The following is a 56,873-nucleotide window of genomic DNA, read 5'->3' on the forward strand; positions in this document are numbered from 1 at the left end:
ATCTGTCTTGCACTAGAGGGTGTCCACTTTTTATACTAGCTGCAATAGGGAATTATTTCGCGATCGGAACGGGACATCATCGAAAATAAGTGTCGCTATGCACCTATTTGCTCTTTTTCCTTGGCTCCGTTGGCGTGTGCCCGCCACAAGCAGAGAAAAAGGAAGGGAGAACGAGGCAAACGGGGAGGCGCTGATGACGGAGCCGTACGGAATAGGAAGAAGATGGCGACCCAACAGGATCGATGAGATAAACGGAGTAAGTAACCCCTCGTTTTCCCCTTTACAACGATAACAAACTAAACTGAGCACCCATGGGAACAAAATGAGCGGGGTTTCTCGACAAGCTGAGAAGCAGCTTATACTGCTTCGAACAGCCAGTTCCTCGGACCCGGAGGACCTGGCGTTTTCCTGCTTCGCTGGGTTTCTCGGACCCGGGGGGACCTGGCGTTTCCTGCTTCGCTAGGTTTCTCGGACCCGGAGGACCTGGCGTTTGCCGCTTCGCTGGGTTTCTCGGACGCGGAGGACCAGGCGATTCCTGCTCCGGGGGCTTGCGCAAGCGAGTCCGGAGGTGGAGCCGTGGCGGTTATCGCAGGCTAACTACGTGGCAAAAAAGCATACGATAGTGAAAAAAAACCGGAGCGGCAAAGGAGATTCTCCAATGCCTGCTCCGGTTTTTTGCTTTTTCGCGGTCTATTTATCAGAGCCGTCCCGCCTCCGATTGCTCCGCGGCAGCGCCGTGCAGCCAGGCGGCAGCGGCCTCCCTAGGCCAGCGCTTCCTTTAACGGAGCCGGCGTACGCTCCCACCAGTCTGCGTTAAACTCGATCAGCGCCCGTTTCAGGGCGGCTTTCTCCGTGCCGTTCAGCTCCTCCAGCAGCACCTGCCGCTTCATCGCTTTGTCCATCCGATTCACATGGTCGGCGAGGAGCTTCCACCCCCGCCGCGCTTCCGGATCGACGAGCATTTCACAGGCTGTCGCGCCTCCGTAAAAAGCGCCTTCCTCGTCGCGGTCGACGGCGATCCAGACGATAAAGCAGCGGCGCCCGTTCGGCACGTCCGCCTTGTCGGCGGAAAACTTGATGCCTTTTTCCACCTTGCTTTTTGCATGCAACGCCCCGTTGTCCACGTAGGCTTCTTCCCCGTCGACGATTATGGAAGAAACGCTGCTGAGATCGATCGACCCCGCGCCGAATCCTTTGTGATTCACTTTGCTGCTGACGATGTTGAGCGCCAGCTTCTTTTTGCCTTCCTCTGCGGTCATCGCACGCCCTCCTTTGTCTCTCGCTGCTGGTACCTATTGTACCGGAAGGCGCGGGGGGATTTCCACCGGAGCGGCCGAGCCGCGCATGCCAAATCCGCCCTTCTCCGGGGAAGGGAATGATTTGCCCCCCTGTCCACATATACATGCTGTAGATGTCTGTCCGACGAACTCAGGGGGGAATCGTATGAATGGGAAAATGACGAAGCGGGCGCTCCGGAGGGTGCTGTTCGGCGTGCTGGCCGTCGCCGTCTGCGGAACGGGCGCCGCTCTTTACGCGGCCCGTCCCGCCGCCGTCGAGCATGCCGCAATCGGCGGGGAAAAGACGACGGACGGCGCCGCCCCGGCGTCCGGCCTTGCGTCCGGTCCGGCCGGCGGGGCGGGCGATGCGGGCGGTGCGGCGAAAAACGGCCAATCAACCGGCAACGGGGTTCCCGAGCAGCCGATTCCGCAGGCTACCCCCGGCCCGACCGCGCCGCCCGCGCTCAGCAAACGGGTGGTGGAATATCACATTTCCGTTTCGCTGGATGCCGAGAACCGGACGCTGGCCGGCGCCGAAACGCTGACCTGGGAAAACCCGGGCGCCAAGCCGGCCGGGGAGCTGTACCTCCACCTGTATCCGAACGCCTTCGAATCGGACAAAACAACGTTTAACAAGGAATCGGGCGGCCGTCTGCGGGATGACGAAAAGCCGGCGGACGGAACGGGAAGCATGGAAATCGTGTCGATCCGGAGCGACGGAGAAAATGAGCTCACCCACCTGACGGAGTATGTTCGGCCCGACGACGGAAACGAGCACGACCGCACCCTGCTGAAGGTCCGCCTGCTGAAGCCCGTTCCGCCCGGCGGAAAGGTGACGCTCCGCATCAACTTCAAGGTCAAGCTTCCCCAGGTATACGCCCGCATGGGGTATGCGGGAAAGTTCGTCATGGCGGGCCAGTGGTTTCCAAAGGTGGCCGTCTACGAGCCGATCGGCACGCGGGGCCGCACGGAAGAAGGCTGGAACCTGCATCAGTACCATGGGAACTCCGAATTTTACGCGGACTTCGGCATTTACGACGTAAAGATCCGCGTCCCGTCCGGCTATATCGTCGCCGCCACCGGCTTCCCGATCAAGCCCGCCGTGTCCGCCAAGGGAGCGCGGGTGTATCACTTTTATGCGGACGATGTGCACGACTTCGCCTGGGCGGCCTCTCCCGATTTTGTGTACCGGGAAGAAGGATTTTCCGCTCCCGGGGTGCCCGGCGTGAAAATCAAGCTTTACCTCGATCCGCTGCACAAAGGGCTGGCGCCGCGTTATTTTGCCGCCGCCAAACGGGCGCTTTCCCGCTACAGCGAGTGGTACGGCGAGTATCCTTACTCCACGCTCTCCATCGTCGTCCCGCCAAAGGACGGCAACGGGGCGGGCGGCATGGAGTACCCCACCCTCGTCACTGCGTGGGGCGCCGATACGGCAACCCCCGATCTGTCGCTGGAGCGGGTCGTCGTGCACGAGATCGGGCACCAGTGGTTTTACGGCATGGCGGCCTCCAACGAGTTTGAGGAAGCGTGGCTGGATGAAGGGTTTACCTCCTACGCGGAGGACCGCCTCATGGAGGAGGAATACGGCCAGTTGCCCGATCATGCCGCGGAAGCCAGCTACATCACGCATCCCGAGCCGCTCGCGCTTGATTCCTGGCGCTACGGCTCCCACAACCGTTACGCCGACAACGTCTATTTGCGCGGCAAGCTCGTGCTGAAAGCCATTGAACGGCAGATCGGGCCGGAGCGGATGGAGCGCGTCCTGAAGTCGTATTTTCAGACCTTCAAGTTCAAGCATCCCGGAACCTCGGATTTTCAGGCGGTGCTGGAGTCGGCCACCAAAAAAAGCTGGGGGGCGTTCTTCCGGCAGTACGTATACGGGGAGCGGATGTCGGACTTTGCGGTAAACACGATCGAAATCAAAAAGGCCAAGGCCGGGGACGGCTCGCAGGTGTTTGAAAGCAGCGTCGCCATCGCCAGGCTGGGCGGAGCCTGGCCGTCGGTTCCGGTCCGGTTCCATTTCTCCGACGGCTCGGTCAAGGATGTTGTCCTGAACGATCTGGAGGGAGAGAAGACGTTCCAATTCACACATTCGGCGCCGGTGGATTGGGTCCAGATCGACCCGATGCGGACGCTCGTGCTGGAGAACAAACGGATCAACAATTACATGAAAACGGAGATTGACGCCAAATGGGGCGTGCGGTTTAACGTAGGCTTGCAAAAACTAATCGAGGCCCTGATCGGCGGGGTCGCCTGGTGAGGTGAAACAATGCTGACGTGTTTGAAAAACGGCTGGTCGGCCGCCTGGAAGCAGCCCTTCGCGCTGACGGTCCTCTTCCTGTACCGCTTTTGCTGGGGATTCGCAGTGTACCGGCTGGCGGCCAAAGAGGTGATCCCTCTCCTGCACCGCTACCCGGATGCCGGAGGGCCGGCGGGACAGGACCGCATGTTCCTTCTCGAAGCCGAGTTCCGGCTGAACAAAACGGATATCCTGGGCGAATACCTGTGGCTGTTCCTGATTCTTTTGGCCGTGCGGATGCTTCTGACTCCCCTTTTGAACGCCGGCGTGTATTATTCGCTCGCGCATCCCCGCCTGAACGGCGGCTACCGGTTCGTCAAAGGAATCCGCACGCTGTCGCCCTCCTTTTACATCCTGTACCTGGCCCGGATTCTGCTGACCCTCCTCCCCGTCTGGCTGCTTTCCTCCCGGCTCGGGGAACTGGCGGGCAGCGTAGCCGCCCTTTTCGACAACCGGGAAAAGCTGCTTTTGTACGGGCTGGCGTTTCTGGTGTACGGCTGGCTGCTCCACCTGGTCTTCATTCACCTGCAATTCGGAAAAACGGCCGGAAAACCGCTTTCCGGTACCAGCATCCGGACATTTGCCGGCTTCCTGCCCATCTGCGGGGCGGCGGCGGCCGTTCTGATTCTGTCGGCGCTGCTCTCGGGCGCGGTTAGCGCGGCCGCTCTGATCAACGCCAGCCTGTGGTCCTTCCTGCTGTACCAGGCCTACAGCTTTGCCGGCACCTTTCTCGAGCTGTGGGGTATTGCCGCGCAGGGCAAGCTGTTTGCCGCCAAAGCCGGAGATTTGCCGGAGTAAATGAAGTTTGTGTAAATATATTCTTTGAAATCCGACACTCCATCGCTTCAAAAGGTTTCATCGTTCACAAAATTGTCACATTTACCGAAAAGCAAACGCCTTGCTCCCGCAAACCCGCGGAGGCAAGGCGTTTTTTGGCATAATCCGATCCTCATTATTACCCCTCAACCGCCAATTTGAAACGCATTTTCAAAAAAACCTTCGCTTACGGGGGAGGAAACTTGTCCCAAAGGGAGAATACGTATTTCTATTGATCGAAAACAGCTTTGGTCATGTCACTTTTTGCCGAATTTCCGCCGATGCGGAAAACGGGGGACTTCTTCACCGGGTGAATTGATTCTGATGTCAAGGAATCATAGGGAACCTTCGACCGAACCCTCAACTAACCTCGTAGGCTCCGGAAGGAGAAATTGATTTTGAAGAAAGTTGCTTCGGTTTTGCTCGGCCTTACTCTGTCTGTGGGAGTTTGGGCGGGAAGCGCTTACGCGGATTCCGCCTCCCAACTGGAAGCAAAGGTAGACAAGCTGATCGGGATTGAGTACAGCTATGGCGGCACGACAACCAGCGGTTTCGATTGCTCGGGCTTTACCAAGTATGTATTCAAGCAGTTCGGCATCGACCTGAACCGCAGCTCCAGGGATCAGGCCAAGCAAGGAACAAAGGTCGATCGCGACGACCTTCGGGCGGGAGACCTCGTTTTCTTCGATACGGGAGGAAACGGAATCTCTCATGTCGGCATTTATCTGGGCGACGGCGTCTTTGTACATTCGTCGACGAACAACGGCGTAATCCGGAACAAGCTGAGCGAGTCCTATTACGCCAAGCGCTATGTTACGGCACGGCGCGTATTGAGCGGTGAGGAGTACAAGGAATTCGCCAGTTAAGCTGACGAAGCCTATGGTCGGCAACCGCATACGACTTGGAAAAAACCTGTGAGATCGGGCCCCCGCCCGGGTTCACAGGTTTTTTTCGTCCTGCGAGGATGCTCTTTCGCGCAAGGCCCTGCTAGTGCCGTTCCATGAGGCGCCGGCTCTCATACGGTCGCGGGCCTGACCGCTCAAGCGGTCCGGAACAGCCTCGGACGCAGGCTGACGCCCTCCAGGTGCCCGCGCAGCTGCCCTTGGTACACAAGCGAAAACTCCGGCAGCCGGGTAAAATCGTCCGGCCTCACAAGAGCGGCCGGCTTGCCGGCGATCGGCAGCCCCTCTGCTTCGAACAGCGAAGCGACAAATTGGGAGCAGAAGAAAGCGTATTTCCGCTCCATGCGGATATTCAGCAGCACGCCGAACAGACCGAGCAGGTTGTAGCGATACTGCTCTTTATCCCGCTCAAAGCGTTCTATGTATTGCTTCATGCGCGCGTATGCCTCAGGAGCCACCCGGCAAGCGTAAAGGGCGCAGCTTGCTTCGGCAAACAGTTCCCCGCGCAGGTCTTCCTTTACAAATCCCCCGATAAACGGATTGTGCGCCCGCTTCCGTCCGAAGCTGTACACCTCGTTCAGCTCCGCGTCAAAAGCAATGGAAGCATGGTTCATCGGCGCTTTCGTCACCCATTTGATCAATCGGGTAAACCAGGTCCCCGTATCCGTAAGCAGCACATATACAACCCGTTCTTCGTTCATGCTTCGTCCCGTCCCCATGAATAAATGATGTTTGGTTTCTCTCTATGGCTTAACTTTACATCGGATCAAGTCCGGCACAAACCATCCGCGGATGGGTTTCCGACTTGGACCAAAGTCGGGGAACCGGCAAGCCTATGAAAACATACTTTTCAATTCATTGTAATCTATTTCAGGCGTTCCGCAACCGCTGTTTACACGCTTTTTTTCGGCCGTTCCGGGCGCTTGAAAACTTCCCGCGGCGGGCCGGTTTCACAGAATGAAAATGCGGTTAAGTTGCGATTAGAAACGTTCCCCTTACATAACCTGGCGACCCTCAGCACGAGAAGCACCGGAACCGTTTCGGCCTTGTATGATTCGCCCCATTAAATACATTTCTCAGGAGGATGGTTCATGAAAAAACTGCTCGCTTTTGCCCTCGCTCTCTGCCTGGCGCTTCCGGCAGGCTCCGCTTTCGCCGCTACTGCGGCCGATGCGCCTGTACGTCCCGTCGAATCGTATTACCTTTCCGACGTGGACGACTTCATTGTGACCGAGAACGTTTACGGCCTGTCCAAGCAGCTGCTGCAGGCGGGCATCGTAGTCGGGTATGACGACGGCTCGCTGAAGCCTCACGGCTTTATCACCCGCGCCGAATTTGTCGCCCTGCTCGTTAACGCGACCGAGCTGCAATCCGCAAAGCCCGGCGTCGTGTTCACGGACGTGAAGCGCAACGCCTGGTACACCAAGGCGATTGACATCACCAGCTCCCTCGGCATCGTAACCGGGGACGGCAACGGCAAGTTCCGGCCGGGCGACCAAATCTCCCGCGCGGAGGTCGCCAAAATCCTGGTGGACGCGTTCAAGGACACCATTCCCGCCGCTCTGCCGGGCCAAACCTTCACCGATGTGGAGGGCTGGGAAAAAGACTACAGCGAAACCCTTAGCCGCATGGGCATTCTGCCGGAGCAGCCGGACGGAACGTTCCGGCCGGACCAGCTCGCTTCCCGCGGCTTTGCCTTCGAGCTGCTGGCCAACGCGCTGAACACGGAAACCGGCAAGCTCCCGGATGAAAACGAAGTGGTCAATCTGGTAAAAACCATTACCGAGGAGCTGAACCGGGCGCAGCAAGCCGGCAGCTACGGCACCTTTAACCAGGTGGCGAGCAGCCACACCTCCGACTTCTTCCGCAGCGCTCTGCACTTCTACTCTGCCTTCTATCAAGAATTGCAAGAGTCGGGCGCTCTCGTCAGCACCAAGCAAACGGGTACTCCGATTTACAAGCTGCTGAGCATCTCCAACCGCTTCGCTTCCGTCGCGGTGAGCGGCTACAGCGTGGAAAGGACCATGATCGTCGACGGAGAAACGGTTACCGAAACCGCGGAAGTGTCCGACATCATCATGCTCCGCAAGATCGGAGACAAATGGTACGCGTATGGCTCTCAAGGCGACTATGCCATGGTGGAAGGCCTGCTGAATTCCGCCGGACTGCTTAAATAAGTCCGATAAACCCCTGGAGAAATAACCGGCGCAAAAAGGCTGCTTCCCTTATATAGACAGGGAAAGCAGCCTTTTGGTTGCAAAATTATGATAAAATAAACCGGACGAAGACCATTATCGCCATAACGGAGGGAAAACGCATCATGTCCAAAGAGTGGATCCAGCATTCCGTCATTTTCAGCCTGAAGCACGCCAAGGGTTCCGAGGAAGAGCGCAAGTTTCTGGAGGACGGCCGCCGGGCGCTGACATCGATTCCGGTGGTCAGCAACTTCCGCGTCTATCGCCAGGTCAGCCCCAAAAACGACTACGATTTCGGCTTTTCCATGGAGTTTGCCGATCAGGCGGCCTACGAGGCTTATAACGCGCATCCGGCACACGCGGAATTTGTCAAAACCCGCTGGGAAACCGAAGTGGACCGGTTCCTCGAAATCGATTATCAGCTGTAAACGCACGCCCTCAGGGCCGGACCGGAGCATTCCGGTCCTTTTTTTTGTTTGAAGAGCCTTTTACCCGGCCCAGATTTCGGACGTCTTGACGCCAAGCTCCGAGGCCACCAGCTCGGCCGTCAGCCGCCTCGGGTTCTCAATCTTCCCGTTGCGCAGCTTGGAAATGGTCGTCAGGGACAAGCCGGTCAGCTTCGCCAGCTCGGTCGCCGATATTCCCCGCTCCATCATGAGCACCTTCAGCTTGACCGAAGGCTCCTCGTAATGGTCGATGCCCGACAGCGCGTCGATCAGAAACGCATACCGCACGACCTCGCCCCGCCCGTTGCAAAACGGCGACAGCTGGCATTTGAAGCGCTGCTCCTGGCCGCCGACCTTTTTGCTCCGCAGCATGACGTCTTTGGCCTTCCCGGTTTTGCGCACCACAGCCAGCGTTTCCTTCAACAGGGCCTGGTCCATCACCGATACCAGATCGAGAAAGGACTCCTGCGATAACAAAAAGGGGGCCGGGTGAAGCGTTACATTGTGCCGGTCCATCGACTCGATGCGGAAATCCGGCAGGAAGGTGCCGGTGGCGAGAATGGTGTCGCAGTTTTTGACCAGCTGGGTCTGAATCCACTTGGCCGGGCTGACGTCTTTCAAAGTCATCAGAATATGTATGGGCTCCGCGCCGGCAACAAGGCTGATTCTCGCCTCCAGCTGCAGCAGTCTTCCCGTTTTGGTCTCGTACGGCGTCTCCGTGCAAACCAGCGGCTCCTGCTTCAGACGTTTCACGAGCTCGCCCGTTTCGCCGCACAATTCCTCCGGACAGTAAACCTCCAGCGGCAGCTTCACCAATTCCTTGCTTTTCCGCCCCAGCAAATCCTCGAATCCGGGATTCGCCTCGATCAGGACGAACTTTTTTTCCTCGTAGCGGAATACCGCTACGGGTTCTTGCAGCATTGCCACAACCTGACCATGAACAGAGGTCACTTACATTCTCCTTTGACGTTGAGGTGCACAACACGAACGGGCGACCGGAACAGCGGCCCGGAAAAATGCATGGAATACCCTTTTCCTATCAGTTTACTGAAAATAAGCCGCCCGCTACAAGAAGGATGCTGCACGGATTCGACCGCAAAAGAGCCCGGATGCCGTTTCGTTCTCGTCCGCACGGGACAGGATGAAGCCAAGTTTAAAAGTTTAGAGAAACGGTAAGTTTCAATAATTGAAGTTGCGTGAGAAAGAGGAAGGGGAGAGCAGCAATCGGGCGCAGCGAGGGAGATAAGCGGGTGTAAAGCCGGCTGAGGGCCTTTTTGTATCGTTCGCCTTTTCTCTACAATGAATAGGAAGAGTCAAGGAAGGGGACGTCCCGTTGCCCGAAATTATCGTTTTATCGCTTTGTGGAGTAGTCATCATCTTAGCATGGTATGGCTTCCGGCATCAAAAGAAAAATTTCCCTGCGGCTCCGGCTGAACCGGTGCAGCCTCCGGCTTCCCCGGTTCCCGCGGCTCATCCCGCGCACGACGAAATCCGCCGGCTTGCCGACCGGAACCGCCGCCTGCTTCAGCTCGCGGATGAACGGGCGCTGTTTCTGGCGGATCTTTCCGCCAGTCTCCAGCAGCCCCTTCAGAATATGATCATGATTTCCCAGCTGCTCAAGGAATCGGACGGCCAGACCGATCCGGAAGAAGCGCTTCGGCTGTACGGCGAAATAACCGCTTCGGGCAGCCGGCTTCTCGAGCTGGCCAAAGACCTCGAAGACGTGGCCAGGCTGGAAACCGGCCAGACGGCGGTGCGGTGCGAGCAGGTTAACCTGGCGGAGCTTCCGCAAATCCTGGCCTTCAAGTTCCGCGCCAGGCTGCAGGCACGCGGACTTGCACCGTCCTTCACCGCGGACGGCGCGCTTCCGCCGATCTTCTACTCGGACGGCCTGCGTATGGAGAGAATCGCCAGTCTACTCCTCCAGAGTGCGGTCTGCACCGCTGCGTCGGGGACGGTCTTTGTCACGCTTGGACCGGCAAAGCAGCCCGTCCTTCCTGCGGACGATTCTCCCGTTCCGGCCGAAGAATGGATCGCTTTTTCGGTGCGCTTTCGTTCCTCTTTGTCCGCTCCGGAGACGCCGCCGGCCTCGGACGCGCGCGGCGTGCGGCTCAAGCTGGCGCTCGCGGAGCAGCTGGCGCGCCTGCTTTTCGGCACCGTGACCGTCACCCGGACGGACAGCGAGACGGTGTATACCCTGCTGCTGCCGGACCGGAAGCATAACGCGCCTGCAGACTCCTCCTCCGGCGAGCCGGCGGAAGCCGTTATCTCCTGAGCACCTTCGGCCGGGAGCAAGGCTGCGCGGTCCGGGCTCGCTTGCGGAAGAGCCGCCCGATCCCTCCCGCCCTCCCGCTCCTAACGCACGGAGCCGAGCGCAATCGGGAGACATGAAAAAGACCTTGCCGTCCGGCAAGGTCTTTTTTGGCGGCGGCCTTTAACGGCCCTTGCTCCCCGCCGTCCGGCCTGTCAGCCGATTTCCGTCGTCTCCGCGCCGTTCCCGGAATCCGCTTCCCCGGCCGCATATTGCCCTTTTATCACCCGGGCCAGCCGTTCCAGGTCCAGGTCCGTGGCAATCCCCCCGTTTTCGTCCCAATGCTTCCCGCAGCCGCTGTAATCAAGCACCACGCACTGAACGGGAATTCCCAGGTCGTCTGCCTTCCAGCCTCCGGCGATCAGGTTCAGGGCGCAGGCCACGCCCACCACCCCGATTCCCTCCCGGCGCATTCGCTCCACCCTCTCCCGGGCGAAGGTATCCGATTCGTGCGGAGCCACAAAGGTTTCAAAGCCTTCCCGGTCCCCCAGAGCGGAAATCTGCGCAATTCGGCAATTCTTCGTGCAGCGGTTGCATTTCCCGCTCCGGCTGGCGGCGCACTGGGCGTCCGGCCGGGCGTGAAGGCAGACCGGCAGCAGCACCGCCCGGCGGGGCGTCCGGACAAAGCGCTCCCCGTAGGCGCGGTTCAAGAGCTCGGCGGCCACCAGGTTCAGGTGGTATTCGGTGCGCGCCCGGGCCAGAAGCACCGCGTCCTCGCGGAAGCGGGCTCCCGGCCGGGCGGCGGCGCGGTGGCGAAACGCGTCGACGCCGGCGGTGTAGCGGCCGAGCGCGCGCTCCGCCGCCGGCGTGAACCAGGCGGCGAAGGCGTCCGCCGCCGCCAGGCAGCGCCGGCGGTCGTCCGGCGGCCGGCCGTCGAGCCAGCGCCGCCAGCGCGCGAGCCGGGCCGCGGCAGCGCCGTAATCGCCGGCCGCGGCAAGCCACGCGGCAAGCGGCTCCGGCTGCGGCAGGCCCGGCGCGGGCGGCTCCGCGGCCGCCGGCCCGGGCGCGAGCCAGAGGCCGCCGAGCGTCCCGCGCAGCCGGTCGACGGCCGGCTTGAGCGCCCGCGAGCGGCGGCGTACGGCGCCCAGGACGCGCAGGACGCGCGCGCGGCCGCCGCCGAGGCGGAGCGCCCGGGCGCCCCAGGCGCGCCACAGCACGCCGAGCGCGAGCAGCTCCAGCACGTACTCGCTCGCGGGGCGCGGCTCCCCGCCTGTCTCCGCCGCGCGGTCCGTCCCGTAGCGGACCGCCTCCGCGTAGACGCCCTGCCGCTCAGCTTCCTCAAGCACCTCGTCGGCAAAACGCGCCGCGTCGCGGTAAAAGCGGGCGGACTCCCCCTCGCCCGCCCGCAATGAATAAGGAATGATTCGTTCCATCCGCATCGCACCCTTCTAATTTGCGCTCTCCCTCTCCTTACGCAAAAGGAAAAGCCGGGTTGCGCCCGTTCCCCGCACGGTAGAGGAAGTGACAATCGGTCTATTCGGCAAAACAGGCTGCTTGGGGAGACCTCAGGGCGGAAACGTGCGGCAGCGGAATCGGCCGTGCCGCTACCCGGCCAGCGGGTTTCGCACGGGTTCCTCCGGCACGCCGGAAGCGCCGTCGCCGTCCCCTTCGGGCTTCACCTCGCCGGCCGCTTCGGCAGCAGCCTCTTTTGGCTTCCCGGCCTTCCCGGAAATATTCCCGCCGGCGGTGCCGGACGGGTCGGCGTCAAACCGGAACCGGTCGATTTTAAGCTGCATCTCGGCCGCCATGTCGGAAAGCCCTCCCGCCGAGCTGGCGATTTCCTCCAGGGAGGCCAGGTTTTCCTGGCTGGCGGAATGCACGGTTTGCAGCGCGTTGCGGTTGTCTTTGGCGATATTGGCCATCTCGGTCACCGTGGCCGCAATTTCTTCCGCACTTGCCGACATTTGCTCCGTAATGGCGGAGACGTCGATGATTTGCGCGGAGATCTGCCGGGTGGACTCCTCGATGCGAAGGAACGCCTGGCTCGCCTCCTCCGTCACCGCCATGCCTTTCTCCACATCGGCGATGACCCGGTACTGCATCACATCGTACGCGCTGCCGATCAGGCCGCTCATGTCCGAGACGGTTTCCCGGATCTTCTCGGACGTTTCCCGGGCCTGCTCCGCCAGCTTGCGCACCTCGCCCGCAACAACGGCGAACCCGCGCCCGTGCTCGCCGGCCCGCGCCGCTTCGATTCCTGCATTCAGGGAAAGCAGATTCGTCTGATTCGCGATCCCGGTGATCATGCCGCTCATCTCCGAGACCCGGCTCCCCAGCTCGTACAGCCGGCCGATCAAGGCCTCGGATTCCTCGACGGAATTCCGGATCTCGGCCATTTGCGCGCTCACGCCGCCGATCTTCCCGCTGCCCTCGCGCACGTCCTCGTCCGTGCGGGAGGAGGACTCGACGATCCGCTCCGCCGAGCGGGCGATGCGGACAATGCCGCCCGCCATCTCTTCCATCGTGCGCGCTACATCGTTCGAGGAGAGGGCCTGCATATCCGCCCCCTCCGCGGCTTCCTGCACCAGCCGGTTGACGTGCTCGACCGCGCGGGTGTTTTCCTCCGTAATGGCGGTCAATTCTTCGCTGGATGCCGCCAGCTGGGCGGATGTGACGCCCATGTCGCCGACCATCCGCCGAAGCGACGCCACCATCTCGTTGTAGTTTGTCGCCAGCTGGCCGATCTCGTCCGACCGGCGGCTGTCCACCCGTTCGTCCAGGCAGCCTTCGCTCACCCGTTTGGCGGAACGGTTGAGCTGTTCAATCGGCTTGGTAATCCGCCGGATCACCGCATACAAGATCGCTCCGCCCACAATCAGAGCAGCGCCCAGCACAGACAGCGCCGTCCAGAGAATAGGCGCGGAGGCTTCGGAATACTCGCTTTTTGGCAGGACGCCGGCGATCTTGAACCCGGTTTTCTCATTGGTGATATAGTAGCCTTCGTGCACCTCGCCCGTTTGCGGATCGGCAAAGGAAACCTCCCCTTCCGCCCCCTCTTGAAAGGAAGCGGTAAACTCGGCCGGGGCCGTTTCCCCGGTCGCAAGCGACGGATGTGAAACGAGATAGCCTTTGCGGTCGGTCACATACAGGAAGCCGGCGTCCCCCAGCTTGACCCCTTTTACCATCTGGTTGATCTGTTCCAGGCTCAGGCAAAGCGTAAGCGCGCCTTTGCCGTCCGGGAACGTCCGGGAAATCGTCAAAATCCGGTTTCCCGTCGAGGCGGATGTCATCGGGTCGGCGATCACCACTTTTCCCGGAGCCGCCATCGCCTGGATGTACCAATCGCGATTCCGCGGATCGTACTTTTCATCCCCGCCCAGGTAAGGCGACTTCATCCACGCCCCCTTTTCGTTGCCCAGCGTAATAATCTCCATCTCGGGATGCATTTCCATGAAGCGGTCGAGAATCGTGTACACCTCGGTTGATTTGCGGTCGAGGTCTGCCGAAGCAATGCGCATGGCCAGCTCGTTCGCATTGGCGCTTTGCAGCTCGATCATCCGGTTCAGCGTTTCGTTCAGCAGGTTGACGCTGGAGCGGGTCGTTTCCTCCATTTTGGTCTCCAATTGCGTTTGCGCGCTTGCGTAGGAAAACAGGCCCACCGTGAGGGTGGGAACAAACAGAAGCAGAATCAGCAGTGCCAGCAGACGGTTTTTCAGCCGTTTGAACGAAAAGAGCCTAACCGCCCGCGATCCCTTGTTTTTCATAAACCACTCTCTCCTCTCTCTATCCTATATTTCGACAGATGCTTCCATTTTTTTCATAGGTCCTTTTCTTGCGGCGAACAAAAAAATATCCCCGGTTTCGGCCGGGGAAAACTGCCCTTTTGCAGAAAACCGGGAGCTGCGGCTTCGGCGTTCGCCGGGTTAGCTTCGCTGCTCCCGAATATAGGGAACGCCAAGCGCTTCCGGTGTGCCGGAGGGCTTGTTGCGGTTGCGCCAGCCCAGGTACATGAGCACCAGGATGGTCACGACATAAGGAATCATTTTGAGAAAATACGCCGGAATCGCGTCGGCAAAGCCGAAGGTCTGAATGCGGAACGGCAGGGAGTCCAGCGCGCCGAAGAAATACGCGCATATCATGGCGCGCAGCGGATTCCAGCGGGCAAAAATAACCAGCGCCACGGCAATCCAGCCGCGTCCCGACACCATGCCTTCGTTCCAGGTCGGGGTATACGAAATCAGCATGTCCGCCCCGCCCAGTCCGATCAGCGTGGACCCGGCGATGACGTACAAATAACGCGAAAGCTGGACCCGGATGCCCATGACGTCGGCGGTGGCCGGACTGTCCCCGATGGCCCGGAGGTGCAGCCCGAACGAAGTGCGGTGAATGAGCAGGTGCAGGACGATGACAAGCGCGAAGCTGACCCAGGTCAGCACGTCCAGCCTGGCGAAAATGTCGCCCAGAACCGGCACGGGCTCCAGCCAGGGCAGCGCAAGCTTCGGGGGCGAGCCCGGAAGCGGCAGCCCGCTGACCGAGCGGCCCAGGTACGCGCTGAACCCGCCGCCGAACAAGGTGAGCGCCAGGCCGCACATGGTCTGGTTGGCTTTCAGCGTGACCGTCAGAAAGGCATGCAGCAGGCCGAGCCCTGCGGTCACGAGCAAAGCGGACAACAGCGCCAGCATCAGGCTTTCGGTGCGGATGTACACCAGGCAGGTCGTAACGGCCCCCATCAGCATGAGGCCTTCGGCGCCGAGCTGGATAATGCCCGCCCGTTCGTTCAAAATGCCGCCGAGCGTAGCCAAAAGAAGCGGTGTCCCCGCCGCGATGGCGGCGACCAGCAATTGTATCGCAGCGTCCATATAAGCCCTCCTATTTCCGGCGCATCCGGAACTTGCTGATCATGTCGCCCGCGATCAGAAAGAAAAGGATGGCGCCTTGCAGCATTTCCGAGATGGAGGACGGCAGCCCGATGGTCCGAACGCTGTAGCCCCCGACGATCAGCGCGCCGAACAAGACGGAGGAAACCAGAAGCCCCACCGGATTCAGCTTGGCGAGCCAGGCGACAATGATCGCGGTATAGCCGTAGCCGGGCGAAATGCCCTGCATCAGCTTATGCGTCACGCCCGACACTTCCGTCATGCCGGCCAAGCCGGCCAGCCCCCCGCTGATCAGCATGACCAGAATGATGTGCTTTTTGATCGGCATACCGGCGTAACGCGCGGCTTCCGGGTTGGCTCCGAGCAGCCGCAGCTCGTATCCCCAGCGCGTGAACCGGATGACCAGGAAATAAACAACCACCAAGACCAGGCCGAACACCAGCCCGAGATGGAGCCGGGTCGAGCCGAGTACCGGCAGGGACTGCTCGGCCGTAAACAGCGGCGTTCCCGGGAAGTTGAAGCCCTGCGGGTCCTTCCAGGGGCCAAATACCACGTATTCCATCGCCAGCAGCCCCACGTAGTTCAGCATCAGGGACGTAATCAGCTCGTTGACCTGAAAATGCGTGCGCGGAATTGCCGTCAAGAGGCCCCAAAACGCGCCGGCGGCGATGCTGAACACGATCATAAGCGTGATGGACCAGAACGCCGGAAGGCCGGGGAAATAAATCGTAACTGCCGTCGCCCCCATCGCCCCGATCAGGAACTGGCCTTCGGCTCCGATGTTCCAGACGGAAATCCGGTAGGCGACCGAAATGCCGATGCCGATCAGCAGAAGGGGGATCGACTTGACCAGCGTCTCCGTGAGGGCGTAGGACGAGCCGAACGCTCCTTTGAGCATCCGTTCATAAACGGTCAGCGGGTTCATGCCGTTGGCGGCGATAAAGACCGCGCAGACCAGAAGCGCAAGCAAAACCGACACTACGGGGGTCCACCAGGGCGTCCGGGTCAAGGCGGGATTAAAGTCAAACCGGAAGGACAGGCGTTTCTTGGCGGGCGCAGCGGCGGTTTCCGGCGCGCCCGTTTCCGGCAGCGGCTGTCGGTTCATATTGCGGCCTCCTCTTTCTGGCGAATTCCGGCCATCAGCATGCCGATGCGCTCCCGGTCCGCTTCATCAACTTGGCGTTCTTCGCCGATGATTTTTCCGTTGTAGATGACCAGTATCCGGTCCGAGAGCTGAAGCAGCTCGTCGAGATCCTCCGAGATCAGCAGCACGCCGCTGCCGGCGCTGCGCAGGTCCATCAACAGCCGGTGCACGCCTTCCGTCGCACCCACGTCCAACCCCTGGGTCGGATGGACGGCGATCATCAGCTTCGGGTTTTGGCTGACCTCGCGCGCAAACAGCAGCTTCTGTTGATTGCCTCCGGACAGCTGCTGCACGGGCGCATCGAGCGACGGGGTCTTTACGTCGAATTTCTCCACCAGCTCCTGCGACCAGCCGCGGTTTTTGGCGGCCTTCAGAAAGCCGTATACGGAGTGCTCCTTGCCGCGATACGATTTGAACAGCAGGTTGTCGACCGCGCCAAGCCGCCCGGCCAGCCCGGTTTTCATCCGGTTTTCGGGCACATGGGAAATGCCCGCCTCAATGGCGCCCCGTATGGAGCCCGGCTTCATTTCCTTGCCGTCGAACACCACGCGGCCGCTTCTCCAGACGCCGATGCCCGTGAGCACCTCGGCCAGCTCCTTCTGTCCGTTTCCGGCCACGCCGGCCACGCCGACGATTTCACCCTTGCGGACGTTCAGGCTCAAGCCGTCGAGCGCCTTGCGTCCATGCTCCGCTACCACCTCCAGACCGCTCGCCTCCAAAAGCACGGAGCCCTCCGAAGGAACGCGCTCCTGCCGGGCGATGCTGATTTCGCGTCCGATCATCAGCCGCGCCAGTTCCCGCTCGTTCGTGTCCGCCGTCCGCAGCGTAGCGATCATTTTGCCTTTGCGCATGACCGAGATACGGTCCGAAGACGCCATGACTTCCTTCATCTTGTGGGTGGTCAGCAGAACCGTCTTGCCCTCGTCCCGCATTTTGCGGAGCGTGGCGAACAGCTGCTCGGCCTCGCCCGGCGTCAGCACCGAGGTCGGCTCGTCGAGAATGATGATGTCCGCCCCCCGGTACAGCGTCTTGACGATTTCCACCCGCTGCTGCTCGCCGACCGACAGCTGCCACACCGGCCGGTCGACCGGGAATGTCAGCCCGAAGCGCCGCGCCAGCTCCCCGATTTCCTCCCGCTTTTGCTTGATCCACTTGCTGCCCCGCCAAAAAGACGATTTTTCGCCAAGCACGATATTTTCCGCCGCCGTCAAGCTCTGCACAAGCCTGAAGTTTTGAAACACCATGCCTACCCCGAGGGCCGCCGCGTCTTTGGGCGACCGGATTGTGGCAGGCTTTCCGTGAAGGTAGATTTCCCCTTCGTCGGCCCGGTACAAACCCGACAGCATGCTCATGACCGTGCTTTTGCCCGCTCCGTTCTCGCCCAGCAGCGCGTGAATTTCACCCGCGTTTGCCGAAAAATCGACTTGATCGCTTGCCACAACCGGACCGAATCGCTTGACAATCCGCCGCATTTCCACCGCCTGGTCCAGCATTCTTCCGAGCTCCCCCTTCTAACTAAAGCTGAAAAAGCGACCTTTGTTCTTTTGCCAACCTGCAAACCTTGACCGTTGAGGGTTTGTATAAAGAGGGGGAAGGTCCCCGAGTGCGGAACCTTCCCGTTCATCCATCCGCCGCCCGAAGCCCGGGAGGCGGGCCGATTATTTAAGAGAGCCTTCCACGCCTTCCGCCAGCCAGTTCATGCTCAGGATTTCATCGTGGGTGAGGGTTTTGCCCTCCGCCACTTTCTCGGCGCCGGACTGGTCCTTGATCGGCCCCTTGAATACGTCCAGCCCGCCCGCGATGATTTTGGCTTTGGCGTCCTCCACCAGCTTCTTGACGTCGTCCGGAACCTTGTTTCCGAAAGGAGCCAGCTCCACCATGCCGTCCGCCATATCGCCGGAGTACTGCTCGCTCTTCCAGGTTCCGTCCATGACGGCCTTCACGGCCTTCACGTAATACGGGCCCCAGTTCCAGACCGGGTTGGTCAGGTAGTTGTCGGGCGCGAAACGGGACATGTCGGAATCGTTGCCGCCCGCGAACGCGCCGCGCTCCTGCGCCGCTTGAAGGGTGGCGGGAGAATCCTGGTAAGCCAGCAGCACGTCGGCCCCTTTGTCGAGAAGGCTGATCGCCGCCTGCTTTTCGATCGTCGGGTCGTACCAGGTATTCGTCCATACCACTTGCACTTTCACGTCTTTGTTTACGCTTTGCGCACCAAGGGTAAAGGCGTTCAGGTTATAGATGACTTCGGAAATCGGAAACGCGCCGACGTAGCCCAGGGTGTTCGATTTCGTCATTTTGCCCGCGGCAATCCCCGCCAGATAGCTGGCCTGGTAGTTCTTGCCGAAATACGTGCCCATGTTCTCCGCCGTCTTGTAGCCGGAGGCGTGCATGAACTTGACGTTCGGGAATTTGTTCGCGACGTTCAAGGTAAAATCCATGTAGCCGAAGCTGGTGGTGAACACGATGTCGTGGTTTTGCGCCAGCTCGGTGATGACCTGCTCGGCTTCCGCGCTTTCCGGAATGTTTTCGACGAAGTCGGCTTTGATGCCGAGCTCCTTCTCCATGTACAGCCGGCCTTGATCATGCTGATACGTGTATCCGCCGTCTCCCGGAGGCCCGATGTAGACAAATGCGACACGCGGGTTTGCAACGCCTTCGCCCGACACTTCCGCACCTGCGTCCGCGCTTGCGGCGGGCGCGCTTGCGGAAGGCGCCGCAGAGGCCGTTGCGTCCGCATCGGCGGAATTGCCGCCGCCCGAGCTCGAGCATCCCGACATGACCATGGCCAGGACAAACACCAGCCCGAGACTCAGTTTCCATACTCCACCCCTAGTTTTCATTCTTCTCCTCCTCTGGTTTAGACGGATGCCTGGGGCGATTCCGCCGATCTGACCGGCCGTCCGCCCGGTTTTCCGGGCAAGACAGCTTTCTTACGTAAATTTACCTGACACGAACGGAGTTTGCAATACAATTTTGAAGATTTATCCGGTTCTGCCGCCTTTTCCGTCAAAAAATCCTCACAAAAACCTTATGTAACCGCATTAACGTACGGAAAAATAGAGATTATCGGTGCGGTCATTCAGGAATTCACGGGAAATTCTTCGCACGAAAAAGAAAAAACCGCAGGAAACGGGAGCCAATCGGCATCCATTCCCTGCAGTTTGTCAGCTTCGTTCACAAATTCGCCATGCTTTAGCCGGAGCTATTTTTGTACAACCCGAACCGTTCGATCTGGTCCCACTGTCCTTCAAGACGCAGGATCTCCAGCTGGCGGGGGCCGATCAGATCGAAATGAGGACAATCCGTGCGGCGATGGATGTATCGGGGCGGGAGGCCGTGCTTCCGGCACCATTCGGCAAGACGGCTCACATCGGAGCAGCCCACTTTGGTCACCGTCTGCATCTCCGGAAAGCGGGGGTCGTACCAATAGTGCGTCAAAAAGGCGATTTCGCCGCCGCGTACCGCTGCTTTCCATTCCGCCAGTTCCTTCCGCCGTATTCCAAATGCCACGCTTGGGCCCTCCCTTTTTTGAAATGTGTCAGCGGGCAGCCGAGGCTGAGGCTACAGCGGCTTTGCCATGGTATAGTCTGTTATCCGGTACCCCGCGCTTTCGTACAGGCGGAGCGCCCGGAGGTTGTGCCCGAACACATGCAGGCCGATCCTGCCGGCGCCGAGAAGACGCGCCGCCTCGTCGAGCGCAGCCATGGTCCGTTTGCCGTAGCCCTGTCCCCGGTAGGGCTCATAGAGCACGATGTCGTACAGAAATGCCTCTTTCCGCCCGTCCTTCTCCTGAACGTTCAGCCAAATACAGCCGATCGCCCGTTCGCTTTCCGTCTCCTTTACCGTAAAGAAAAACGCGCCGGGCGTCCCCCTTCCTTCCGGAAGATAACGCCGGTACTCCTCCTCCGCCATGGCATCCGCCTCCCCGGCCGGCCATGCGCCCCCTTTCGCCTTCTCTTCGGCGTAGCCGCGCCGCGAAAGCTCCCGGAACGCGAGAAATTCCTCCTCCGTCATCGGCACGAGCTCGACCTCGCGCGAAGCGGCGCCCGGACGAACGAGACACTCGCGTTTGGCTGCGTCCGGGTCGTCCTCCGTCCGGCTTTCCCCGCCGAAGATCATCGTCGCCCGCCGGTTCGGTTCGTATGCCGGCCATTCGGGCAAAAGCGGCGTGTTCGGGTTGCCCGTCCGGGCAAAAAAGATCCACGCCGAATGCATCTGGTCCGCCAGCTCCTGCGCCCGGCGGTCCGGCGTCACTCCGTAACGCTGCGCAAGCGGCGACAAGTTGTGAAAGACAAACGGGATCTCCGCCGTATGCACCGCTTTGCCGAGGAAGGGATGGTCCGGCACATGCCAGTCGAACCGGTACATCCACACAGGTGCGACGGCCGACTGGGCGGTGGCGCAGCGGACCGCAGGCCCCCAGAAGACCAGATCGGTCATCAGCTCGGCCTGGCCGTCTCCGGTCATCGGATACTTGTCCAGCAGTTCTTCCACTTGTCCGGCATCCGCCATGCCGGCCATCGCTTGACGCACGGCCTCTGGCGGCGCACCCGGGGTGCCCGGGGGAATGAAATACGAACCCTCCTCGCGGTTGGTGCCAATCAGGAGAGCCACCCCCCGCGTTTCGCCCGCCTCCGCCGCTTCAACCGGCTCCTTCGGCAGCGTCGCCGCATCGAGGGTCGGTTGGAAGGCCAGGCCGAGCACGGAATCCCCCAGCCGGCGGGATGTCCGGTCCGCCGCCTCCATGATCGCGGCGGTCGGAAGCCCGGCGATCGCTTCGCCGTCCCCGGGCGATACACCCAGCTCGCGGAGGAACGCTTCCGCCACCGCTTTGGCCTTCCGGGGAGGAAGAACAAGCGAGTTGCCGCTCTGCATGATCGCCTGGCGGAACAGCCCCTTTGCCGCAGGCATCGCCATGAGCGCCCCGATGCTCATGCCGCCTGCGGATTCGCCGAACACGGTGACCCGTTCCGGGTCGCCGCCAAAGGCGGCGATGTTGTCGCGCACCCATTCCAGGGCTGCGATCTGGTCGCACAGCCCGAGATTGGAGCCGTATCCATGCCCGAACGGCGACAGGTGCAGAAACCCGAACGGCCCGAGCCGGTAATTGATCGTCACCACGACCAGTTCGCCGTTTACGGCAAGCGCGGTCCCGTCATAAAGCGGCAGGCTGCCGGCCCCGCTGCGGAACGCGCCGCCGTGAATCCATACCATGACCGGCCGTTTTTCTCCCGGCTGATCCGGCGCCCAGACATTCAGGTACAGGCAGTCCTCCGACTGCGGCGGCGGATCGTTCCGGTACTGCCCGCTGACGCTGGGCCGAACCGGCTGCGGGCAATGCGGCCCGAATACCGTCGCGTCGCGAACGCCCTCCCAGGCCGCCGGCTTTCGCGGCGCCCGGAACCGGCGCGGCCCCGTGGGCGGCTCGGCGTAAGGAATGCCCCGCCATACCAACGCTCCGTTTTCCCTCGTGCCCTGAACGAGGCCCTGCTTGGTTTTTGCTTCTACGCCAGTCACTTGCTTCAACATCCTTTCGGGGCGCGTCGGCCGCGCCGGTTAAAGCCCCCTCGAGGGGCCGGATTGAAATTCGCCGCATAAACGGTACAATGAGAAAAACAGAAAAACGAAACAGGAGAGAAAACCCTATGTACAAACTGATTGCCATCGACATCGACGATACCCTCATCAACGACGAAAAAGAAGTGACGCCCGCCACCCAGGAGGCCCTCGAACAAGCCGTCGCCGCCGGCGTGATCGTCACGCTCGCCACCGGACGCGCTTACGCCTCCGCCCAGGCGATCGCCCGGCAAACGGGCCTGAACGTCCCGATCATCACCTATCAAGGCGCTCTGATCAAAAATTTGCTGGACGAGAAGGTGCTGTTCGAGCGCTATGTGCCGGAAGAAGCCGCACGCAAGCTGCTCCATTATTGCCTGGAACGAAACCTTCACCTTCAGACCTATATCGGCGACAAGCTCTACGCCCGGGAAGAAAATGAGAAGCTGAAGGCTTACGCCGAGCTGAACCGGACGCGCTACTACATCGAACCGGATTTCGAAAAGGCCCTCAAGCAGCCGACCCCGAAGCTGCTGATTATCGACGACCCGGCTTATCTGGACGAAATCGCTCCCGAGCTGCGCGAGCTCCTCGGCCCTGACGTCCACATTACCAAGTCGAAGCCGCATTTCCTCGAAATCATGCACCGCGAAGGCACGAAGGGCCATGCTCTCGCCTTCCTGGCCCGCCATTTCGGCTGCGAGCTGAGCGAAACGATCGCCGTGGGGGATTCCTGGAACGACCACGAAATGCTAGAGGCCGCCGGACTCGGCGTCGCCATGGGCAATGCCATCGAGCCGCTGAAGGCGATCGCGGATTTTGTGACGCGGAGCAACAACGAGGACGGCGTCAAGCATGTCATCGACCTGTTCCTGCTGGAAAAAAAAGAAGCTTGAATCCGCCGGCCCCCGGTTTCCCGCAGCACGGGAGCCGGGGGCTTTTCTTTCATCATAATCCTTGCATTTTGCGGCCACAAGTTTTACGGGCATCTACCCACCTCCAGGGCATGACGGCGAAAGGTAATTCTATTATACTATTGGAAGAAGCTGAAAGCCGCCGATCTCAAGAAAAGCGAAGCCCGTCAGCTCGACGTCACCGTAACCGAGAACCGCGGGCGCTATTCCGGCAGCAAGGCCTAATGGAGCTTTACCTTTCGGATCAACCCGAAAAAATGAGGCAAAGGAGCTGCCCGGCCGTCACGGCCTGCGGGCAGCTCCTTTTATGTCTTCGGCCGGGCTCAGCACAGCTCCATCTGCGGACCGTCTTCCCCTTGAAGGTAAAGAATCGTATCCCGGTCGGAGCGGGAGTTCAGCTCGAACGCGGTCTTATACTCCTCCGGCCCTTTTCCTGTGATCACGATGCAATCGCCGCTCCGCGCCTGATTCCAGGCGGACAGGAGCGCCAGCGTGCGGTCCGGAATGACAGTCGCTCCGTACTGCGCCAGAGCGGCGTAGCGCTCCAGCATTTTTTCCCGCGGCACGCCGTTCAGATCGTCGAAGGTCAGAATGGTCCGGTCGCTGAACCGGCGGGAAACCTTCAGCATGATTTCCCACTTTGCCTCGTCCCGGTTGCCCCGGAACCCGAACACGTGGACAATTCGGCGAGGCCGGTATGCCTTTACAGCGTTCAGGCACTGCAAGAGCCCGTCCGGCGTATGCGCATAATCCACTACGGCGAGGGCGCCGGACGGATGCCGGAACGTCTCCAGCCGCCCCGGCACGCCGGGAAACTCCGCCAGGGCTTCGCGGATGCGTTCGTGCGGCACGCCGAGCCGCCGGGCTACGAGAATGGCCGCCATGGCGTTCCAGACATTGTGACTGCCCGGCAGCGGAACCTGATAGTCGCAGGTTTCCCCCGTTTCGTTCTCGCGGACACGAAAGCCCGCCCGCAGCCCTCCGTCCGTCCCCAACAGCTGCAGCGTGTCGCTGTCGCGTTCCCCGAACGTCACCATTGGCGTTCCCCGTTCCCGCAAAAGCGCCTCAAGCCGGGTACCCCAGCGGCAGTGCGTACACACCGCCGCCTCTCCTTCCGGCTTCAAGAGATCGAACAGCCGCGCCTTCGAGCGAAAATAACCGTCCATTGTCCGGTGATAGTCGAGATGCTCCCGGCTCAGATTGAGAAAGACGCCGTAGTCAAACGTTACTCCCGTTACACGGTGCTGTTCCAGTCCATGCGACGACACCTCCAGTACGGCGTGCGGGTCGCGGCTCTCGCGAAGCCATTTCTGGGTTTGCACCGCATCGTATGTGGTCATGGAAGAACGTTCGGACTGTCCGTTCACCCGTCTTTCCACGGTTCCGAGCAGCATCGAGGAGCCGCGGGTTCGCTCCAGCACATGCGCGATAAGATGAGCCGTCGTGGTCTTGCCGTTTGTTCCCGTTACGCCGACGGTAACGCGGTCGCGGGCGCCGTAGCCGTACAGCTCCGCCGCCATTTGCGCCAGCGCGCGCCTGGCGTCCGGAACGCGCACATAAGGAACGGGGAGGCTGTCTACGGCCTGCTCCCCGACGACGGCTGCGGCTCCGGCCTCCACGGCTTCCCGGATGTACCCGTGGCCGTCGGCGAGGCTGCCGGAAATGGCCACAAACAGATCGCCCGGCTTCACGGCACCGGAATGGAAGGCGAGCTCGCCGACGGAAACATCCGCTTCGGGCGGCAGGCCTGGCACGGAAAGGACGCTGAGAAGCCGGTTCAGGTTCATCCCTTTCATCTCCTCTGAAAACGGTATGTAAAGCTTCCGTATTATCCTTACCCCGCCGCGTGGCGTTTGTCCCACTATCATTTAGGTTTCCCCGGAAGGGGCTAACCGAAACACGGTGCACCGCAGCAAAAAGGAACAAAGAAAGATCGCCCGGTCTCCGCGGGAGCCGGGACGCTCCCTCTACAGGCCGAGAAGCACCGCTGCAATCAGAAGAAGCACGCGGGAGGCGCTCAGCAGCACGAAGTTTTGCACCGACAAGGCAAAGGTGTTCGCCTTTTCTTGCGTTTCCCGAAACCGTTTGATGTTTTTGTACAAAGGAAAAACCGTCAGCAGCGCCAGCGCCAGCAGCAGCGGATGAACGCCAAGCAGATAGAGCACAACCAGGTCCAGATAGGAGCTCGCGTAAAGCGCCGCAAACAGGTTCAGCGCGTTTTTCCGGCCGATGTAAAGCGGGAGGGTGTACCGCTTGTTCTCCAGATCGTCCTCCATGTCGCAAATGTTGTTGGCCAGCATAATGTTGGCGATGCCCATGATCGCGGGCATGGAAATCATGAATAAATACGCGATTTCCACGATATTCATATGCAGGGCGACAAAACCGTCGGTCAGGCTGCCCCAATCGAGCCAGACCAGTTCATGGGCTTCGGAGTGGATGAAGGCGGAGATAAAAATGATAACAAAGCCCATAAACAGGCCGGACAGCAGCTCCCCGAGCGGCATCCGGGAGATCGGCACCGGGCCGAACGTGTAAAGAATCCCAACGCAGAAAGAAAGCCCGCCCAGGAAAAGCACCAGGATGTCGCTGGTGAGCACCAGCAGGATACCGGCTGTCACGGCGATGCCGAGCAGGGTGAAAATGACGGCGAGGACCTTCTTTTCACTCAGCCGATCGCGGATGATTGCGTTAAATGTCTCATACCCGTACCCGGTCGTTTTGACCGCTTTTTTATAGTCGATGTAGTTGTTGATCGCCGTTGTCGCCATATCGAACGACAGCAAGGAAACGAACATGAGCAGAAAATGCAGCCAGTCGAACCGGCCGAATCGGAATACGGCGTACACCGTTCCGATCGCAAGGGGAAACATGCTGGCGACTTTCGTCTGAATTTCGACAAGCTTGAGGAAGCTTTTCACGTTCATTTTTTTCATCCTGTTCTGGTTGTGAGGTTTCTATCGTTTCACGGTGATGATATAATGAGTAAATAGTGTTTGTCCACGGCAATTAATTCTGCTATGCTAGACACTGAGAATCAATATCAGGGGACGGGAGGGGCTTCATGACCGAATAAAAAAGTTTTTAAAGGATTTTGTCGAACCAAAATTCTTTGGTTTTCCGCGGTGGACCTGGCCCCGTTTGCCGGAAAGCCTCATTTGGTCGGCCTGCCGATTCCAAAAATGTGACTTTCCTCACAACGACATGCCGATAGAATTGGTATAATCTATCGGCATGTGAAAACTGTCACAGAAATCAGGGTTATTATTTAAGGGAGGCTTTTTTTAGTATGAAGAAAACATCCGCAGTTGTATTATCCATGACTTTGGTCGCCGGCCTGCTTGCCGCTTGCGGCGGGAAAGACGACGCAGCCGAATCCGCAAGCCCGTCCGCTTCGGCGGCAGCCACGACGTCCCCGGCGGCATCGACGGCTCCGTCCGCTTCCACCGCTCCGGCGGAAGGCGCTTATGCCGACGGCGTATATTATGCGCAAGCCGACGACTTCGACGCCAAAACCGGCTGGAAAGAAACGGTCGCCCTGAAAGTGGAAAGCGGCAAAATCACTTCCGTCAACTGGAGCGCGCTGAGCAAAACCGGCGGCATCGACAAGAAAGAAAATTCCAAGCAAGGCAAATACGGCATGAAAGCCGGCGGCGCTTCCTCCGAATGGCACGAGCAAGCCGCTCTGGCCGAGCAATACCTGCTTGAACAGCAAGACCCGACGAAAATCACGACCAACGAAGAAGGCAAAACCGACGCGATCGCCGGCGTATCCGTTCACGTAAACGGCCTCGCCGAGCTGGCGAAGAAAGCCCTCGACGCGGGTCCGGTTGAAGCCGGTCCTTACAAAGACGGCGTTTACCATGCCGAAGCGGCCGAATTCGACGCCGAAAGCGGCTGGAAAGACACGGTGGACATCACGATCCAAAACGGCAAGATCTTTGCAGCCGAATGGAGCGGCGTTCACAAAGACGGCGGCACCGACAAATTCACCCGTTCCAAAGCCGGTGAATACGGCATGAAAGAAGGCGGCGCTTCTTCCGAATGGCATGAGCAATCCGCTGCCGCAACCAACTTCCTGGTTGAAAAACAAGATCCGGCTGCCATCACCATCACGGGCGAAGGCAAAACCGACGCAATCGCGGGCGTATCCGTCCACGTGAGCGCGTTCGCCGAACTGGCGAAGCAAGCCTTGGATCAAGCGAAGTAAGTTTTTCCAAACAGCGATTTTTTACAAGAATAATAGGTTATCCCATCCCAAAGGCCGGTGCAAACCGGCCTTCTGGTCGACTAAATAGAGAGAGGTGCAACGTATGAAAGAGATTGTCGTGCTCGGCGGAGGCTACGGCGGCATTCTGACAGCCAAAGGTCTCGGCAAGCAGCTGAAAAAACATCGTGATGTACGGATCACCCTCATCGACAGAAACCCCTACCATACCCTGCTCACCGAGCTGCATGAAGTGGCGGCCGGCCGGGTTGAGGAAGATTCGATTAAAGTCGACCTCAAGAAGGTATTCGCGGGCTTCAAAAATGTCGATGTCGTTCTGGACGATATCGCGCACATTGACTTCGACTCCAAAACCCTTCAAGGCGCGGAGAAAAACTACAAATACGATTACCTGGTCATCGGAACCGGCAGCAAGCCGACCTTCTTCGGCATTCCGGGCGCCGACGAGCACGCCTTTACGCTCTGGTCCTTTGATGACGCCGTTCGCCTGAGAGAGCAAATCCTCACGATGTTCCGCAAAGGGGTTTCCGAGCGCGATCCCAAGAAGCGCAAGGAAATGCTGACCTTCGTCGTCGTCGGCGCCGGCTTTACCGGCGTGGAAATGATCGGCGAGCTGGCGGAATACGTGCAGGACCTGTGCAAGGAACACCACATCGACCGTTCCGAAGTGACGCTGTACGTTGTGGACATGATGGACAAAATCCTGCCTATCCTCCCGGATTCTCTGATCAAAAAGTCGGAAAAGTACCTGCGCAAGCTGGGCGTCAACATCATCACCGGCTCGAAGATCACCGGCGTAACCGAAACCGGCGTCGTTGTCGGGGACAAGACGATCAACTCCAAAACCGTCATCTGGACGGCGGGGGTTGAAGGGTCCGATCTGGCCGGCAGCCTCGATGTTGAGCAAAAGGGCCGGAAACGCCTGCTCACCAATGACAAGCTGCAAATTCCCGACCGTCCGAACGTTTATGTCGTCGGGGACAACATTTTCTATATTCCGGAAGGCGCCTCCGCTCCCGTGCCGCAAATGGTCGAGAACGCCGAAGCGGCTGCTCCGCTCATCGCGCACAACATCGCAGCGGAGATCAAAAACAAACCGCTGAAGAGCTACAACCCGACCTTCCACGGCATGATGGTCAGCATCGGCAGCCGCTACGGCGTCGCCAATGTCGGCTTGCCGAACATGATGTTCAAGCTGACCGGATTCTTCGCGATGTTTGCGAAGCACATGATCAACATGCTTTACCTGTTCCAGGTTTGCGGCTTTAACAAGGTCTATTCTTACCTGCTTCACGAAATTTTCCACGTGCGCAACCGCAGAAGCTTCGTGGGCGGCCATTTCTCCAAACGGTCCCCGAACTTCTGGCTGGTGCCGCTGCGCGTTTTCGTCGGCGTGATGTGGTTCAAGGAAGGCTGGGATAAGCTGCAAAGCGTCCTGGACGACCCGGACCGGATCTTCCTGATTCCGGCGTCTCCGAACAAAGCCGACGCCATTGCGGCCGCTTCTCAGCAAGCGGGCGAAGCGACGCAGCAGGCGGTCGACGCCGTCGCCGCCGTTTCGCAAGCGTCCGGCGAGTCCACCGCCGAGGCGGTATCCGCTCTGCCGGTATGGCACTGGATCCAGGACATCATGGACTGGATGATGAACACGTTCTTCTATACGTCGTCGGGCGACTATACGGCGCTCGCCCACGTATTCCAAACCGGCATGATCTGCGCCGAGATCGTCTTTGGCGCCCTGCTGATCGTCGGCCTGTTTACCGCTCCTTCGGCGATCATCACCATCGGCATGGGTGTTATGATCTGGATGTCCGGCATGGCTCCTTACGAAATGCTCTGGTACCTGTTCGCAGCCGTCGCGCTGATCGGCGGATCGGGCAGCACGCTTGGCCTGGACTACTACGTCTATCCGCGCCTCAAGCGGATTTGGAGAAAACTGCCGATTGTCCGGCGCTACTACCTGTACGCCGACTGAGTTTGCTTTCATCCGAGAGAGTAACCGGCCCCCGGGCAGGTTACTCTCTCCTTATCAACGCGGACGATTATGCGTGAAGGAATGGGAATGATGGATACAAAGCTGGTCCAAGACACGGTCGCCCGGCTGCAGAAGCAGTTGAACCCCGAGGTCGGAATCGCGTTCGACGCGGAGCCGGAGCAACTGCGGGAAATGGCGGACCTACTGGAATCGCACGCCCTGGGCAAAAAGCGCGGAACCGCTATTCTGGGCAGCTACCTGCTGCTTGACCTGGCGCTTCGCCGCCACGGGGAGCTCAACCCCGCGGACAGCGGAACGCTTACGCGCAAACTGCTCGACGGGGATTACCTGTTCGGTCTGTACATCCGTTGGCTGCTTCAGCATCGGGAGGCCGAGCTGCTGGCCTTTCTCTCCCCCGTTCACAAACGGATTCAAATCCGGCTGGCCGGCGGTTTGCCGCTCGCGGCGGCGCGGGCCGAATTGCTCGAAGGCTTCCGGCACTACCTTCACAGCCAAGCGCATCAAGGGGGTACCCATGCAACTTCATGAAGCGCTGCGCATCGATCTCGACGCCTTTAACGAAGCGCTTGTCGATGTGGTGCGGCGGGACCCCGACCTGGCGGAAGAGCCGGTCATCGCCGAGGGCGTTACCCGGCTGATCCGCGCGGGCGGCAAACGGCTGCGCCCGATGATGGTGATGACGGGCGCCCGCTTCGGGCCGTCCCCCAATCCGGAGCAAACGATAAAAGCGGCCGCTATCCTGGAATACCTGCACATGGCTTCTCTCGTGCATGACGATATCATCGACGCCTCCGATTTGCGCCGCGGCGAGCCGACCCTGCACAAAACGGTCGGCGTCCGCCCGGCGGTTCATATCGCCAACTATATGATGGCCCGGGCCGTCGAGTGGGCGCTGGAGGACGAAGACCGGCCTGCATGGGAGAGGGAAGCGCGCGAGCGGCTGGAACGGGAAACGCCGTCGCAGCTCTCGGCCACCGCTTCGCTGGTCATGGATTTGTGCCGGGGGGAATATTCGCAGCTGGTCAACCGGTTTAACTTTCATTTGACCCTGCCGGAATACCTGGCCAAAACCCGGAACAAGACGGCCCTCTTGATGGCCAACTGCTTCCGGGCCGGAGCCGAGCTCAGCCGCGCCGACAAAACAACGGCCCGGCTGCTGCACCGGTTTGGCGAATGCCTGGGCATGGCGTTCCAGATTCGGGACGACGTGCTGGACTACCGCGAAACGGCTTCCTCCATCGGCAAGCCGCCGGGAGCGGATCTGCGCAACGGCAATGTGACGCTTCCGGTGCTTTACGCGCTGGAGGTGCCCGGCTTGGGAGACGAAATCCGTGCCCTCGGCCCGGGCTCCTCGCCCGAAGCGTTTGACCGCGTCATCGCCCGGATTTCGTCCAGCGGAGCCATTGAGCGGACGATGAAGCTCAGCCGGAAATATACCGGCCGGGCGCGCTCCGTCATCGCAAAGCTGAGCGGGCACCCCGCCCATGCCGATCTGGAGCTGATCCTCGATTATTTTACGAAATAACCGAGCCTGAAGGTTTTCCCGAACGAGTCCCGCATGGAACGTGCTCAACCCAAAAAGGACCTCGTTCTCCACACCTAGGTGGAGAGCGAGGTCCTTTTTTTCTAAATCAGGACAACGACTGCAACGAGGAGCAGCGCGGCTCCGAGCAGCAGGCTGTCATTCCGCTTCCAGACCAGAACGTGATAGCGCGAACGCGGTTTGTTCAGCTGGTAGCCCCGGGCTTCCATCGAATCGACCAGCTCCGTCGCCCGGCGGATGCCGCCCAGCGTCACGGGAACCAGAAGCGCGATCAGCAGGCGGGCCTTCTTCACCAGCGGCTGGTCTCTCATGTCCATGCCCCGCGAGGCTTGGGCCTTCAGGATCTTATCCGCCTCCTCGAAGACCGTCGGGATAAACCGCAGGGACGTGCTGAGCATCAGCGTCAGCTTGCGGGGAGACACGCCGACCCAGCGCAGCGGTGTCAGGATATCCTCCAGCCCCTGCGTCAGGCGCAGCGGAGGCGTCGTAAAGGTAAGGATGCCGGTAAACGTGACGAAGAGGATCATCCGGATGACGGACAAGGTGCCTCTCACCAGCCCGCCGGCGTAAAGCTTGATGGGGCCGAGATCGACAAACTGCGTGCCGCCGGCCTCGAACAAGAGATGAAACAGAAAAATAAACACCATTAAAAACAAGAGCGGCTTCAGCGAGCGGACGAAGTAGCCGAACGGAATCCGCGTGCTGAGCATCACCACGACGGCGAACAGGGCCACCGCCGCGGCCTGAAGAAAGGAATCGACGAGGAAAATCGCCGCAAGAAAAACAAGCATGGTGAGCGTTTTCGACCGGGGGTCGAGCCGATGCACCCAGGAATCGGCGTCCACATATTTGCCGACAATCATCCGGTTAGCCAATACTCAGGGTCACCTCTTTTGCATAACATTCAGGACAAAAGCTGCCGCTGCCTCAGGGGAGTGAACCCCCGGCGGAACGGGAACGCCGAAGCGCTCGGCGAACCCCCGGAGAAAGCGCGTCGCTTCCGGCAGCTTGATCCCCGCTTCGTCCAGCAGATCCGCCCGAGCCAGCAGCTCGTCGGCCGATCCGCGAAACGACACACGGCCCCGGTGCATGACCACGTAGTCCTCGGCGCAGGGCAGGGCCTCCTCCAGACGGTGCGTGACCAGCACGACCGTTTTCCCCTGCTCCCGGCACAGACGCGCCAGCAGCTCCAGAAGCTCGCTGCGGCTGGCCTGGTCCAGCGTCGCGGTCGGCTCGTCCAGCACCAGCACGTCCGGATCGGCCGCAAGCACGGTCGCGATCGCCGCTTTGCGCATCTGCCCGCCGCTCAGCTGGAACGGATTGCGCTGCAAAATCGTTGCGTCCAGGCCGAGCGCTTCCACGGCTCGGCGGGCCGCCGCTTTGGCTTCCGGCTCGGGGACGCCGAAATTGAGCGGGCCGAAGCAGATGTCTTTTTCCACCGTGTCCTCAAACAGCTGCTGCTCGGGGAATTGAAACACCAGCCCGACCCGTTTGCGCAGGGCGCCCATTCCCTTTCCGGATTTGCCCGGCTCCAGAACGAAGTCCAGAATGCGCACGCGCCCTGAATCGGGCAGCAAAATGCCGTTGAAATGCTGGAGCAGCGTCGATTTTCCCGAGCCGGAGGCGCCGAGCACCGCCGTAAAGCGCCCTTCGGCCAGCTCCAGGTCGACCCCGTCCAGTCCCAATTGTCCCTGGCGGGAGCCTCTTCCGTACGTATAGCTTACCTGCTCGAATACAATGCCCATAGGTCCTCCAGCAGTTGGTTTCCGTCCGAATGGAGCCCGGCTGCAAGCCCTGCGGCCCGCAAGCGGGCGCTCAGGTCAAGCGCAAACGCCGGCTTCAGCTTCAGCTTTCGCAGCAGGTCTTCCTGCCGAAGCAGCTCGCGCGGATCGCCGTCGGCGGCCAGCGTGCCGTCCGAGAGGGCGATCATCCGGTCGGTCGCCATAATTTCATCGGTGTCATGGGTAACCGAGATCATCGTGTACCGTCCGCTTTGGCGCATCCGGTCCATAACGGCGACAATTTCGCCTTTGGCCTGCTCGTCCAGCATGGAGGTGCTTTCGTCGAATACGACGACCTGCGGCTCCATCGCCAGCACGGCGGCAATGGCCACCCGCTGCTTCTGGCCGCCCGACAGCTCCGCCGGATGGCGCTCCAGAAGATGGCCGATCCGCAGTTCCTCCGCATAACGGCGCAGCCGCTCCTCCATCTCCCCGCGCTCAAGCATCCGGTTCTCCAGCCCGAACACAATATCGTCCTCGACGGTGAGCCCGACAAACTGGTTGTCGGGGTTCGCAAATACCATGCCCACACGCTCGCGGATCGACCCAAGCGTCCCGTCCGCGAGCGGAATGCCGGCGACCTCGATGCGTCCTCCCGCAGCGGGCAGAAGGCCGTTCAGCAGCTTGACCAGGCTCGACTTGCCGGAGCCGTTCGCGCCGACCAGACTGATCCACTGCCCTTCGGGCACCCGCAGGCTGATGCCGCGGAGAAAAGGCTCCCCGCCGTCCGTATGCGCACAGCTGACATTCTCCAGCACGATCATATCCGTGCGCCCGTTCTGCACCGGTTGCTCCTTTTCCGTCATGCGGATGTCCCTCCCAATACCTGCCGCAGCACGCCCAGCTTGCCGATGGACACCACAAGGTAATTGGCGGCGATGCCGACAAATACCCCGGTCACAATGCCCGAAACGAACAGCAGGGGCAGGTAATAGAAAATGGTCGTGGTGCCCAGCACCAGCGCCGCCGCCCCCAGCTGGCCGAGGTTATGCGCAATCCCGCCGACGACGCTGATCGCGGTAAGGCTGAAAGTGTCTTTACCGAAGCGCAGCAGCAAAAACATCACCAGAAAGCTCGCCAGCGATCCGAACAGACTGAACAGGAACGTCGAAAAGGTGCCCAAAATAAAGGACGTCAGCAGCGTCTTCAAAACAATGAGAGAGACGGCGTCTCTCCCTTTAAAATAGTATAGGCAGGTCAGAACCATGATGTTTCCGAGGCCGAGCTTCGCTCCCGGAACCGCAATGGCAAACGGAATGAACGATTCGACAATGCCGAGCACCACAGCCACCGAAGCGAAAATGGAGATCAGGACCGCTTTTTTCAGCTCGCCCCTCTCAGGCCGCAACCCCATCGACGGCGCCCCCCTCTCCGCTCCCTCCGACAATCTCCACCATCAGGCGATGCGGCAGGCAGACGATCGTCTTGCCGATGTCGTGCACATGCCCGAAGGTCAGACAGAGCAGGTCGGGGCAGTCGGCGTCGGTCATCTCGATGCCGTTATCGGTAACCGTGAGCCGGTTGTACCCGTACTCCGTTTGAATCTCGAACTGCTGCTCCTTTTTTCCGAGCTCCACCATCTGATACAGCTTGCCATCCACAGTGACCTTAGCGTATAATGTGCCTTCGTCGGGGCCCCCCTTGTCTCTTTGGAAAAGAGGGACAATAAACAAAAGGCCGATGCCCAAAACAACGGCGTAGAGCAATAAATCAGCTTTTTTCATGGATGTGCTCCCAACCAAAAGATTGTGACGTTGTTCACTATTATCCGGGTTGAACCAGGGGCTAACTATGAGAAAAATCACAATTGCCGCGACAGACGCTTTGTTATAATCTTACCATAAGCTTTTTTAAAAAAGAAACAAATCGAACCACCAGGAGGCGCTTCATGAATTCATTTCCGCGTTTGCGCGTTGCTTTGCCGGCCGTCTTGCTGACGCTTGTATTGGCCGCCGGCTGCGGCAAGGACACCGCCGCTCCGGGCGGCAGCCCTTCCGCTCCGGCGGGAAGCGGCCAGCTTCCGATAAGTGAAACTTTTTTTGTTTACGAAACCGTAGTCACCGTGAAGGTCTATGATGAAAAAGTCACAGATGAGAACTTTCGGCATATCGAAGAGCTGCTGACCGAAGTGGACGACCAGTTGAACCGGGAAAACGCAAACAGCGAAATCCGCAAGGTCAACGACGCCGCCGGCCGGGAGCCGGTGCAGGTGTCGCAGCCGACCTACGATGCGGTCAAAGCCGCGATGACGGACGCCGAAGCCTCGGGCGGCGTGTTCGACCCGACCGTCGGCCCGCTGGTGGACCTGTGGGGCGTCGGAAACGAAGGCGCGCACAAGCCCGCCGATGCCGACATTCAAAAGGCGGTCGCTCTGGTCGATTACCACAAGGTTCAGCTGGACGACGCCAAGCGCACCGTGTACCTGCCCGAAGCGGGGATGTCCCTCGACATCGGCGGCACCGGCAAAGGGATCGCAGCCGACCGCATCGCTGCATATCTGAAATCCGTCGGCATCAACAGCGCCATCATCGACATGGGCGGCAATCTCCTCACCGTCGGGAACAAGCCGGACGGCAGCGAATGGACGATCGGCATCCAGAACCCCGACGAAAGCCGCGGCGCGCATATCGGCACCATGAAAGTCACCGGCAAGGCGGTTGTCGCATCGGGCATTTACGAGCGCTTCTTCATCGAAGACGGAGTGCGCTACCATCATCTGATGGACCCGGCCACCGGCTATCCGTTCGAGAACAACCTGGCCAGCGTGACGATTATCACCGACGGCGCCATGAAAGGCGAAGGACTGGACAACACCTTGTTCGGGTACGGGCTTGAAAAAGGCTTGCAGCACGCCAACGAGCTGGACGACGTTGAAGCGGTCTTTATCACGACGGACGACAAGGTTTACCTGAGCGACGGGCTCAAAGGCAAAATCGAGATCACCAACCCCGAGTTCAAGCTTGCCGAGGAGTAACAGACTTGCGGAAGCGTAACGAATTGCTGTGAAGTACCCGACCCGCGAAGTGGAACAGGCTTACAAGGGAGTACCCGATGCGCGGAAGTGTAACGACTTGCTGAGGTGTACCCAACTCATAGAAGTGTAACAAACTTGCTGAGAAGTACCGACGCGCGGAAGCGGAACAGCCTTACTAGGAATAGCCGATGCAGCCAGCATTAAGTCCCGCTCCCGCAAACTGTCCGACCCCCAGTAATGTAACAGACTTGCTCAGGAATATCCGCCGCGATGAAATATAACAGATGATTTTGCTGGCGGAAGCGGCCCGGCTTATAGGAGTCCCGGAAACGGGACTCTTTTTTCAATGCAGCCCAGGTCCAAAAACAAACAAAAACTGGTCGGTTTATTTGTAATATATTGTATATTCCATCATTGTAAACGCTTCCCATTTTCGCTAGAATGAAAGGCGTTCCTTTAATCCGAACGGAGGTAAATCAAGTGATGAAACAGCTTTCCCGCTTCCGATGGGCAGTCCTCGGCCTGGCTCTGGTTCTGCTTGTGTCGGCCGTCGGCATCGTCTCGTCCGTCAAAGCCGCCGAGCCTGCGGCAGCCGGGTATTACCACACATCCGGCAACCGGATCGTCGATTCGAACGGCAAGCCCGCGGTATTTAACGGGCTTAACTGGTTCGGCTTCGAAACCGGCAACTATTCCCCTCACGGCCTCTGGACCCGCTCGATGGACGATGTGCTGGACCAGATCAAGGCAAACGGCTACAACCTGATCCGCCTGCCGTTCTGCAATCAAATGTTCGACGCCTCCTCCAAGGTCAACAGCATCGATTACATGAAAAACCCGGATCTGCAAGGCCTCTCTCCCGTCCAGATCATGGACGTGCTGGTGGAAAAAGCGGGCCAGCGGGGCATTAAAATTTTCCTCGACCGCCACCGCCCCGACTCCGGCGGCCAATCCGAGCTGTGGTACACGTCGGCGTATTCCGAGCAGCGCTGGATCAGCGACTGGAAAATGCTTGCCGCCCGCTACCTGAACAATCCGACCGTTATCGGAGCGGACTTGCACAATGAGCCTCACGGCCCCGCAAGCTGGGGCACCGGCGACCTGGCCACCGACTGGCGGCTTGCCGCCGAGCGCGCGGGCAACGCCATTCTTTCGGTTAATCCGAACTGGCTGATCCTCGTGGAGGGTGTCGAGAAAAACGTCGCCGGCACCACGGGCGGCTATTGGTGGGGCGGCAACCTGCTGGGCGCGGCGAACTACCCGGTCCGGCTTGACGTTCCGAACCGGCTCGTCTACTCCCCGCACGATTACGGCCCGGGCGTTGCCTCGCAGTCCTGGTTCAGCGATCCTTCCTTTCCGGACAACATGCCGGCGCTGTGGGACAAATACTGGGGCTACATCAGCAAGCAAAACATCGCCCCCGTGCTTGTGGGCGAATTCGGCGGGCGCAGCGTCGATACGTCCAGCGTAGAGGGCAAATGGCAGAACAAATTGATCGATTACATCGGCGCCAATGATTTGTACTGGACTTACTGGAGCCTAAACCCGAACAGCGGGGATACCGGCGGTCTGCTGCTGGACGATTGGTCCAGCTGGAACGCGCCGAAGCAGGCGATGCTGAACCGCGTCATGAAGACGCTCGCCCCTTCGCCGACGCCGAACCCGACGACGCCGACTCCTGCGCCTTCGGGGAATACGCCGACCCCTGAACCGTCGGGCAGCACGCCAACCCCAACGCCGACTTCCACCGCTTCCCCGGCTTCGGTAAAGGTGCTTTATAAAGCCGGCACGCAGGGCGCAAGCGAAAACTCGGTTCGGGCTTCGCTGAATCTGGTCAATGCCGGAGCTTCTCCGGTCAAGCTGAGCGAAATCACAATCCGGTACTGGTATACCAACGACGGCACGCCCGGAAACGAGTTCCACGTCGATTACGCGCAGGCGGGCGCTGCCAACATCACCGGCTCCTTCGCTGCGGTAACGCCGGCGCGGACCGGCGCGGACCGCTACCTGCAGATCGGCTTTGCTCCGGCGGCCGGGTCCATTCCGGCCAGAGGCCAGAGCGGTGACATCCAATTCCGCTTTAACAAAGCCGACTGGAGCAATTTCAATCTGGCCGACGACTATTCGTTTAACGGAAGCTCCACCTCCTACGCGGAGTGGAACAAAATCACCGTCTATCAGAACGGCGTGCTGATCTTCGGCGTCGAGCCCTGACCGGGCAAGTACGGCGGCCCGAGCTTCGGCGCCGGCCTGACCAGTGGCAAGAAAGGCGGCCCGAGCTTCGGCGCCGGCCTGACCAGTGGCATGGACGACGTCGAACCCTGACCGCAGCCAGAAGAAAGATGCAAATGTGCAGCATTTTACGGCCCAGAACGTGCAATAGGAGGAAGAATGCTGCGAATGTGCAGCATTCCCCTTCCTAAAGGCCGCGATTCGCTTGTAACTGGCAAAGAATCCTGCATTATCGCATCAATATCGGAAAAGCGGCCCTTGTGCTCCCGTTATTCCTGCATTTTTGCAGGAATAACGGGCCGCAGCGAAGGCGTAGACCCGGAGCTTGACCTTCTCTTAGCCTGCTGCAGGATTTCGCTCATTTTTTCATTCAAGCCGAAAAGACATGAAAAAGGCTGTCCCCAGTCAGATATGCTCCCCTACCGTAACAGGCTTTGGGAGGAGCATATCACTTGCGGGACAGCCTTCATCGTTTACGCCAGTCCGGCTCCGTCGCAGCATGCGCCGCTTTTCAGCAGCGCATACAGCTGGAGCCTGAACTTGCAGCGGCCTTTGAAGCGAAGCGGCTATCGGCGTTTGGCCGGGCCAGTGCACCGCCGCTGGTCCGCGGTTCGGATGGGCCAACGTTACCGCACGACACCCGCGGTTCTACCGGGGCCAGCGCGGCCGCTTGGACACCCGCGTCATAAAATAGGGGCGGAACCCTACCGGGTCCGCCCCTATTTTTCAGAGCCGCCGCGTCCGGCCGGTTAGGCCGTCGCGATCTCCAGCTCTTCCTCCTCGTCGCGGTCAAACGCTTCGCGGTCAAATTCACCTTCCGCGTTGGCGACGAGAAGCGCGGTGACGGTGGTGCCCGTCGCATTAACCGCGGTGCGGCCCATGTCGATGATCGACTCGACCGCGATGACAAGGCCGATGCCTTCCAGCGGAAGACCGATGGCCGTAAGCACTACCGTGGTGGCAATCGAAGCGGGTCCCGGCACGCCGGCGACGCCGACGGAGGAAATCACGCTGACGACCACAATCAAAATGTAATCGGAAATGCCGAGGTTGATGTTGTACACGTTCGCCACGAAGATGGCGACCACGGCCGGCCAAACGCCGCCGCATCCGTTGAAGTTCATCGATGCGCCAAGCGGAGCCACAAAGCTGGCGATCCGGTCGGATACCCGCAGCCGTTTGGTGATAACCTCCAGGTTAACCGGAAGGGTAGCGTAGCTGCTTCGGGTCGTAAAGGCAACGGCGATCGTCGGATAAGCTTTTTTGAAGAATTTAATCGGGTTAACCTTGGCGACGAAGAACACCAGGCCGCCGAACACAAGCACAAAATGAAGGATCAAGGCCGCGTAGGAAGTCCAGATAATGCTTGCCAGCGGCCGGAGCGTATCCAGCCCGTAGCGCGCCGCCATGCCCGTGATCAGGGCGAATACCCCGTAAGGCGTCAGACGGATGACATATTTGACGACCTGGTGGAGCACCTGCGTCAGCGAAGCGAACAAGGCGCGCACCGGCGCCACGGCGTCCGGCTTTTTGCTGCCCACATGCACGATCGCCACAGCGAGGAAGATGGCAAAGATCAGAATCGGCACCACTTTGCCCTCCGCCGCTTCGTTAAACGGATTGGACGGCACCAGGTCCAGAATAACCTGGAAGAACGTGGGGATTTCCCGCACCTCGTACCCTTCCGGAACCGCCTGCTCAATGCCGGCTCCTGCATTCGCCACCAGCGCAACGACCAGACCGATGATCGCTGCGACGCCCGTCGTCAGGGCGAACCAGCCGATGGTTTTCAAACCGATGGTCCGCAAAAACTCCAGGCTGGAAATCGAAGCAATGCTGTTGATGACCAGAACAAACACGAGCGGAATAACGAGCATCCGGATCAGACTGACAAAAATCGTACCGATCGTACTGATCACTTCGTAATTCCATCCGTTCGTGTTCAGCACAATGCCGGCGATAAGCCCGACGGCCAGGCCGATCAGAACCCGCGTCCCAAAGCCCACGCGTTTGCGGGCCAGGTAGTGAAGGCCCCCGATCACCACAAGGGCGATGAGAATGCTGATCCAGTTTGTTTCGATGGCGCTCCACAGATTGTTATTGAGCACCACATCAGGCTGCTGCTCCCCCATCTTTTTTCATCCCCTTTATTCCGATGTTGTAAGTTGGATATATATCTATACGTATCCTACTTGCCGATTCCCTTTTTGTCAATCGTTGATTTTTGCTCCTGCCTTTTCTTTTAACCAAATCCACAGCGTTTGCCCGGGAAGAACATTTTTGCTATATAAATTAAACCAGGTATTTTAATAGAATGGTTGGGTCGCGACCAAGGGGAATGCCGGGACTTCGGGCCGCTTTCAGGTTCCAGGCATTTTGATACCCGCTTAGTGGCCGTTAAAATCCGAAAAAGCGAAAGCTTACACCACTCCTGCACTGCTGGACATCCTTTCGCCTTCCTTTCTTCCAGAGAATTCCCATGTTTCTTCCATTAATAATTCAATTTCTACCCTGAAAATAACGCAACTCCATAGTCTGTGGTGCCCGCCAGGGCATGGGTGGCTAACGGTTGCCACAGCGCTTATTCGCCCAAAAAAACCTGTTTCCATTTCTAACGGTTGCGGAAGCGCTTATTTGCCCCGAAAAGACCAAAACGCCCTCTCTCCGAGCCAAATAAGCTCCGTGACAACCGTTAGATTTTGAAAAGTCTCGTTTTAAGCGAAATAAGCTCGCTGGCAACCGTTAGATTTTGAAATGTCTCGTTTTACGCCAAATAAGCTCGCTGGCAACCGTTAGAAATTGTCCGGCCCCTTCCGGCACCCCATGACACAAAGCTCCCGGCGCGTGATGGACATGGGACCACGGCATAGCCAAAAAATCCACCCTGAAATAGCGCAACTTTATTTTCACTTTCAGTGGTGCCCGCCAGGGCTTGGGTGGCTAACGTTAAAAAAAGGAAAAAGCGGGCTTTGCCCGAACCCGAACTTCGCGAATGGAGCGCGCGCGAACGCATCACGATTACCGACAGATCGTCGTAACGGAGGATTGGGCACATGCCGCACATGAACAACCCCCGGAAGAGAATACCGCCCGCGGCGGACCCGGTGCCGGACGGCTTCCATCCGGAATCCTGGAAGCTGTATATGCGCCTGTATCCGGTCAAAGGAATCCGGTACAACACCGCCATTCTTGTGTTTCTTTTTCTGGATCTGTTTCTGCTGCTTCCGGTTGCGGCGCAGCCCTTCCTGCCCCTTTACGCCTGGCTGGTCGTTCCGCCGGTGCTTGCGCTGAACCTCTGGGCGGCAGCCTTGCTCATCGCCCCCGCCCGGCTCCAGGTCAACTACATCCTGTTTCGCGGCGTGTTCGGCCTTGTCATCTCGCTTGGACTGATGACCCTGATGCAAAAATTCGCTTATCACGGGCTGGGCCTGCGCACTCCGCTTTACGCCGTCGGCAGCTTCGGGCTGTACCTGGCCGGCTTCTTCGCCTACGCCCGGGGCCACATCCAGCGGCTGCGCAGCCGGCCGCCGGGCTTTCGCGATGCCCCGTCCCGCTGGTCCGTAATCACCGCCGCCGCCGGATTAGGCAGCCTGGCCGCCAATCTGTCGCTCGGGTTTGCCGGCCAGCGGACCGTCCCCGCCGTGCTGATGGGCGTCTACGGCATGCTGGCCTTCGCGACGTTTCATTTTATTCTGGAGCTGCACCGGTATATTCCTATCAAAAAGGCGGAAAACCGCCGCCGTCATACCAGCCCCGACGCCCAGCGGAACGCCCGCCCCAACCCGAACCAAACCTAGCAAAGGAGACGCTGCCATGCCTATCCCCTTCCCGCCTCCAGCCCCCGGCGAAGGCACAAACGCCGAGTCCGGCTGGCGGCAAACCGAAACGCCGGGCGTTTGGCGAAAAAGGCTTCGTTCCCGTTCCTCGCAGAGGGAATACGAGCTCTCGGTCGCCGTCCCCGAAGCAGAACCGCCGTCCACCGGCTTTCCGGTCCTTTATCTGCTCGGCTACCGGCCGGAACGGCTGCGCTATGTTGAGCACCCGGAGGGAACGCACGATTCCGTGTACTTCGAGCTTCATTTTCTCGATGCGCTTCAATGGCTGTATTCGCCAGAACGCAGCCGGGCGGAGAGCGGCTAAACCCGCTTGCCGACCTCGACGGCCATATCAATCAGCCGAGCTTGTAACGCTTTCTCCCCTTCTCCATCGTTTCGGCGAGGAGAAGGTTTTTTTAGACATATTACCTTTACAGACATAGTTATATGCGTTACATTATAATCAGTTCATGGAAAACGACAATTCTACGATGGAGAGGAACGGTCGTCTATGGGGAACGACTCCGAGCACAACAGCGACCTGGTCCGCGGCAACATCGACACGATTATTTTGCGCGTGCTGGCGGGGGGCGACAATTACGGCTACGGCGTAATCAAAGACATCGGGATGCGCAGCGCCGGCCGGTTCGAGCTGAAGGAACCGACGCTTTATTCGAGTCTGCGCCGCCTGGAAAAGCAGGAGCTGATCCGCTCCTACTGGGGCGAGGAGACGCAGGGCGGGCGAAGAAAATATTACTCGCTTACGGAGGAAGGCCGCGCCCGCTATACCCGCAACGTGGAGGAATGGCGCAAGGCCCGGGACATCATCGACCTGTTGATCCAAGAGGAAAAGGAGTGAACGCGTCATGGCGGAAACGGACGTATTAAAAGCTTATGTGGACCGGCTTTTTGCCAAGGAGGACAATACCCGGTCCACAGCCGAGCTGAAGCTGGAGATTCTGAGCAACCTCCGCGCCAAGGTGGAGGACTGCGTGCAAAACGGCATGGCGCGGGAGGAAGCGGTCCGCCTGGCCATGGATTCGGTGCGCGACGTGGGGCCGCTGATCGGCGACCAGCCGGTCGTTTACATTAACCGTTACCGGCATGAGCTTGCGGCAAGCGCGCTGCTCTACAGCCTGATTCTGTGGGTGGCGACCGTCCCCCTGCGTCTGGCGCCCTTCGGCGCCTGGCTGAACGGCCTGTTCATTTGCGCCGCGGCCGTGTGCGGGGTATGGTATCTGCTGGCGGGCAGAGTGCGAAGAGAAAACGAGGAAGCAGCGAAGCAAGTGAACGTCGGACGCGCGCGCCGGAGGAGCCGGACGGCCTGGACGGTTTGGGGCTTGTTTGCAGCCGCCGCGACAGCCGCCACCTTCGCCGCTTTTTTCGGCAGCGATCTTTGGTTTGGCCGCCCGCTGCGGATTAACGGCCCCTACCAGTTCTATGAGGTCGGACTGCAGTTTGCCGCCCCCTTCTTTTTTGCGGCGGTTCCGCTGCTCTTTCGCCGGGCGGTCCGGCTGGTTTCGAAATGCGAGGTGACGGACTGACATGCGGATAAAGAGAGCCGTTATGGCCCTTCTTCTGATTGCCGGACTGCTCGGCTTGGCTTACGTGGAAGGGATTTACAAGCCGCATGAGGCGGAGCGGGAACGGCAGTATCAAGCGGAGCAGAACGACCCGCTGACGCACGATATCGGCCGCTCCCTGGTTTATCAAAGCCCCTATATGGGGGACTTCTCCAATCTCAGTCATCTGAACGGCTCGCTTCCGCTGCGGGAGCTTCCGCGCACGTACCAGCTCTATCCCGACCGGCTGACTGCGGAAATGCAGTACACGGTTTCTTTCGCCGGGCTTCAGGAGGTCAAGCGGGAGCAAATGCTGGTATACAACTCCACCGCGCAGTTTATGCTGATCGACAATTTGCAGACGCTCGTCTACCGGTTTGAAGACCGTACCTTCACGGTAGAGCGGAAGACGGTGGAAGCCCTTTTGGGCGGAGAAGACGCCCTCTATTCGCTCCGCAGCAAGACGGTCTGGCGGGACCGCTTTCAGTCCAGGCTGCACGATCCCGCCTTTGTGGAAACCTTCCTGCGCGAAGCCGTCGTCTCCTCCCCGGCCGAACAGACCTCCGCCGGTTCCCCCTCCTAACGCAAGCAGCGAAAAGCCGGCGAACGGTTTCCCGATCGCCGGCTTTTGTTTTCCTTTTTGCAGTCCGCTTCCGCCGCCGCGCCGCTTCTTCCCGCGCCGCATGCGTGCGGCTTTTTGCAGCCCTCTTCCTTTAAGCCCAGTTGCCGCTGCGGAACACCGGTTCCACCGTGCCGTCCGGGAGCTCGCCGTCAATCTCCAGCTCGGCCGAGCCCACCATAAAATCAACATGCGTCAGGCTGACGTTCGCTCCTCTTTTCATCAGCTCCTCCTTGCTCAGCTGGGTGCCGCCTTCGATGTTGGACGGATAGGCGCTGCCGAGCGCAAAATGGCAGGAAGCGTTCTCGTCGATGCCAGTGTTGTAGAACACCCGGTTCATGCGGGAAATCGGGGAATCGTACGGCACCAGGGCCACTTCCCCGAGGCGTGCGGCCCCCTCGTCCGTATCCAGCAGCGAGGTCAGATGCTCCCGGCCCGAACGGGCTTCGTATTCGGTCACCTTGCCGTCCCGGAACGTCAGCTTGATGCCTTCCACCAGCCGGCCGTTGAGGTTCAGCGGCAGTGTGCTCGTCACATAGCCGTTCACTCCGGCGCGGTGCGGCATCGTATAGATCTCTTCGGTTGGCATATTGGCCACGAAATAAACGCCGCTTTCGTTCTCCCCGCCGCCTCCGCGCCACAGGTGCCCTTCCGGCAGCTCCACGCGAAGGTCGGTTCCCGGCGCGCGGTAGTGCAGGCTCTTGTAACGCTTGGCGTTCATCCGGTCCTGGCTTTCCTTCAGGCGGCCGATATGCGCCCGCCAGGCGGCCACGGGGTCTTCGGAGCCGATGCGGTTCATCGCGAATACCGCCTCCCACATGGCTTCGATCCGCTCTTCCTCCGGCAGGTCGGCAAACACCTTGCCGGCCCAGGCGCGGGTCGGCGCCTTGATCAGCGACCAGCTGATCCTGTTGTTGCGCGTGTAAGCCTGATACTTCTGCCGGGCCAAAGCGGCCGCCTTGACCTGACGGGCCACCTTGTCTGATTCGATTCCGCGGAACAGCTCCGGGTCCGGCACCTTGATATGCAGCACCGCGCCCCCCTCTTCGGCAAACCGCTCCAGCATATCGGCATACCATTGCGGGTAATAGCCAAAAGACTCGTCCGGGGCGGATTCGTAGCGGATGCGGGTCACCGCCTCGTCCTCCCACTCCATTTGGACAAGCTTGGCGCCCGCTTCATAAGCTTTGCGCACAATATGGCGCGTAAACTCCGCGGTTTCCAGCGGCGCGTGCACCATCAGCACCTGCCCGGGCTGGACGTTTACCCCCACCTTGATCACCAGCTCCGCGTAGCGCTCCAGCAGTTTGGCAAAATCGTTCATCTGTCTTTCCCCCGTTTGCAATTGGACTCTTTTCTCAGCTTATCACCCTTTGTCCTCCGCATCAAAAAAAGTTCCGGCCGCTCGCCGGGAAGGGATTGCATTTCCATTTCAGCGGCTCTATTATATAACTAACTGATTAGTTATTTTTGAAACGGAAGGGGCTCGCTTATGGCAGGCACAAAAGGAGAAGCCACCCGGGAGAGGCTGCTGGAGGCCGCGACGGAGCTGTTTGCGCTTCACGGGTACCACGCCGTCCCGGTCAGCAAAATCGTCGCCCGCGCCGGCGTGACGCAAGCGGCGTTTTACCTCTACTTCAAAAGCAAGGAAGAGCTGCAGGCTCAGCTTGTGGCACGCTTCAAGGAACGGATGCTTCTGCTGGCCGATGCGGGCAAAGAGGCGGGCGGCCAGCCGGAAGGGCAGGTCGAAGCCTTTGTCGTCCGCTCCATGACCGCTCTGCTGGCGTTTCTTGGCGAACACGCAGACCTCGCCAAGATCGCCCTGCATGGGGCCGAAGGAGAAGCCCTTCGCCGCCAAATCGCCGGCCAGATCGCCGCCAATCTGAGGCGGAATCAGGCCCTCGGCCTGGTGCGGGCCGATTTACGCCCCGAGCTGGCCGCCGAAGCGGTGGTCGGAGCGGTGGAGCGCGTCGCTTCTCTTCTTCCCGCCGGCGAAGGACGGACGGCGGCGGAAGGGGCCGAGCTGGCGCGGCTTTTTTTGAACGGCATTTTGGCCTAAATCATCGGGCCGCATAGACGGCCAATCAGGAGGGGTTCGGCATGCTCGCCATTTTGAATACGCGAATCGACCCGGCCAGTCTGCTCTGGCTATTTCCCATTCTCTTCATGTTCCATGATTTTGAGGAAATCCTCACCGTTGAACGGTGGAGCCGCCTCCGGCGCGAGCGGGTGCTGGCCGCGCTTCCTGCGTTTGCCCGAAAAGCGATTGCCCCCTCCCTCGGCATGACCACGCACCGGTTTGCAGCCGACGTGCTGTTTGTTTACGCCATTCTGGTTCTTTGCACGTCGCTTGCGGTGTTCTTCGCCTTCTACCCGCTGTATTTGGCCGCGCTCGCTTTGTTTTTTCTGCATGTTTTCACCCATGCCGCCCAATCGCTTTACCTGCGCATGTACACGCCCGGCGTCTGGACCGCGGCAGGCGTCGCCCTTCCATACTCGCTCTATGCCTACTACCGCCTGCTTGCTGATGAAGCGGTCCGTTGGTCGGATATCGGCTGGAGTCTGGCGCTCCTCGCCGTGCTTCTTCCTCTGGCCCTCGGTTTTCTGCTGCGCGGCAGGCGAAAGGCGGCCGGGCGGACGGCCTAAGCGAACAAAAGATAATAGAACCCGATGAAACCCGGCCCCTTCCCAGGGAACTGCCGGTTTTTTTTGCGAAAGGTGAGAGATTCCATCCTGACGGCCCGTCTTATCCATGTCGACAACGCACAACCGGAAAGGAGGAAAGCAAACATGGACCCGATCACGGAAAAAGCGGCGGTGGAAGAGGTTCTGAACGGCCGGACGGAAGCTTTTGCTCTTATTGTCGAGCATTACAAAAACAAAATTTACGGCCTGCTGCTTGGTATGGGGACAAGCCCGGCGGACGCGCAGGATTTGACCCAGGAAACCTTTCTGAAAGCCTACCGCAAGCTGAAAAGCCATAACCCGGAGCAAAGTCTGGCCGGCTGGCTCTACCGGATCGCCATTAACACGCAAAAAGATCATGTGCGCGGCAGCGATTCGCATTCCGTTTCGGAGCCGGACCCCGAAGGCCGGACCGCCGAAACGCCGGAGGCGCGTTATCTGGAACGGGAACGGGAGCAAGAACTTCTCCGCATGATCCGTACCCTGCCCGAAAAGTACCGGATTGCGCTCCTGCTGAAATACACCCGGGACCTGAGTTATGCGGAAATAGCGGAAGTAACCGGAATGTCGGAGGGCCAGGTCTGCAACAGCATCTACCGGGCGAAAAAAAAGCTGCGGAAAAAGTGGACCCTGAGGGAGGGACAAGTTTATGAAATGCTTCACCCCTGCACAGATGGAAAAAGCCGTTCATGACCCTTCCGGTCATATTCAGGAGCATCTGGAAAAGCACCTGACCGCCTGCGCCAAATGCCGTGCGCTCTTTGACAAGGAAATCGAAGAGCAATCCGCTTGGCGGGAGACGCTGTTTGCAGAGCGGCTCCCCGCTTCCTTTACGGCCGGTGTCATCGAGGCGCTGGGCGGCGCGGAAATCGAAGAACCCGTCTCCTCCGCCGGAGGAGACTCCGATATAGCAGGCGTATTTTCTGCCCGGAACGCGAAAGCCGGCCCAAAACGGCGCGGCAGCTCCATGCGGCGGAAGGGCTGGGCAGCAGCCGTCTTGCTTCTGGTAGCCTGTGGCATTCTGTTTTTTGCCCATCCCACTGTGGCGGACATTTTGCGTAGCTTGTTCAGCCCGGGCGTCTATGTTGACCCGGGTATGAAAGCAGCCCGGGAACAAGGATTTGTGCTCCAGCCGGGCTTGTCGGTAACGGATCAAGGCTATACCGTGGAAATAACCGAGGTGATCGCGGACTCCCTTCGGCTGGTATTCGCTCTGAAGGTAACCGGTCCGGACGGAAAGCCGGTGACAGGCGCAGTACAAGACCTTGACTACGACAAGAACATTCAAATTTTTGTGAGAAAAGAGTCAAATTCCAGAGCAGTACCTGTCAGTGTATGGCGCGGAAGTGTAGCAGACTCCAGCTCCAACATGGTGGACAAGTTTGTTTACAATTTTGATCAGCCCGCCTATGGAGACCAAATGGAGTTAATCCTGCAGCTTGACAAGCTTGAGAAAAAAGCAACTCCCACCTCTCCGGAGGCTGTTGAACCTGTTACGGGAAAGTGGAATTTCACTGTGGAAGTGGACTTGTCCAAAGCCAATGCCAACTCCATGAAATATCCCATCGAAAAACGGTATGTCTCCCCTCACGGGTTGGAGGTCATTGCCCAAGGATTGATCAAAACCCCAAGCGCATCGGCATTGGAAATCACCAGTGCGCCCAGGGAAGAAGCGCTCGGCCGGCTTGCCGGCCGTTATCCGGATCATTTCCTGACTTATCATTTTGAGACGGAAACCGGCCCGACGGACCGATACAATGACCCCGTAGGCCAAATCGACAATTGGGAGAACCGGATCAATTGGCATTTCTTTATGAATCCCTCGCTGGTTCCCCCTGGCGATAAAAAGCCCCGGTTTGTCCTTGACGGCTACCAGATCGCCGAGCGGGATGATTCGGCCGTCACCTTCCGGCCTGCAGCACTTGACGAAGGACAGCCGGCTGTCTTTGCAAAGGAAGGGGATTCCCTGCGACTCCTGTCCATGAAGATCGAACCCAGCAGACTTTCCCCGGAATCCGAGCCGCAGGGCGCGCTTTACGTGGAAGGCGAATGGGGAAACGACGCCCAACGGACGATCTGGGAGGCCGCCGATAACAAGGGCAGGCGTTATCCGGTTTTCTTTGACGTCGGGGACAATTACAGCTACGAACCGGGCAAAAAAAATCTCATCACCGCAAAGTATACAAGGAAACCAAAGTTCGTCTTCAAAGGCATGAGCGAGCTCCCCGCAGAAATTACCCTGACCCGAACCGGATTGTACCGGTGGTATAAAACGGACTGGTCGTTCGAGCTGCCGACTGCCGGGGGCAAAGGGCTATTTGCTCCGTAACCGCAGTCCCGGCTTCCCTGCAAAACCGTCTTTCCCGCCGGAGAGACGGTTTTTTGCATCGCCGGATTCACGCAATAAATGAAAAATTATTAAGTCGCTAATAGGGGGGTCGAAATTTGTCGATATAGATGCAGACACCACGCCAAAAGGGGCATTTTACATGAAAATCAAAACCAAGGTCACGCTATCTTACGGAATTCTTATCGTTCTCCTGCTTGCCTGCGTAAGTTTCTTCGTTTACTCCTCCGCCCGGCAATCCCAAAACCTGAAGGAAGTGAAAACGGAATCGCTGCATGCCCTCAACCTCGCCAATCAGGCCAAAAACCTGCTCGCCCAGATTCAAACGTACCAGGTACTGGCCATGACCGATTTGTTTCCGCCCGACCAGGTCGAGCAGACGCTTGGCCAGCTGAGCGGCCGGTTTCGGGACAATATGGCGGAATACGCCAGGCTGGATGACGAAAATGGCGCAAAGGCCAATATCATTCTGGAGCAGTTTGAAAAATCGCTGAACAACACCGAAGGAAGCATGGAGGTCATCACCGCCATTACGAACAGCGTGGAGGAGCTCGCCTCCTCCAACGCCGAGGAAATCAGCGCCGCTTTGGACGATACACTGAAAACAACGGAGCAGTTGAATGCCGGGCTGTTTCTGATTCAGGCCATCAGCCTGATCTTCAGCATCGTTTCGGCGGTTATTCTCATCCGGGCCTTCTCCGGCCCGATCCGGCGGTTGACGGAAGCGGCCGCACGCATCGCAGAGGGCGACCTGAGCCAGCCTCTGACGGTCAAGGGCAAAGATGAAATCAGCGCGCTGACGGGCATCTTTGAAAAGATGCGGTCCTCCCTCTCCTCCTTTATAGAGGCGGCCCAAACGGCCACCGGCCAGGTGGCGGGCGCAAGCGGCAAGCTGACGGACCAGGCGGACGCCGCCGCTCATCACATCAACATCGCAACGCGGGCTGCCGAAGGGATCGCGGGGGGCGCAGCGGCGCAGCTGGTGGGCACGTCGGAAACGGCGCGGGCCATGGAGGAAATATCGCTTGGCGTTCAGCGGATTTCGGAGTCCACGGCGCTGGTTTCCGAGCTGTCCGTTTCCACCGAGCGGGAGGCCACGCAGGGCAACGCGGTGTTGTCGGCCGCCGTTTCCCAGATGGACCAGATTCACCGGGCGGTCATGGCGCTTTCCGATACCGTCGGAAAGCTGAGCGCCAATTCGGAGGAAATCAACAAGATCACCGAAGCGATCAAGGGCATTTCCAATCAGACCAACCTGCTCTCCCTGAACGCAAGCATCGAAGCGGCCCGCGCAGGCGAGCACGGCCGGGGCTTCGCCGTCGTCGCCAAGGAGATCAGCGCGCTTGCGGCGCAGAGCAGCCTCTCCTCGGAGCACATCAATGAAATCATCGCCGTGATCCAGACGGACACCCGGAACGCCGTGGAAACGCTGGCGGAAAGCGTCGCCCAGGTAAACATTGGCCGGGAATCCATCCATACCGCCAGTCAAACCTTTGCTTCCATCACCCAATCGACCGGCAGCATTTCCGGGCAGATTCAGGAGGTTTCGGCCGCTTCCCAGGAGCTCTCCGCCAGCTCCGAGGAAGTCAGCGCATCCATTCTGGAGCTGGAGGATATCGCCCGGAAGGCGGAAACCGACAGCAACAAGCTGGCGCAGGCCTGCCGCGATCATCTGGAGTCGTTCCAGAGCATCGCCGGATCGGCGGACGGCCTCAAGCAAACCTCCGCGAATTTGCAGGAGTACGTGGCGCGCTACAAAATCTGATGCGTGAATCTGAGCCTAAAGAAGGGCAGACCACCCGGGAATCCCGGTGGCCTGCCCTTTTTATCGGTATCCCTTCGCCGGCTCCCGCCGGACGCAGCCGAACTTCCGAAACCCGCGTTCTTGGAAGTCCGCTCCCTGCCTGTCAGGCGACGGTCAGGATCAGCGGACGGTCCTTGGTGATCACGATGGTATGTTCATGCTGAGCCACAAAGCTTCCGTCCATCGTGCAAAGCGTCCAGCCGTCCGGCATCTGGTCGGCGTATTCCGCGCCTGTGGACAGGAAGGGTTCAATGGTGATCACCTGCCCTTCCTTCAGCACCCGTTTGTCATGTTTGTTATAGAAAGGGAGTATCTCTATGGGGGCTTCATGAAGCGCCCGGCCGACACCGTGGCTGCACAGGTTGCGGATGACCTTGTAGCCTCCTTTGCGGGCTTCGGCCTGAATGATGCGGCCGATCTCATTCAGCCGGGTCCCCGCTTTGAGGGACGAAATCACCTTCATCATGGTCTCATGCGTATAGTCGCACAGGCGCGTCAGCTCCGGACCGCCCGGTTTTACCGGAAAGGAATGGCCGTTGTCGGCGTAGTAACCGTTTTTCTTCGCCGATACGTCGATGTTCACCAGATCGCCGGCCTGGATCACCCGGTCGCCCGGAATGCCATGGGCGACCTCGCGGTTGACGCTGATGCAGGTCTCGCCCGGAAACCCGATCATCTTCGGGGCGGAAACCGCCCCCCGGCTCTTCAGATACCGGCCTCCGATTTCGTCCAGCTCCCGCGTCGTGACGCCGGGCCTGACATGCCGCTTCATCTCTAGAATGGCTCCCGCCACGATACGGCCGATTTCTTGTAACCCCTTGAGGTCTTCTTCCGAACCGATGGTCATTTCGCTCTTCCTCCTTTTAAATTCGTTTACCGGGAACAGCCTGCCGCCGACCGGGGAGCGTCCGAGCAAAGATCGCCGTAGATGCGCTCCGCGGTTTCCTCCGCCGTCCAGGCGGTGCTGTCCAGCCAAAGGCCGACGGAGGGCGTTTCCTCCCGGAGCACCCGGTCGAGCGCTTCCACTGTCCAGCTGCCATAGCCTTTTTTGAACCGGCCCGCCTCCCGCTCCCGGACCGCTTCCGGGCCGGGGCAGAGAACCGCAACATGCAGCGGGCTTTGCACAAATCCGATAAAATCGTTCAGCATCCGGCCGATGACCACGTCCTGCACAACGACCGTATAGCCGGCGCGGCAATAGGTGTCGGACGCCTGGGCCGCCAGCCGGTAGCGCAGCAAAAGCTGGCCGAGCGCCTCTTTTTCCGCATCCGGTCCGATGTCCTTCCGGTTGTTTACGATCATCCGGCGAAAGGCGTCGCCCCGCAGATGAACGGATTGGCCGAAGCGCTCCGCAAGCAGCTGGGCGACCGTCGACTTGCCACTTGCCATAATGCCGGTTACGAGAATCACTTTCGCTTCCTCCACAAGTATTCCCTCCCTCCTCGTCCTCCGACAATCGCGCTCCGATTGTAGCTTTGAGCGTTTGGCGCGGCAAGGGGCAAATTGACTATAGCAAACCTTTCCCATGAAAATCCATCCCCCCGTCGCCCAAAGGGATGGAAGCCGGGCAAAGCGTACCGTATAATGAAGAAAATGGACAAAAAAGGAGGCGGCCGGCAGGTATGAAGCAGTGGATTGCGGGAGACGCCGCGCGCGAATGGAAAGGAACGCGTACGGTTTTGGAAAGGCTGCCTGGGGACAAAATGAATTGGCGGCCGCACGAGAAGTCGTTCACGCTGGGCGAATTGGCCACTCACCTGGTGAACTTGCTGAACTGGCAGACGGGCATTTTGCGGCATGCGGAGCTTGATGTTTCCATTTCCGGGTCGCGCCGCGAGGCGCTGGAAACCCCGGAGGCGGTGCTGGAGGAATTCGACCGTTCGGCAGCGGTACTGGAGCGGCTCCTGTCTGAAATGAGCGACGAAGAGCTGACGGCCGACTGGACGCTCAAAAAAGGCGCGCACGTGCTGTTCCGCGAGCCCCGCGCGAATGCGTTCCGCACGATGGGCATCAGCCATATGGTGCATCACCGGGCCCAGCTGCTCGTCTACCTGCGCCTGTTGGACGTGCCGGTGCCCGGCCTGTACGGCGCTTCGGCCGACGAGCGGTGAGAACGCGGGGGCGGCTGATACCGGCCGTGAGACGGCGGTGGTCTTGCGGGGTAACCGGCAGACGCTGTCCTTCACCCGCTCCTCTGCAAAAAGGGAAGCCCGTCGACGGGCTTCCCTTTTTCTTTCCGGGCGGCGGTATGCCGGCCTTCCGTATCGGCTGTGCCGCCTACTCCGCCAGCGCTTCCTCCGTGATCCGCCGAATGTCGATCGGCGACACAATCTCCTCATTGACCATGTCGGGCAGGATATGCGAAAGAAAATAATCCACGCAGTGCAGCTTGATGTGCTTGATTTTGACCAGCGCATTGCGGTACATCGCGATGAATTCCTTTTCCGTATTGCCCCGCTGCAGCTCGGCAAACGCCTCGTACACCTGGTCCATTTTATCCGCTACCTCCAGAATCAGGCCCTCGACCGAGCCGTCCTTCCCCTCCCGCAGCTGCCTCCGGAAAATCTCCCGGAACTCCTCCGGGATATGCTCGTCGATGAAATGCTGCACCATGCCGTCCTCCACCTTCTGGATCAGGCGGCGCAGCTCCAGGGACGAATGCTTGACCGGGGTCTTGATGTCTCCGATGAAAATTTCCCCGTAGTCGTGGCTGCTGGTGATTTCGTAAAGCTTTTTCCAGTCGATGCGAACCCCGTGCAGCTCCTCGATGTCTGCCAGCGTTTTGGCGTACTGCACCACCTTCCACGAATGGGCGGACACGCTGTGCTCCTCGAATTTGAACTTCCCCGGGCAGCGGATAATGCGCTCCAGCTCATTCAGCGACCGGAAATACGTATGAATTCCCATCAGCTTCTCCATCCTTCACGGTAAAAATGGCTCGGTCCCAGTATAGCCGCCGAGTGTTAATCCCGGGTTAACGCCGGATCAACGCAGCGTTTATTCCAAAATCCTGGCGAAGCGGGGGATCGGCCTTTCGGCCGGCGCCGGGGGTCTGTATGCCGCCGCATGGCCCGGTACAGCCCGGCCCACTGCTCCAGCGTCAAGCAAACGGTCTCCCGCTCCGGCCGGACGTTCGCCTGCCGCAGCGCAGGCTTGATCTTCGACGGCAGAAAGATTCCCTTCAGCGCCTCGGCGGCCGCAAGCCGCGGTTCCCGCAGCAGATAGGCCGCAAATGCGGCAAACCGCCCGGTTTCCCCCGGCGGGATGAGCGGCGCCCCGCGCCGGACGACCCGCTAAAAAAGGTCGAAGCGCTCGAGCGGCAGAAAAAAACGCTGGCGTCCTCCGAGCGCTATGAAATCATGAGTCGCACCATTCGGGCATATGCCTGAAACAAATGACACGCTTTCTCACGGACATTACTTATTTGCGCTATGGAACTGCCATTGGGCATCCCTCTCCTGCGTTAAGGACAGGGCGAACTGGATAATCCTGACCGATAGTGTGGCAGCAACGCTCGAACCTCCGATAGTGAAGAAGTGAGAGTGCGAGTGAAGGAGTACATAAGCTACTACAACGCAGAACGATATCCGTGGACATTAAAACAGATGACCCCGTGAATTCGGAGGTCATCTGCTTGCTAGTTTAAATGTAACTGCTCACAAATTTGCTAATTAAATCGTTACAGCTATTTTTTTTCAATCGCCATACGCAAGTTCGAGATAACTCCAAGAAGCAATACTATCGAACAAACCATTTTTTCAAAAGGTGTTCCAAACAATTGTTGTATAAATCCAAAAGACCAAAGCATAACAAAAAACCAACATATAACGATTATGCCTCTTTTGTGTCTATATGGTTTGAAATTACCAACCACCAACGTAAAAACCAATCCAATAATAGAAATGACGATATTTGCAACAGATATTGGAAGCTGTTCAGCAAATGATTCAGACCTTCCGCCGTTAACCCATGTGAATGGCATACTCCTACTAATTAAGAAGAAAGTGGATTAAGATAGTCAAAGAGTAGAAAATAATCCCCATAAATACAGCAGTTTTCATATTAATTTTTCTGAGTTTTCCTAAAATAAAGTCACCTCTTTTCCTTCCTGCTTTAGTTTTATTTAATCCACAATTCGTATCTTTCTTTCCTATTCTTTGTAAAGCAAACTGCCAGTTAGCCACCTATACCCTAGCGGGCACCACAGACTATAAAGTTGCGTTATTTCGGGATGGATTTTTTGGCTATGCCGTGGTCCAATGGCCATCACGCGCCGGAAGCTATGGTCATGGGCGCCGGAAGGGGGCCGGACAAATTCTAACGGTTGCCAGCGAGCTTATTTCGCTTAATACGAGACTTTTCAAAATCTAACGGTTGCCACGGAGCTTATTTGGCTCGGAGAGGGGGCGTTTTGGTCTTTTTGGGGCAAATAAGCGCTCCCACAACCGTTAGAAATGGAAACAGGGTTTTTTTGAACGAATAAGCGCTGTGGCAAACGTTAGCCGCCTATGCCCTGGCGGGCACCACAGACTATAAAGTTGCGTTATTTCGGGATGGATTTTTTGGCTATGCCGTGGTCCAATGGCCATCACGCGCCGGAAGCTATGGTCATGGGCGCCGGAAGGGGGCCGGACAAATTCTAACGGTTTCCAGCGAGCTTATTTCGCTTAATACGAGACTTTTCAAAATCTAACGGTTGCCACGGAGCTTATTTGGCTCGGAGAGGGGGCGTTTTGGTCTTTTTGGGGCAAATAAGCGCTCCCACAACCGTTAGAAATGGAAACAGGGTTTTTTTGAACGAATAAGCGCTGTGGCAACCGTTAGCCGCCCATGCCCTGGCGGGCACCACAGACTATGAAGCTGCGTTTTTTTCAGGGTAGATAAAGGTTACATCTTCATCTAATAATACCGTAATATGGTTGATATATCCCTTTTAAATGCTAATAGCAACAATCTTTACGAGAACTTTCAAAGAACGTTACGCTCCTGCACGCTCCTGCACGCTCCTGCACCCAAGAAGCTATCGCTCCGCTGCTTAAACCAAACCCGGCGGAACGGCCAGAACGGCCTCCAGCTTCAAAATCCCCACCAGCTTGTCTTCGCGGGAGCCGATGCCGTGGAAGACGTCGGCATGCTCCTCCAGCCCGTGAGAGGGAGGCTGAATGGCGGGATAGGTCGTCACCCGGTTGACCCGGTCCACGACCAGGCCGACCGGCTCCCCGCCGTGCTGCACGACAATGATGCGGCTTGCCTTGGTATAGGCCTCCTCCGCCATGCCCATTAAATTGCGCAAGCTGAACACGGTGATGATCTGGCCGCGCAGGTTAATGATGCCCTTGATGCCCGCGCCCGAAAAGGGCACCTCGGTAATCGCCATCATTTTGATGATTTCGTATACGTCTCCGATCCGAAGGGCGCAGGTTTCCGAACCGATGGCGATCTCGATGAACTGCTCCGTTTGGAGAGAATTCATGCGTGCGTTACCTCCTTTTCCCGTCCTGGCGAGTTGAGCCCTTTCCCGTTCCTGTTCCGTCCGGTCATTGCGTTTTGAATGAAGCGACGGAATTGGCCAGCTCCTCGGACATTTGCGCCAAAGACTGGCAGGCCGCCGCCGTTTCTTCCGCCGCCGCCGCCGACTGCTCGCTGGAAGCGGAAATGCTCTGAACGGAGGTCATCACCTCTTCGGCCTGTGCCGATTCTTCCTCGCACGCCGCAGCGATTTCGTTCACCTTGGACGACGAACGGTTGACCATTTCGATAATTTTCTCGAATGCGTCTCCGGTGCGCTCGGACTGGCTCAAGCTGTCCGCCACGGCGGTAACGCTCTTCTGGGTATTGGCCTGCATGGCCTTGATGATCGACGTAATTTCCTTGGTGGCCGCGCCGCTCCGCTCCGCAAGCTTGCGCACCTCGTCCGCTACGACCGCAAACCCTCTGCCCTGTTCGCCTGCACGGGCCGCCTCGATCGCCGCGTTCAAGGCCAGCAGGTTGGTCTGCTCGGCGATATCGTCGATGACTTCGATGATGTCCCCGATTTTGCGCGAATCGTCCTCCAGGGTAACCATCTGCTCGTTGACGGCTGTCATGCTTCTCAGGGAGCGATCGACAACCTCCCCGCCTTCGCGGGCGGTGCGCACCGTTTCATTGGACAATTCCGCGGCCTCCTCCGCGCTGACGGCAACGGAATTGATGGCGTGCGAAAGCTCCTTGAACAGCTGGGTGATTTCCATGGCGGAGCCCGCCTGGCCGTTGCTGGTGCTGGCGATTTCCTCCGTGCTCGCGGAAATTTCCTCGGAGGAGGCGGCTACGCTTTGCGAGCTGGACACAATGCCGTCGATCAGCTTACGCAGGTTCTCCACCATCTGGTTCAGCGCTCCGGCCAGCAGGCCGATTTCGTCCTTGCTCGAAACGTCCGCCTGCTCGCGAAGATCGCCGTCCGCCACCTTCCTGGCGAGCGACACCATTTTGAGCAGCGGCGAAGAGATGGATTTTGCAATGGCATAACCGATGACGAAGCTCAGAATAATGGCGCCGGCTACAAATATCAGCGTGATGACAAACGATTCCTGGTAATCCTTAGAGGATTGGCCGTAGGTTTCCTCTGCGAGGT

The 56,873-nt window shown here is 59.2% G+C and carries 51 protein-coding genes and 1 riboswitch (1 of these 52 running past the window's edge); of the genes, 26 read left to right on the top strand and 25 right to left on the bottom strand.

Features of this window, described 5'->3' with window-relative positions:
- Nucleotides 1-761: 761 nt before the first annotated feature.
- Nucleotides 762-1,259 carry a YwhD family protein gene (locus AC6I6H_RS15175; RefSeq protein WP_497954758.1) on the bottom strand — a complete coding sequence of 166 codons (498 nt, stop codon included), beginning with the start codon at nt 1,257-1,259 and terminating at the stop codon, nt 762-764.
- A gap of 184 nt (nt 1,260-1,443) precedes the next feature.
- Between AC6I6H_RS15175 and AC6I6H_RS15180 the strand changes: the two genes are divergently transcribed.
- The 3 genes from AC6I6H_RS15180 (at nt 1,444) to AC6I6H_RS15190 (ending at nt 5,258) form a co-directional block, all read left to right on the top strand.
- Nucleotides 1,444-3,537: a M1 family metallopeptidase gene (locus AC6I6H_RS15180; RefSeq protein WP_497954759.1), complete on the top strand. Its 2,094-nt coding sequence runs from the start codon at nt 1,444-1,446 to the stop codon at nt 3,535-3,537.
- Between the two features lie 9 nt (nt 3,538-3,546).
- Nucleotides 3,547-4,374: a hypothetical protein gene (locus tag AC6I6H_RS15185; RefSeq protein WP_497954760.1), complete on the top strand. Its 828-nt coding sequence runs from the start codon at nt 3,547-3,549 to the stop codon at nt 4,372-4,374.
- A 273-nt stretch (nt 4,375-4,647) separates the two neighbouring features.
- A riboswitch (cyclic di-AMP (ydaO/yuaA leader) is annotated at nt 4,648-4,786 on the top strand.
- Between the two features lie 4 nt (nt 4,787-4,790).
- Nucleotides 4,791-5,258, top strand: a complete 468-nt coding sequence (locus AC6I6H_RS15190) for a C40 family peptidase (protein ID WP_497954762.1) — start codon at nt 4,791-4,793, stop codon at nt 5,256-5,258.
- A 173-nt stretch (nt 5,259-5,431) separates the two neighbouring features.
- Here the strand turns inward: AC6I6H_RS15190 and AC6I6H_RS15195 are convergent, their stop codons facing one another.
- Nucleotides 5,432-5,995: a hypothetical protein gene (locus tag AC6I6H_RS15195; RefSeq protein ID WP_497954764.1), complete on the bottom strand. Its 564-nt coding sequence runs from the start codon at nt 5,993-5,995 to the stop codon at nt 5,432-5,434.
- 390 nt (nt 5,996-6,385) lie between these two features.
- Here AC6I6H_RS15195 and AC6I6H_RS15200 point away from each other — a divergent pair, with 390 nt between their 5' ends.
- Both AC6I6H_RS15200 and AC6I6H_RS15205 read left to right on the top strand, forming a co-directional pair.
- Nucleotides 6,386-7,471 (top strand): S-layer homology domain-containing protein, encoded by a 1,086-nt coding sequence (locus tag AC6I6H_RS15200; RefSeq protein WP_497954766.1) that lies wholly within the window; start codon nt 6,386-6,388, stop codon nt 7,469-7,471.
- 143 nt (nt 7,472-7,614) lie between these two features.
- Entirely contained in the window at nt 7,615-7,917 is a 303-nt protein-coding gene (locus tag AC6I6H_RS15205) for a Dabb family protein (RefSeq protein WP_497954768.1), read from the top strand.
- 60 nt (nt 7,918-7,977) lie between these two features.
- On the opposite strand, the gene AC6I6H_RS15210 is transcribed toward AC6I6H_RS15205, so the two are convergent.
- Nucleotides 7,978-8,856: a helix-turn-helix domain-containing protein gene (locus AC6I6H_RS15210; protein WP_497954770.1), complete on the bottom strand. Its 879-nt coding sequence runs from the start codon at nt 8,854-8,856 to the stop codon at nt 7,978-7,980.
- 412 nt (nt 8,857-9,268) lie between these two features.
- On the opposite strand from AC6I6H_RS15210, the gene AC6I6H_RS15215 reads away from it, so the two are divergent.
- Complete coding sequence (locus tag AC6I6H_RS15215; RefSeq protein ID WP_497954772.1) at nt 9,269-10,210, top strand: sensor histidine kinase; 942 nt, start codon at nt 9,269-9,271, stop codon at nt 10,208-10,210.
- A gap of 191 nt (nt 10,211-10,401) precedes the next feature.
- On the opposite strand, the gene AC6I6H_RS15220 is transcribed toward AC6I6H_RS15215, so the two are convergent.
- The 8 genes from AC6I6H_RS15220 to AC6I6H_RS15255 all read right to left on the bottom strand — a co-directional run bounded on the left by AC6I6H_RS15220 (nt 10,402) and on the right by AC6I6H_RS15255 (nt 21,724).
- Nucleotides 10,402-11,619, bottom strand: coding sequence for a DUF116 domain-containing protein (locus tag AC6I6H_RS15220; RefSeq protein ID WP_497954773.1), 1,218 nt, complete (start codon nt 11,617-11,619; stop codon nt 10,402-10,404).
- Between the two features lie 171 nt (nt 11,620-11,790).
- Nucleotides 11,791-13,950 carry a methyl-accepting chemotaxis protein gene (locus AC6I6H_RS15225; RefSeq protein WP_497954776.1) on the bottom strand — a complete coding sequence of 720 codons (2,160 nt, stop codon included), beginning with the start codon at nt 13,948-13,950 and terminating at the stop codon, nt 11,791-11,793.
- A gap of 159 nt (nt 13,951-14,109) precedes the next feature.
- Nucleotides 14,110-15,045, bottom strand: coding sequence for an ABC transporter permease (locus AC6I6H_RS15230; RefSeq protein ID WP_497954777.1), 936 nt, complete (start codon nt 15,043-15,045; stop codon nt 14,110-14,112).
- Nucleotides 15,046-15,055: 10 nt separating this feature from the next.
- Nucleotides 15,056-16,168 (bottom strand): ABC transporter permease, encoded by a 1,113-nt coding sequence (locus AC6I6H_RS15235; RefSeq protein ID WP_497954779.1) that lies wholly within the window; start codon nt 16,166-16,168, stop codon nt 15,056-15,058.
- Nucleotides 16,165-17,700 (bottom strand): ABC transporter ATP-binding protein, encoded by a 1,536-nt coding sequence (locus tag AC6I6H_RS15240; RefSeq protein ID WP_497954781.1) that lies wholly within the window; start codon nt 17,698-17,700, stop codon nt 16,165-16,167. Before AC6I6H_RS15240 ends, AC6I6H_RS15235 begins: the two co-directional genes overlap by 4 nt.
- 165 nt (nt 17,701-17,865) lie before the next feature.
- Nucleotides 17,866-19,047 carry a BMP family ABC transporter substrate-binding protein gene (locus AC6I6H_RS15245; RefSeq protein ID WP_497954783.1) on the bottom strand — a complete coding sequence of 394 codons (1,182 nt, stop codon included), beginning with the start codon at nt 19,045-19,047 and terminating at the stop codon, nt 17,866-17,868.
- 352 nt (nt 19,048-19,399) lie between these two features.
- Entirely contained in the window at nt 19,400-19,717 is a 318-nt protein-coding gene (locus tag AC6I6H_RS15250) for a hypothetical protein (RefSeq protein ID WP_497954784.1), read from the bottom strand.
- A 51-nt stretch (nt 19,718-19,768) separates the two neighbouring features.
- The gene (locus AC6I6H_RS15255; protein ID WP_497954785.1) at nt 19,769-21,724 is read right to left on the bottom strand and encodes a GNAT family N-acetyltransferase; all 1,956 of its coding nucleotides are present in this window, start codon (nt 21,722-21,724) and stop codon (nt 19,769-19,771) included.
- 128 nt (nt 21,725-21,852) lie between these two features.
- On the opposite strand from AC6I6H_RS15255, the gene AC6I6H_RS15260 reads away from it, so the two are divergent.
- Nucleotides 21,853-22,659 (top strand): Cof-type HAD-IIB family hydrolase, encoded by an 807-nt coding sequence (locus tag AC6I6H_RS15260; protein WP_497954786.1) that lies wholly within the window; start codon nt 21,853-21,855, stop codon nt 22,657-22,659.
- 341 nt (nt 22,660-23,000) lie between these two features.
- On the opposite strand, the gene AC6I6H_RS15265 is transcribed toward AC6I6H_RS15260, so the two are convergent.
- Both AC6I6H_RS15265 and menA read right to left on the bottom strand, forming a co-directional pair.
- A complete protein-coding gene (locus AC6I6H_RS15265; RefSeq protein WP_497954787.1) occupies nt 23,001-24,464 on the bottom strand; it encodes a Mur ligase family protein in 1,464 nt (487 codons plus the stop codon).
- 180 nt (nt 24,465-24,644) lie between these two features.
- Entirely contained in the window at nt 24,645-25,604 is a 960-nt protein-coding gene (gene menA / locus AC6I6H_RS15270) for a 1,4-dihydroxy-2-naphthoate polyprenyltransferase (protein ID WP_497954788.1), read from the bottom strand.
- Between the two features lie 362 nt (nt 25,605-25,966).
- On the opposite strand from menA, the gene AC6I6H_RS15275 reads away from it, so the two are divergent.
- From AC6I6H_RS15275 to AC6I6H_RS15290, 4 genes are all read left to right on the top strand, one after another.
- A complete protein-coding gene (locus AC6I6H_RS15275; RefSeq protein ID WP_497954790.1) occupies nt 25,967-26,887 on the top strand; it encodes an FMN-binding protein in 921 nt (306 codons plus the stop codon).
- A gap of 103 nt (nt 26,888-26,990) precedes the next feature.
- Nucleotides 26,991-28,880: an FAD-dependent oxidoreductase gene (locus AC6I6H_RS15280; protein ID WP_497954791.1), complete on the top strand. Its 1,890-nt coding sequence runs from the start codon at nt 26,991-26,993 to the stop codon at nt 28,878-28,880.
- 87 nt (nt 28,881-28,967) lie between these two features.
- The gene (locus AC6I6H_RS15285) at nt 28,968-29,429 is read left to right on the top strand and encodes a hypothetical protein (RefSeq protein WP_497954792.1); all 462 of its coding nucleotides are present in this window, start codon (nt 28,968-28,970) and stop codon (nt 29,427-29,429) included.
- On the top strand, nt 29,416-30,426 hold the full coding sequence (locus AC6I6H_RS15290; protein WP_497954793.1) for a polyprenyl synthetase family protein: 1,011 nt from the start codon (nt 29,416-29,418) through the stop codon (nt 30,424-30,426). Before AC6I6H_RS15285 ends, AC6I6H_RS15290 begins: the two co-directional genes overlap by 14 nt.
- 101 nt (nt 30,427-30,527) lie before the next feature.
- Here the strand turns inward: AC6I6H_RS15290 and AC6I6H_RS15295 are convergent, their stop codons facing one another.
- The 5 genes from AC6I6H_RS15295 to AC6I6H_RS15315 are packed head-to-tail and all read right to left on the bottom strand — an operon-like array spanning nt 30,528 to nt 33,949.
- Complete coding sequence (locus AC6I6H_RS15295) at nt 30,528-31,319, bottom strand: energy-coupling factor transporter transmembrane component T family protein (protein ID WP_497954794.1); 792 nt, start codon at nt 31,317-31,319, stop codon at nt 30,528-30,530.
- A 9-nt stretch (nt 31,320-31,328) separates the two neighbouring features.
- Entirely contained in the window at nt 31,329-32,189 is an 861-nt protein-coding gene (locus tag AC6I6H_RS15300; RefSeq protein ID WP_497954795.1) for an energy-coupling factor transporter ATPase, read from the bottom strand.
- Nucleotides 32,165-33,031: an ATP-binding cassette domain-containing protein gene (locus tag AC6I6H_RS15305; RefSeq protein WP_497954796.1), complete on the bottom strand. Its 867-nt coding sequence runs from the start codon at nt 33,029-33,031 to the stop codon at nt 32,165-32,167. Before AC6I6H_RS15305 ends, AC6I6H_RS15300 begins: the two co-directional genes overlap by 25 nt.
- Nucleotides 33,028-33,579 carry a Gx transporter family protein gene (locus AC6I6H_RS15310; protein ID WP_497954798.1) on the bottom strand — a complete coding sequence of 184 codons (552 nt, stop codon included), beginning with the start codon at nt 33,577-33,579 and terminating at the stop codon, nt 33,028-33,030. The genes AC6I6H_RS15305 and AC6I6H_RS15310 overlap by 4 nt, the downstream gene beginning before the upstream one ends.
- Nucleotides 33,563-33,949 (bottom strand): NusG domain II-containing protein, encoded by a 387-nt coding sequence (locus AC6I6H_RS15315; protein ID WP_497954799.1) that lies wholly within the window; start codon nt 33,947-33,949, stop codon nt 33,563-33,565. Before AC6I6H_RS15315 ends, AC6I6H_RS15310 begins: the two co-directional genes overlap by 17 nt.
- Nucleotides 33,950-34,113: 164 nt before the next feature.
- Between AC6I6H_RS15315 and AC6I6H_RS15320 the strand changes: the two genes are divergently transcribed.
- Together AC6I6H_RS15320 and AC6I6H_RS15325 are read left to right on the top strand one after the other, a co-directional pair.
- Nucleotides 34,114-35,199, top strand: a complete 1,086-nt coding sequence (locus tag AC6I6H_RS15320) for an FAD:protein FMN transferase (protein WP_497954800.1) — start codon at nt 34,114-34,116, stop codon at nt 35,197-35,199.
- Nucleotides 35,200-35,682: 483 nt separating this feature from the next.
- Complete coding sequence (locus AC6I6H_RS15325; protein ID WP_497954828.1) at nt 35,683-37,413, top strand: cellulase family glycosylhydrolase; 1,731 nt, start codon at nt 35,683-35,685, stop codon at nt 37,411-37,413.
- Nucleotides 37,414-38,180: 767 nt separating this feature from the next.
- Here the strand turns inward: AC6I6H_RS15325 and AC6I6H_RS15330 are convergent.
- Entirely contained in the window at nt 38,181-39,563 is a 1,383-nt protein-coding gene (locus AC6I6H_RS15330; RefSeq protein WP_497954801.1) for a dicarboxylate/amino acid:cation symporter, read from the bottom strand.
- Nucleotides 39,564-40,484: 921 nt separating this feature from the next.
- On the opposite strand from AC6I6H_RS15330, the gene AC6I6H_RS15335 reads away from it, so the two are divergent.
- The 5 genes from AC6I6H_RS15335 to AC6I6H_RS15355 all read left to right on the top strand — a co-directional run bounded on the left by AC6I6H_RS15335 (nt 40,485) and on the right by AC6I6H_RS15355 (nt 43,391).
- Nucleotides 40,485-41,228 (top strand): hypothetical protein, encoded by a 744-nt coding sequence (locus tag AC6I6H_RS15335; protein ID WP_497954802.1) that lies wholly within the window; start codon nt 40,485-40,487, stop codon nt 41,226-41,228.
- 16 nt (nt 41,229-41,244) lie between these two features.
- Nucleotides 41,245-41,571 (top strand): hypothetical protein, encoded by a 327-nt coding sequence (locus AC6I6H_RS15340; RefSeq protein WP_497954804.1) that lies wholly within the window; start codon nt 41,245-41,247, stop codon nt 41,569-41,571.
- A gap of 186 nt (nt 41,572-41,757) precedes the next feature.
- A complete protein-coding gene (locus AC6I6H_RS15345) occupies nt 41,758-42,105 on the top strand; it encodes a PadR family transcriptional regulator (RefSeq protein ID WP_497954805.1) in 348 nt (115 codons plus the stop codon).
- Nucleotides 42,106-42,112: 7 nt separating this feature from the next.
- Nucleotides 42,113-42,790: a permease prefix domain 1-containing protein gene (locus AC6I6H_RS15350; protein ID WP_497954806.1), complete on the top strand. Its 678-nt coding sequence runs from the start codon at nt 42,113-42,115 to the stop codon at nt 42,788-42,790.
- Nucleotide 42,791: 1 nt separating this feature from the next.
- On the top strand, nt 42,792-43,391 hold the full coding sequence (locus AC6I6H_RS15355) for a DUF4825 domain-containing protein (RefSeq protein ID WP_497954807.1): 600 nt from the start codon (nt 42,792-42,794) through the stop codon (nt 43,389-43,391).
- 130 nt (nt 43,392-43,521) lie between these two features.
- On the opposite strand, the gene AC6I6H_RS15360 is transcribed toward AC6I6H_RS15355, so the two are convergent.
- Complete coding sequence (locus AC6I6H_RS15360) at nt 43,522-44,751, bottom strand: aminopeptidase (protein WP_497954808.1); 1,230 nt, start codon at nt 44,749-44,751, stop codon at nt 43,522-43,524.
- Nucleotides 44,752-44,919: 168 nt separating this feature from the next.
- On the opposite strand from AC6I6H_RS15360, the gene AC6I6H_RS15365 reads away from it, so the two are divergent.
- The 5 genes from AC6I6H_RS15365 to AC6I6H_RS15385 all read left to right on the top strand — a co-directional run bounded on the left by AC6I6H_RS15365 (nt 44,920) and on the right by AC6I6H_RS15385 (nt 50,224).
- The gene (locus tag AC6I6H_RS15365) at nt 44,920-45,486 is read left to right on the top strand and encodes a TetR/AcrR family transcriptional regulator (protein WP_497954809.1); all 567 of its coding nucleotides are present in this window, start codon (nt 44,920-44,922) and stop codon (nt 45,484-45,486) included.
- Nucleotides 45,487-45,527: 41 nt separating this feature from the next.
- Nucleotides 45,528-46,073: an HXXEE domain-containing protein gene (locus tag AC6I6H_RS15370; RefSeq protein WP_497954811.1), complete on the top strand. Its 546-nt coding sequence runs from the start codon at nt 45,528-45,530 to the stop codon at nt 46,071-46,073.
- A gap of 144 nt (nt 46,074-46,217) precedes the next feature.
- A complete protein-coding gene (locus AC6I6H_RS15375; protein WP_497954812.1) occupies nt 46,218-46,805 on the top strand; it encodes a sigma-70 family RNA polymerase sigma factor in 588 nt (195 codons plus the stop codon).
- Nucleotides 46,762-48,441 carry a DUF4179 domain-containing protein gene (locus AC6I6H_RS15380; protein WP_497954813.1) on the top strand — a complete coding sequence of 560 codons (1,680 nt, stop codon included), beginning with the start codon at nt 46,762-46,764 and terminating at the stop codon, nt 48,439-48,441. Before AC6I6H_RS15375 ends, AC6I6H_RS15380 begins: the two co-directional genes overlap by 44 nt.
- Nucleotides 48,442-48,601: 160 nt before the next feature.
- Nucleotides 48,602-50,224, top strand: coding sequence for a HAMP domain-containing methyl-accepting chemotaxis protein (locus AC6I6H_RS15385; RefSeq protein WP_497954814.1), 1,623 nt, complete (start codon nt 48,602-48,604; stop codon nt 50,222-50,224).
- A gap of 142 nt (nt 50,225-50,366) precedes the next feature.
- On the opposite strand, the gene map is transcribed toward AC6I6H_RS15385, so the two are convergent.
- On the bottom strand, nt 50,367-51,110 hold the full coding sequence (map, locus tag AC6I6H_RS15390) for a type I methionyl aminopeptidase (protein WP_497954816.1): 744 nt from the start codon (nt 51,108-51,110) through the stop codon (nt 50,367-50,369).
- A 26-nt stretch (nt 51,111-51,136) separates the two neighbouring features.
- Entirely contained in the window at nt 51,137-51,694 is a 558-nt protein-coding gene (locus tag AC6I6H_RS15395) for an AAA family ATPase (protein ID WP_497954829.1), read from the bottom strand.
- 191 nt (nt 51,695-51,885) lie between these two features.
- Here AC6I6H_RS15395 and AC6I6H_RS15400 point away from each other — a divergent pair, with 191 nt between their 5' ends.
- Nucleotides 51,886-52,374 carry a DinB family protein gene (locus AC6I6H_RS15400; RefSeq protein WP_497954817.1) on the top strand — a complete coding sequence of 163 codons (489 nt, stop codon included), beginning with the start codon at nt 51,886-51,888 and terminating at the stop codon, nt 52,372-52,374.
- Nucleotides 52,375-52,540: 166 nt separating this feature from the next.
- On the opposite strand, the gene AC6I6H_RS15405 is transcribed toward AC6I6H_RS15400, so the two are convergent.
- Nucleotides 52,541-53,170: a YfbR-like 5'-deoxynucleotidase gene (locus tag AC6I6H_RS15405; RefSeq protein WP_497954818.1), complete on the bottom strand. Its 630-nt coding sequence runs from the start codon at nt 53,168-53,170 to the stop codon at nt 52,541-52,543.
- 149 nt (nt 53,171-53,319) lie between these two features.
- Here AC6I6H_RS15405 and AC6I6H_RS15410 point away from each other — a divergent pair, with 149 nt between their 5' ends.
- Nucleotides 53,320-53,652 carry a hypothetical protein gene (locus tag AC6I6H_RS15410; RefSeq protein ID WP_497954819.1) on the top strand — a complete coding sequence of 111 codons (333 nt, stop codon included), beginning with the start codon at nt 53,320-53,322 and terminating at the stop codon, nt 53,650-53,652.
- A 159-nt stretch (nt 53,653-53,811) separates the two neighbouring features.
- Nucleotides 53,812-53,880, top strand: coding sequence for an IS3 family transposase (locus AC6I6H_RS15415; protein WP_497954830.1), 69 nt, complete (start codon nt 53,812-53,814; stop codon nt 53,878-53,880).
- 1,418 nt (nt 53,881-55,298) lie between these two features.
- Here AC6I6H_RS15415 and AC6I6H_RS15420 read toward each other — a convergent pair.
- Nucleotides 55,299-55,736: a chemotaxis protein CheW gene (locus AC6I6H_RS15420; RefSeq protein WP_497954820.1), complete on the bottom strand. Its 438-nt coding sequence runs from the start codon at nt 55,734-55,736 to the stop codon at nt 55,299-55,301.
- Nucleotides 55,737-55,800: 64 nt separating this feature from the next.
- A protein-coding gene (locus AC6I6H_RS15425) for a methyl-accepting chemotaxis protein (RefSeq protein WP_497954821.1) crosses the window boundary here: on the bottom strand, nt 55,801-56,873 show its 3' portion. Its footprint extends 511 nt past the window's final position; 1,073 of the gene's 1,584 nt are visible here — the last part of the coding sequence; the start codon falls outside the window, past its right edge; it ends in the stop codon at nt 55,801-55,803.

The sequence above is a fragment of the Gorillibacterium sp. sgz306347 genome (assembly GCF_059735245.1).

Coding starts and splice junctions, on each gene's coding strand:
- AC6I6H_RS15310 (WP_497954798.1), bottom strand. CDS start 33,579: ATGGGGTTGCGGCCTGAGAGGGGCGAGCTGAAAAAAGCGGTCCTGATC.
- AC6I6H_RS15300 (WP_497954795.1), bottom strand. CDS start 32,189: ATGGGCATTGTATTCGAGCAGGTAAGCTATACGTACGGAAGAGGCTCC.
- AC6I6H_RS15410 (WP_497954819.1), top strand. CDS start 53,320: ATGCCGCCGCATGGCCCGGTACAGCCCGGCCCACTGCTCCAGCGTCAA.
- AC6I6H_RS15185 (WP_497954760.1), top strand. CDS start 3,547: ATGCTGACGTGTTTGAAAAACGGCTGGTCGGCCGCCTGGAAGCAGCCC.
- AC6I6H_RS15420 (WP_497954820.1), bottom strand. CDS start 55,736: ATGAATTCTCTCCAAACGGAGCAGTTCATCGAGATCGCCATCGGTTCG.
- AC6I6H_RS15340 (WP_497954804.1), top strand. CDS start 41,245: ATGCCTATCCCCTTCCCGCCTCCAGCCCCCGGCGAAGGCACAAACGCC.
- AC6I6H_RS15315 (WP_497954799.1), bottom strand. CDS start 33,949: ATGAAAAAAGCTGATTTATTGCTCTACGCCGTTGTTTTGGGCATCGGC.
- AC6I6H_RS15385 (WP_497954814.1), top strand. CDS start 48,602: ATGAAAATCAAAACCAAGGTCACGCTATCTTACGGAATTCTTATCGTT.
- AC6I6H_RS15350 (WP_497954806.1), top strand. CDS start 42,113: ATGGCGGAAACGGACGTATTAAAAGCTTATGTGGACCGGCTTTTTGCC.
- AC6I6H_RS15180 (WP_497954759.1), top strand. CDS start 1,444: ATGAATGGGAAAATGACGAAGCGGGCGCTCCGGAGGGTGCTGTTCGGC.
- AC6I6H_RS15335 (WP_497954802.1), top strand. CDS start 40,485: ATGCCGCACATGAACAACCCCCGGAAGAGAATACCGCCCGCGGCGGAC.
- AC6I6H_RS15285 (WP_497954792.1), top strand. CDS start 28,968: ATGATGGATACAAAGCTGGTCCAAGACACGGTCGCCCGGCTGCAGAAG.
- AC6I6H_RS15225 (WP_497954776.1), bottom strand. CDS start 13,950: ATGAAAAACAAGGGATCGCGGGCGGTTAGGCTCTTTTCGTTCAAACGG.
- AC6I6H_RS15320 (WP_497954800.1), top strand. CDS start 34,114: ATGAATTCATTTCCGCGTTTGCGCGTTGCTTTGCCGGCCGTCTTGCTG.
- AC6I6H_RS15305 (WP_497954796.1), bottom strand. CDS start 33,031: ATGACGGAAAAGGAGCAACCGGTGCAGAACGGGCGCACGGATATGATC.
- AC6I6H_RS15360 (WP_497954808.1), bottom strand. CDS start 44,751: ATGAACGATTTTGCCAAACTGCTGGAGCGCTACGCGGAGCTGGTGATC.
- AC6I6H_RS15205 (WP_497954768.1), top strand. CDS start 7,615: ATGTCCAAAGAGTGGATCCAGCATTCCGTCATTTTCAGCCTGAAGCAC.
- AC6I6H_RS15220 (WP_497954773.1), bottom strand. CDS start 11,619: ATGGAACGAATCATTCCTTATTCATTGCGGGCGGGCGAGGGGGAGTCC.
- AC6I6H_RS15230 (WP_497954777.1), bottom strand. CDS start 15,045: ATGGACGCTGCGATACAATTGCTGGTCGCCGCCATCGCGGCGGGGACA.
- AC6I6H_RS15355 (WP_497954807.1), top strand. CDS start 42,792: ATGCGGATAAAGAGAGCCGTTATGGCCCTTCTTCTGATTGCCGGACTG.
- AC6I6H_RS15240 (WP_497954781.1), bottom strand. CDS start 17,700: ATGCTGGACCAGGCGGTGGAAATGCGGCGGATTGTCAAGCGATTCGGT.
- AC6I6H_RS15235 (WP_497954779.1), bottom strand. CDS start 16,168: ATGAACCGACAGCCGCTGCCGGAAACGGGCGCGCCGGAAACCGCCGCT.
- AC6I6H_RS15175 (WP_497954758.1), bottom strand. CDS start 1,259: ATGACCGCAGAGGAAGGCAAAAAGAAGCTGGCGCTCAACATCGTCAGC.
- AC6I6H_RS15370 (WP_497954811.1), top strand. CDS start 45,528: ATGCTCGCCATTTTGAATACGCGAATCGACCCGGCCAGTCTGCTCTGG.
- AC6I6H_RS15265 (WP_497954787.1), bottom strand. CDS start 24,464: ATGAACCTGAACCGGCTTCTCAGCGTCCTTTCCGTGCCAGGCCTGCCG.
- AC6I6H_RS15325 (WP_497954828.1), top strand. CDS start 35,683: ATGAAACAGCTTTCCCGCTTCCGATGGGCAGTCCTCGGCCTGGCTCTG.
- map (WP_497954816.1), bottom strand. CDS start 51,110: ATGACCATCGGTTCGGAAGAAGACCTCAAGGGGTTACAAGAAATCGGC.
- AC6I6H_RS15375 (WP_497954812.1), top strand. CDS start 46,218: ATGGACCCGATCACGGAAAAAGCGGCGGTGGAAGAGGTTCTGAACGGC.
- AC6I6H_RS15345 (WP_497954805.1), top strand. CDS start 41,758: ATGGGGAACGACTCCGAGCACAACAGCGACCTGGTCCGCGGCAACATC.
- menA (WP_497954788.1), bottom strand. CDS start 25,604: ATGAACGTGAAAAGCTTCCTCAAGCTTGTCGAAATTCAGACGAAAGTC.
- AC6I6H_RS15200 (WP_497954766.1), top strand. CDS start 6,386: ATGAAAAAACTGCTCGCTTTTGCCCTCGCTCTCTGCCTGGCGCTTCCG.
- AC6I6H_RS15280 (WP_497954791.1), top strand. CDS start 26,991: ATGAAAGAGATTGTCGTGCTCGGCGGAGGCTACGGCGGCATTCTGACA.
- AC6I6H_RS15380 (WP_497954813.1), top strand. CDS start 46,762: ATGAAATGCTTCACCCCTGCACAGATGGAAAAAGCCGTTCATGACCCT.
- AC6I6H_RS15290 (WP_497954793.1), top strand. CDS start 29,416: ATGCAACTTCATGAAGCGCTGCGCATCGATCTCGACGCCTTTAACGAA.
- AC6I6H_RS15405 (WP_497954818.1), bottom strand. CDS start 53,170: ATGGGAATTCATACGTATTTCCGGTCGCTGAATGAGCTGGAGCGCATT.
- AC6I6H_RS15365 (WP_497954809.1), top strand. CDS start 44,920: ATGGCAGGCACAAAAGGAGAAGCCACCCGGGAGAGGCTGCTGGAGGCC.
- AC6I6H_RS15400 (WP_497954817.1), top strand. CDS start 51,886: ATGAAGCAGTGGATTGCGGGAGACGCCGCGCGCGAATGGAAAGGAACG.
- AC6I6H_RS15260 (WP_497954786.1), top strand. CDS start 21,853: ATGTACAAACTGATTGCCATCGACATCGACGATACCCTCATCAACGAC.
- AC6I6H_RS15330 (WP_497954801.1), bottom strand. CDS start 39,563: ATGGGGGAGCAGCAGCCTGATGTGGTGCTCAATAACAATCTGTGGAGC.
- AC6I6H_RS15210 (WP_497954770.1), bottom strand. CDS start 8,856: ATGCTGCAAGAACCCGTAGCGGTATTCCGCTACGAGGAAAAAAAGTTC.
- AC6I6H_RS15245 (WP_497954783.1), bottom strand. CDS start 19,047: ATGAAAACTAGGGGTGGAGTATGGAAACTGAGTCTCGGGCTGGTGTTT.
- AC6I6H_RS15275 (WP_497954790.1), top strand. CDS start 25,967: ATGAAGAAAACATCCGCAGTTGTATTATCCATGACTTTGGTCGCCGGC.
- AC6I6H_RS15195 (WP_497954764.1), bottom strand. CDS start 5,995: ATGAACGAAGAACGGGTTGTATATGTGCTGCTTACGGATACGGGGACC.